Genomic DNA, 57,671 nt, shown 5'->3' on the forward strand with positions numbered 1-57,671 from the left:
AGAGTGTCACCTTTTACCACAATGTATGTAGACGAATTGACTGGGGTCTGTGTAACATTGGACGGTTTGGAGCTGCCGGGTAAATCAATGGTAGTGGTAGTGGTTGATTTAGATACGATAAGTTTGTTACCTGCATAAATTCTATCGGATTTTAAGTTATTCAGTTTCATCAATTCAGCAAGTGTAAGGTTATGCTTGTTTGCTATCCTGGTTAAGGTATCACCTGAAACAATGGTATATGTGGTTTTCTTTGTTTTTTTCACGGAAACTGAAGAAGCATTGGATGTTGTTTTGGAGTTGGGTGTAATTAATTTTTGATTGATTTTCAAAAAGTCTGATTTTAAGTTATTAAGCTGTTTTAAGTCTTTTACCGTCGTATGATGCTTCTGGGCGATTTTACTTAAGTTATCACCGCTTTTGACAGTATATGTACCGGCAAGGGCAGGAGAAACAAAAGTCGAAGATAAAATGGCTAATGTCGAAAATGCGACAACACTTTTTTTCACAATTTTCCACCTCTAATATGTCTTTTTCCCTATTCTAACAAAATAAACAGGTTTAAACATATTACATTTTTGTTACAAGGGGAAAATAGTAGTATTTTACTGGTTTATATTGGTGAACCTTGAGTAATGTAATCTACAATATTTTCTATATTGTGAGTCTTTTTTCACATTGAGGGGTTTTGCGTTTTTTTTGTAATTATATGTAAAAATAACCCTGTTTTTGGATGCGCATTTCCGTTTAAAAAATAAAAAACCCACTTCGTAAAACGAAGTGGGTTTTTTATTTAAAAAGGAAATCGACTAAATTCCTGCTTGAATTTCCTGTGGAGTATTCATTCCATTTTTGGTTAAAGGAAGCGATCTTCAGTAATGAATGATCAGCGGCACGGATTTTCTTTAAGAGCTCTACTGTGGTAGATACCACGGGTCCGGGCATGGAAGAGGAGTAATCCTCCCAGAATCCCCGTTCCTGCACATACTTTTCTAAGTCATATGCAAAGAATATCATGGGTCTTTCCAAGAAAGAGAATTCAAATGGTATCGATGAGTAATCGGTTATTAAAAGATCCGTACTGATAAGCAGTTGGTTAACATGAAATTCACTATCGACAGGATAAATGAATCCCGGGAATTTATCTTGTAAATCATGCTCTGCTTTAACTGCTGGATGCAGTTTTAGTAATAACGCATAATTTTCGCCCTGAAGTTCCTCGTAGAGCAATTCCAAATCAAGTGCAATCTCTCCGCTGTTCAAACCGTCATTACGGAATGTAGGGGCATACAGCATGATTTTCTTATGCTCAAGTTCTGGATACCTGTCCAGCAAAGCATTGCGGGCATTTCTTTTTGATTCATCATTGAAAAAGAAGTCGGTCCGAGGTATCCCGGTCCTTAGGATATGCGATGCCGGCAGTTGAAAACTTTCTTGAAAAATCTCGGCCATTCTCTCTGAACCTGCCGTAACATAATCAAATTTGTTATATACCTCAAAAAATCTTTTCCTTGCACCGGCTGAGCGGTTTTGAATGGAAGGGTCTTTTGCCCCGAATTGCTTAACGGCACCGGCTGCATGCCACACTTGGACACATGTCACTTGCTTTTTGAATGCAATGGCTGAAAGAAAGCCAAAATAATTATCGATGATGATCCATTTTGATGTAGCCAGATGATAAATCGATCGGATCATGGCCATGATATTTTTTGATTCAAACGGAAGGACGATGGTTTCCCCATCGTCCTTAACTTGCATGGAACTGCTCGATTTCATTAAAAATACTTTTTGAACGGAAATGTCCTGCTTGTCCATTTCATCTGCGATATATTGGCAATTGTCCCCGAATGATGTGACAAAGGTCGTTTTGTCATATAAAGGGAAAAGTTTAAAGATAGAGAATAAAACTTTGAAACAAAAAAGATAAATCCCTATCGCGAATTCTTTAGCCATTAGTAACTTGTAAAAGGTCATCTTTAATTTGGGAAGTCGAAATGCCGATAGTTCTTGGAAGGTAGACCACTTCACAAACTTCGGATAATTCATCGAATTGGCCTTTCCAGTCATCGCCCATTACAAAGATATCTACACCTTCACGAACGATGTCTTCCCTCTTTTGTTCCCAATTGTCTTCCGGTATGACTTCATCCACATAGCGGATTGATTCAAGGATCATTTTTCTGTTTTCAAAGCTATGATAAGCTTTTTTATCTTTTAAAGCATTGAATTCATCCGTGGAAATGGCAACGATCAGATAATCCCCTAAATCTTTAGCGCGTTTTAATAGATTGATATGACCCCAATGAAGCAAATCAAAGGTTCCGTAAGTGATTACTTTCTTCATCTTTATTCCTCCTTTAAGACTCTTAAACTGTTATTCAATCAAATTAATATATATTTGGTCTATTAGAATATGAAATGGAACAATAAAACAGGCAACTGGCATTTAAATTTCTGCTTGTTGTTTTCCTATATTTTTAGGCAATGACATTCTCTAACTAATTATAACTTAATAGCTTTACAAATAAACCACAATTTTTTTACAAATAAACCACAATTTTTACATTGATGATTATTGTAAATATTATTTTTTAAGCTAAAATTAAATGTTGACTATTTTGTAGGGCATAATAAGGTGTCTATATGAATGTATGGTTTATACTGAATGGTATTTAAAAATAATTTCTCTTCACTTTACTTAAAGTAAGCTGATGAACGATTGATAAGAAAAATTTCATATTCTTGCTGCAATCAGAATAAGCCATTCACAATTTTACCACGTTTAGGAGAGAACAACTAGAGGAGCTTCATTAATCCCTGTTTTCTAATAGTGAAGGTGAAGCGACAGAATTGTATGAAGGACAGATGATGGGCATGTATTGGCCATAAATCTATCGCCTAACATTTTTTAAGTATCCAATTAATGAAGTGCAAGTATTGATTTGAAAGCGTTAACTTTGATGTCATGAAGACTTCTTTGCAATAAAGAGAATTGTTTTTGCTATTCCCTTTCCATTCTGGCAACATGGAAGAACGGCAGTACCTCCTTGGAAGTCTTATATTTACGAATGTTTTTAAGTTTTAGTATGTTCGTTTTCGACTATGTACTAACCAATATTGTCTTTTTTGTTCATTAGAGGATTTATAGTAAATATATGGGCAGTTCGCCTGTCTGTTTAATGATATTGAGGAAAAACCCAAAAAAGTTTATGATTTTAATGTACATTGAATGATTCGTTTTTATTTAAATAAATTGTAATAGGTGGTCTAAAATGATTAAAAAGCTTCTTGGAAAAGGGAAAGCAAAAAAAACTCCTAAAATTAAGCTGAAACAAGTTCTGACCATTGCGCAAGAGAAAGATACACTGTTGATAAAAGGTGAATTTTCAATAGAACATTATTGCGCAAAAGAACTATGGTTATTTTCTAGGGATTACGAAGATCAAAAAATAAAAATAGCTGAGTCGGTGAGTTCATCTAAATTTGAGTTTAAAGTAGATTTGAAAGATTTAATGCGGAAATTAGACGGTGATGAACCGACTGTTTATGACTGTTATATAAAGGTTTCCGTTCCAGTTGAAAAGCTGAGCAAAAAAGCGATACTTAGTATCGAGCATAAAGCTGAATATGTAGAAGAGAACGAACAGGTTAATATCGAATATCCAATTCGTCTAGGGCGTTTCCAGGAAACGCACATGAACAATTTGAGTATTTATAACTATGAAGATAAACAAAGTATATTCACTATAACAAATAAAGGGAATTTATCTCTTTACTTCAATAAAACCCCTAAAATTTCGATTAAGTCTCAAATTGAAAAAATCAAAAGCAAATCGAAGGCCATGCAAATTAATGGTCAAATTTTCACCAAGCATTCAAGGATCATAAAAGGTGAGGGCCTTGTAAAAGGAAGACAAAGTGACAAAGAATATCAGGCAAATATCTCTTTTATTCATAATAAGGAAATGAATATTAAGAAATATGGACTGAATCGTTATATATATGATTTGAGAGTGGATTTAGAACAATTAGTCAGTGCGGATTTGGAAAATGATGTATATGACATTTACATGAAATTACATTTACATGATCAGGAAGAGCCGAAAATGGTACGCGTCGGAAGACCAACCACCAGAACTAAATTATTTACTAAAGAGACCGATGTCAGCTCGAATAATGGAGTTGCTATCGTCAATCCATACTATACCTTTAAAGCATCCAATTTATCATTGGAAGTGTTTAACTTCTCTACGGAAAGTTATCGATATTTAAAAAGGATGATGGGGTGGAGGCGGTTTTTGGCCTTATTTAAAAAGAAAAAGGATGTCTGGCTAATTGGAGAAAGAACGTATAAAGCCCAGGATACCGGATATCACTTTTTTAAATATATGAGGGAAAATCACCCAGAAAAAGAAGTGTATTATGTAATAGAAGAAAATTCAGTGGAAGCCAAGAACGTCGAGCCCTTTGGAAATATACTTTATTTCAAATCAAAGGATCATATTAAAAAGACTATGGAATCGACCCGTATCATTTCATCACATCATCCGGATTATTTATATCCTTTAAGAACTTCTGAATTTAAAAATCGTGTTAAGGGAGTTAAGGTATTTCTTCAACATGGTGTTATGGGCACGAAGAATATGGTGGCAAACTACGGGAAAAATGCAGTCTCAGGCTTTAGTACGGATGTTTTTCTGGTAAGTTCAGATTTCGAAAAGGATATGATTGTAACAGATTTTGGATACAACGAAAAAGAAGTATTCACGACGGGACTTTCGAGGTTCGACTCGCTGTTCAAGGATGATGTTTTAACTAAGCGGCAATTATTGATCATTCCAACATGGAGAGATTGGATTACATCCGATGAAATCTTTTTGGAAAGCGAGTATTTTGAAAGGTATCAGAAATTAGTGAATCACCCGGTTTTACATGAGTTATCTAAAAACAATGGATTCGAAATCATTTTTTGCCTTCACCCTAATATGCAGAAGTTCACGTCTTATTTCAAGGATGCCCCTGTCAGGGTGATCAGTCAGGGTGAAGTGGATGTCCAAAGATTAATTAAGGAAAGCGCGATTATGATCACGGACTATTCAAGTGTAGCGTTTGATTTTAGTTTCCTGCATAAACCGGTAATTTACTATCAATTTGATAGAGACCGTTTCATAGGGAAAAGACCGTCACATTTGGATTTGGATAACGATCTTCCGGGTGAAATCGTTGATGAATTGGATGAATTGTTAGGTGTATTAGCCGAATATGCCAACACTGATTTTGTCATGAAGAAAAAGTATATGGATAAGGCCAATCGTTTTATTAAATATCGCGATGTCCATTCTAATTCAAGGATATTCGAAGTGATTCAAAATGCAGAAAAAGATCAAAATTCAATAATTAAATTATATAACCATCCGATATCGAAACTCATTATGAATCGGTTCAGGAAAAGTGATAAGTATTTCCCTGTCATGAAAAAGGTTTATAAAATCATGTCCAAGGTTATCCCGGTTGACCGGAACCTTATTCTTTTTGAAAGTGGGATAGGGAAGCAATTCGCCGATAGCCCGAAGTATATTTATGAAGAACTGGTCAAAAGGGATAATAAATATAAAAAAGTTTGGGTGTATAATGGTAATTTACCAATAAAAGGTAAGAACACAAAGCTGATTAAACGCTTAAGTCCGGAATACTATTATTATTTAGCCAAAGCAGGTTATTGGATAAATAATCAAAACTTCCCTACCTATTTAAGCAAAAGGAAGGAAACGACATATATCCAGACTTGGCATGGTACCCCTTTGAAAAAAATGCTATTTGATATAGATAATATTCAGGGAAGAGACGATGGGTACTTAGATCGAGTGCATGGTGCAACGAGAACTTGGGATTATTTAATATCACCAAGTCCATACGCATCCAATGCATTCAGAAGCGCTTTCAAGTATGAAGGGGAAATTTTAGAAACGGGATATCCAAGAAATGATTTGTTTTACAGGGAAGATGCTTCAATGATTTCCAAGTCAGTGATGGAAAAACTGAAGATACCAAAAGGAAAAAAAGTCATCTTATATGCTCCTACATTCCGGGATAATCAAACTTCAAAAAACAATAAATTCATTTTCGAACTGAAATTTGATTTGGAAAGAATGAAGGAAGAATTAGGGGATGAATATATCCTGTTGTTAAGGATGCATGTTGTTATAAGTAATAATCTCAGCATCCCGAGTGAATTTGAGGATTTCGTGATAAATGTATCCAATTATTCAGATATTCAGGAACTTTACCTGATTTCTGATATATTGATCACGGATTATTCTTCAGTAATGTTCGATTTTGCTAATACTGCTCGGCCGATTTTGTACTACACTTATGATTTGGAAGATTACCGAGATAACATCCGTGGATTCTATATGGATTTTGAAAAGGAAGCACCAGGTCCATTTTTAAGTACAACTGAGGAGATTATCGAAACTATTACCAATATCGATGATATAAACATGCAATATAAAGAAAGATATGGTTTATTTAGAGAGAAGTATTGTGGAATAGAGGACGGTAAAGCTACCCGGAGAATCGTGGATAAATTTTTTAATGATTGATTCCTAAAATAAAGGGTATTGTTGCTTAAGTAACTGGTGAATTTGGCTGCCCAAGTCGAAACGTCTATGTTACCTCTAGACATAAAAGGAGAGAGGAATCGTATGAATTTCTTGGTACGTCAAAAAGCGAGAGAACTTTTAAAGAGCGGTAATATTCAATTGAAAAATAGTCCTGTAAGCTTAAGAAATAAATTTTTAGGAAAAGAAAAAAAAGTCACGGTAGTCACTGCTGCATATAATGCTGAAAAATTCATCAGAAAAACGATTGAATCAGTAATCAATCAAACCATCGGTATTGATCAGATTGAATACATCATTATTGATGATTGTTCGACAGATGGCACCAATAAAATCATTCAAGAGTATGCAGCCAAATATAAGAATATCTGTTCAGTTACCCTTCAAGAAAATAATGGGTCACCCGGAACTCCGAGAAACATTGGAATAGAATTGGGAACATCCAAATATATAACTTTTTTAGACGCGGATGACTGGCTTGCACATGATGGATTGGAAAGCCTCTATAACATCCTGGAGGAAACCGGTGATGATTATGTGGTGGGCAAAACGGTAAAAGTCGAATCCGGGTCAGAGAGCGTCATCGGTGAGTTTGCTTCCATTAAAGAAAGAAGAAGCATCACCCCTCTGGATGTTCCGCACTTTTTTTATCATATGGGTCCAACGGCAAGGATGATGAATCTGCCTATGGTTAAAGAAAATGAAATTGGTTTTCCGAATATGAAATTCGGTGAGGATAAATGGTTTTTTACTGATGTTTTCTTTAAAGTTAGAGCAGTATCAACTACTAAAAAACCTATTTATTATGTCAATAGAACGTCTGAAAACCCCTCTTCTTTAACACGTGTCACGAATGTGTTGGACAAAAGGAAAGCGGATATTGAAATAATAAAGTATATTCAATCCAAGGATATTGCCATTGAATTGAAAAAGGTGGCTCTTAACCGGATTTATGAGTACGATATTGTAAAAACGTTCGACAGTCAAACCTTTGTGAAAGCCAAGAATAAAGAAGATTTTATAGAAATATTAAAGGAAGCTGTCGAAACTGCGAAAAACTTGTCATATGACTTCAAGAATGAATTTAAAGTACCTATTTATAAATTGGCACTTGAATTATTCATGGAGGATCGTGTTGGTGATTTCATAAAGTTGTTTGAATGGTTGAAGCGAGAGTCCAATAAAAAATATCATATAAAAGATGGTTTACCTTATTACGAACTTCCATTTCTGGAAGGTGAATATCGCTTTGTCAGGATACCGATGCTTGCCCGTGCACTGGATTCTTATATTATGGATAATGTCTACCACCAAAGTTTTGAGATTTATGGTGATGATATAAACAACATAGATTCTGTATTGATACGTGATAGGACAAGAATCGACAATGAAATCAATTGCGGAGTTCAAATAGAAGGTAATAGAGGCCATTTCACTGTTTCATTGGATGAAATTGATAAAATGGAAAAGTCCTTATTTACGTTGTTCATTCGCTACAATGATTATCAATTGGTGAATATTAAAAGGATCCTGAAAAATAAGATGACTTATAATAAGAAAAATGTGGAGTTTTATACAACAGTGGCAAATAATTTGGGACTGGCAATAAAGTCTTTGGAGTAGCTGTTAGAAGCACACCAAAAATAAGCTCTCCCTTCTATTGGGCGAGCTTATTTTTAATTCGATTTATTAACATGGTTCACTTATCATTAATCAATAAAAAGGGAGATCGGATATGTCAAATGAAAAAATACAAACCTCAAAGAGACCTTCCTTTCTATCGCTAGTTAAAAATAAGGCTAAAGCAATTATTTTAAGAGGATATAAAATGGCCTTTGCATTGGTGGGGACAGTATTGCCAGTGGACCGGAAGCTGGTTATTTTTGAGAGCTTTTTGGGCAAGCAGTATAGCTGCAATCCCCGGGCGATTTATGAATACTTGCAGAGTAACCATCCTGAATATAAAATGTATTGGAGCGTAGATAAAAGATATACAGCTCATTTCGAAGAGGCAGGCATCCCATATCTCAATCGCTTTTCATTTAGTTGGTTGCTCAAAATGACAAGAGCCCAGTATTGGGTAACGAACAGCAGGCTCCCGCTTTGGATTCCGAAGCCGAAGCACACGATCTATCTGCAAACGTGGCATGGTACTCCATTAAAGAAACTTGCGGCGGATATGAATGAGGTTCATATGCCTGGAACAACGACGGATAAATATAAAGAAAATTTCCATGCCGAATCAAGTAAATGGGATTATTTAATTTCACCGAACGCTTATTCAAGTGAAATTTTTGCACGTGCCTTCAATGTCGATACTGCTAAAATTCTGGAAACCGGTTATCCTCGCAATGATATACTTTACAATGGGAATAATCGTGATACAATCGACTCATTGAAACAGAAGTTGGGTATACCAATAGAGAAAAGGATCGTTTTATATGCACCAACTTGGAGGGACGATGAGTTTTATAGCAAGGGAAAATATAAGTTTGAAATAAAACTCGATCTGAATCGAATGAAACAGGAATTGGGGGAGGAGTATGTCATTTTGCTCCGTCTTCATTACTTGGTTTCCGAGAACTTGGATTTATCGGCGTATCAAGGATTCGCTTATGATTTATCCAGTTACGAAGATATTAGTCATTTGTATCTTATTTCGGATTTATTAATAACTGATTATTCCTCCGTATTCTTTGATTACGCAAATTTACAGCGTCCGATGCTTTTCTATGTATATGATATTGAAAATTACAGGGACAAGCTTCGCGGTTTTTACTTTGATTTCGAAAAGAGTGCACCTGGTTTGTTAGTCAAAACATCTGATGCGGTCATTGATAGTATCAAGACGATGAAATATGAAAATACCAATGATATCAATCATTTTCACGAGCGGTTTTGTGCACTCGAGGATGGCCAGGCTTCACGCCGTGTCGTAGAAAAAGTGTTTTTAGGAAGGTCTGTGTAATTTATGAGTTCAGCTTTGACCGTTTTAAAAGAACAAATCAATAATTTTTATTTGGTAAGGCGTTTATCTGTTTATGAGATGAAAAGTGCCAACAGCAATAACTACCTGGGAGTCTTATGGGAAATCATCAATCCAATGATACAGATTGCGATTTATTGGTTTGTATTCGGATTTATAATCCTAAATCGCGGGGAAAATTTCCTTCCATGGCTGATGGCAGGGATCGTTGTCTGGTTCTTTGTGAATCCTTCGATAACCCAAACGTCCAAATCCGTCTATTCCCGACTGAATATGGTATCCAAGATGAGCTTTCCGATGAGTGTAATTCCATCGTACGTCATCTTTGCCAAGTTGTATCAGCATATCATGCTGCTGGGAGTCATCATCATCCTATTAGGTTTTACTGGATACCTTCCAACAGTTTATATCATACAACTGCCGTATTATGTTGCTGCGACGGTCTTGCTATTATTTTCAATTGGGTTAATCTCTTCAACATTATCAACCATTATTCGTGACGTTCATAATATAATCGTGTCCTTAATGAAAGTCTTGTTTTATTTAACACCAATCCTTTGGGTATTGGATGCTAAGGAGCACCCTATCATACTAAACATCATGAAGCTGAATCCGCTATATTATATTGTGGAAGGGTATCGGGCTTCATTGTTGGGGGAATCATGGTATCTAATAGCGCATTGGGAATATACCCTTTATTTCTGGGCAGTCGTTATCATCTTATTTTTGATAGGTTCCTCGCTGCATGTCAGGTTTAGAGATCGCTTTGTTGACTTTAAGTAAACTGGAAGTGAGAAAAATTGGAAAAATCGGTAATTGTCAAAGATATAACGAAAAAATATAAATTATATAATAAAAACTCGGAAAAATTATTGGATCTTCTTTTGCCCAAAAGCTATGGGGAAGAGTACTTTGCTCTGAGGAATGTAAGTTTTGAAGCGGAAAAGGGCGATGTAATAGGATTTGTCGGGGTCAACGGGTCAGGTAAGTCCACATTGTCCAATATTATTGCAGGCATCATCCCACCCACGGACGGAAATGTCCAAACTAACGGGAAAACGGCTTTGATTGCCGTTGCATCGGGCCTGAATAATCAGTTGACGGGCAGAGAAAACATCGAACTGAAAATGCTGATGCTCGGATTCGATAAAAATCGGATCAAAGAACTTGAGCCTGAGATCATTGAGTTTTCGGAACTTGGTAAGTTCATTGACCAACCGGTGAAATCCTACTCAAGCGGCATGAAGTCCAGGCTTGGTTTTTCCATTTCCGTGCATATTGATCCAGATATCCTGATTATTGATGAAGCCTTATCAGTCGGGGATAAAAACTTTGCTGAGAAGTGTTTAGAGAAAATGAACGAATTTAAGGCAAAAGGAAAAACGATGTTCTTTGTCAGCCATTCAATCGGTCAGATGAAGAAATTTTGCCAAAAGGCTTTATGGCTTGAATATGGAGAGTTAAAGGCATATGGTGCCATGAACGAAGTAATGCCGCAATATGAAGCATTCTTAAAAGAATATAACGCCATGTCTAAACAAGAACAGAAAAAATACCGTGAAGAACAAATGAAAAGGCGCAGTTCCGCACTGGTATGAAAGTGAAAAGCAGACCCGGGCTACGGGTCTGCTTTTTTTAGTTAAGCACTTTTTCATAAGCTTTCTCAAACCGCTCGGCAGCTGAAAGGTGGGAGTATTCGCTTTCCATTTTATATCTTGCTTTCGCAGCTAAATTTGCTGCATATTCAGGATCATTAAGCAGGTTGGAGATGGCTTGTGCAAGTGCGTCTTCATTTTTTTCCGCTACTAACAGACCATCTTCTCCATCAATTAGAATCTCCTTTAAACCTCCGATTGCACTTGCGATGACGGGTGAGCGGCAACTCATCGCTTCTAAGGCAGAAATGGAAGTCGCTTCTTCCACCCCGTGGGAATGAACGCTTGGGATGAGTACGATGTCCGATGCTTCATAGAGGTTATGCATTTTCTCGAACGGCACTGAACCGAGAAAAAGTACGGAATCTGATATTTTGAGCCTGGCTGCGGTTTCCTCGAGCCGGCTTCGCTGTTCACCCGTACCTGCATAGACCAATACTGTTTCAGGATGGTTTTCCAGCACCTCCGGCAGAGAAAGAAGCGGGTATATGACACCGTTCTTTTCAGTCATTCTTCTCGGAACGAAAAGCATCTTTTTATGTAGCGGTATTTGAAAGTCCCGGCGAGTTTGCTCCCGCTTTGCTCTTTCGGGTTTGAAAGCAGACACGTCAATGAAGTTCTTGATCGTATCCGCTTCTATATGTGCCAAATGATTGATATAGTCTTTGATCCTTTGATCGACCGTCACTACTTTTGCAGCGGACTGATAAGCTTTCCTTTCTAGTTCGCGAATGATCAAATCTTCTTCACTATCCGGAAGAAGGGCGCCCCTGCTGACTGCCTCGAATGAATAATACCCATGGACGGTTTGCACCGTCGGTATCCCGGATTCGATGGAGGCAAGCGTTGCGAAAATGTCTTGAGCATTAATGACATCATAGTTCTTTTTCAAGGCTTTAATAGATGAAGCCAACAATTTTTGGCGTTGCCGGTCATTGAAAAGCTGGCCGCTACCCTGTTTTACTTTATTTAATAAAAATCCTGGGGCCTGGGCGAGCATTTTCCTCTTGAAAGGGTGTAATTGAGAGAAAGATAAAATGTCCACATTATGGCCCCGTGAAATTAACCCCTTTTTTAACGTAGTGATATGACTCGATAGCCCTCCTTCATGAGGGTAGTTGAAAATCGTTGTGATTAAAATGTCCATAGTGGCACTCCTTCTTCTAATGCATTAATTTGATGATCTGATTCTTTTCAGAGCTTGCAGGCTGCTTACTTTAAAAAGAATGGATAATGCGAGATATAGTCCGAATACTAGCAGCGAGATGATCACTAATTCCATGATGATGGGCAACTTTAGGGTAAGAGGGTGGACCCAGAGAGCCATTCCGTAAATGACGGTTCCGATGATGGTAAGCTTGCTGCTTTCCTGAAAAACATCCCTGAAAGCGGCCTTGTCCGCTCTTGCTGTCTTCAGCCATAGGTAGACGAAAAGGTAGAGAGATTGCAGGAGCATGGAAATACCCGATGCTAAAGCGATTCCGCCGACGCCGAGATAACGTGATAGGACCCAGCTGAGCAGGACGTTAAGCAATACGGCAATCAGGCAGGAATACATCGCCACTTTCGTTTTCTTCAAGGCGTAGAAAGCGTTCATCAAATAATCCCTCAGTGCAAAGAATGGGAGGCAGGCAGAATAAAAGACGAATGCCCTATAAGTCATTTCGGTTGCTGAAGCATCGAAAGCCCCGCGTTGGAAAGCCAGAGTGATTAAGCTGTTTCCGCTGATTAACATGACGACCATGAACGGAATCGCTAAAAATAACAGCGATTTCAACCCCTTTAAGGTCAAATTAAGGAAAGATTGATAGCCTATAAGCGCACGCTCGACGATTGAAGGGTACAATACGGTAATCAGCGGCGTGAGGACAATGCTTAATGGCAGCCAAAGCAGGCGATTGGCATAGTTCAAGGCCGATACGCTTCCGGTTTCGAGCGAGGTCGCAATAATCCGATCGACGACACTATTCAACTGGATCGCCAAAGCGGCGATAATGATTGGATAAAAGGTGTACAGTGTTTGTGCGATCTGCCGTTTATGAGGCAGGAAAGAGACGATGGGCCGGATTCCGTACAGCTTCAATGAGGGGTATTGGATAAGGAACTGGCTTGCTGCACCGAGCACAAACCCCCAAGCCAACCCTTCAATCCCAAACGGAGCAGCCAACAATACGGTGGCTGCGATAATTACCGTGTTTTGTGCAGTTGAAGTGAGTGCTGGCAGAATAAAACGCTTATTCGCATTGAGGACCCCCGTCGCCATGTAGGATAGCGTGAAAAATAGTAAACTTGGCAGCATGATCCGGGTCAGTGACTCCGTCAGGACCAGTTCCGAATCAGAGAAACCCGGGGCCGTCAACATGACGAGCGGCTTTATGAAAATCATGCAGGCAATGGTCAGGATTCCGGCAACCAGCATAAAGAAAGAACCTAAAACACTGATGAATTCATCAGCTTTCAACGGGTTATCCGCCTTCTTTTCCAAGTAAATGGGGATAACGCCGGCCTGAAGACCGCTGCCGATAGCCGTAAAAAGAATGGTTGGTATAAGGCTTGCCACGAAAAAAACATCTGCCATCGATGATGCCCCGAAATAGGCGGCTATGATCGATTCCCGCCCGAATCCGAGGACTTTTCCAATGGCAGCAATAATAGTGACGAGCCCGACCGATTTAATGACATGTGAAAGAGTAGGCATATTTTCAATCCTTTAATATGATGTCCTTCTGTAAACAGAATCCTAAACAACTATAAAATATCAGCGTAAACGTTTTATCTTCGAGAATATTGTAGAAAAGTCCTGCTAATAATGCGGCCAACATCAGGCAGATGGTGAACGCTGCCAAAGTGCCATTTTCCGATTTCAGGATTGTACGGCAGGTGAAAAAGATGAATGCAAGAACCGCAAGAAAGCCCAGCACACCAGTTTGCACCAGAATCTGGATATATTGATTATCGGTATACATCCTTTCACCAATTTGATATTCCCGATAAATTGGTGAGGAAAAGGATAGTGTGGCAGAATCTCCGAAGGTTGCTAACCCTGTACCGATTATCGGGTGATCTTTGAAAATCTCAATTCCCTTGATCAGGACATATAACCGGCCCCACTCTGTACTCTGGTGCAGTGTCTTATCAGAGAACATGTCTGAAAAACGATTGGAAAGGGCATGTTCGTGTTCAGTAGAGGGGGTGCTGCCGATTATCACATTTTCCATGGGAATCGATGCGGATACCTCCACTTTACTTGATGCAAATAACGCTGGGTAATAAATAAGAAGCAGGCCGAGACAAAATGCTCCTACAGCATATTTGAAGAATGGTTTATTTCTGGTCCATATCATAAAGACAAGCGCCGCGAACCCGAATGCAATCATCGTGCCCCGTGAATAGGTAAGCAGTAACGTTCCGGAAAACAGGATGGCAGCAAGAAAGACGATCCATTTATATTTTTTCATCGACTGAAATAGAAAGAAACTAAGGAATAACTGAATGCTTAAGAATAAGGCGAATACATTGGGATTGGCAGGTGCTCCATAAATCCTCATCCGGTTTGTCGGCGAAAGATTCCACATTTCCCATGAGTGTGGAAGCAGGATCGTACGAGAAAAGATTTTCTCCACTATGCCATGCAGGCAAAGTAAGATTGTAAATATTAGCATTACCTTCAAAAAGCGAAAGATATCCTTTCTTTCTAGATTTAATTCACCGATAATGTAAAGAAGCAAGAATGTGATAAGCAATGCACGAAGTTCAAATATGATGGGGAGGATTCCCACTCCGTTCATGAGTGCAGCTGCGGCGCCAATTAAACAAAACAACCAAAATGGCGCAGTAAAATGATATTTCGAAAATTGCCATTCGTTCTTTTTGAATCTTTCAATAAGCAAAGAAATGAATAAGGTGAGGATGATCAGGTCACCTGTATAGGTTAAGCCGCTATTCAGTTCCATAAATAAGGGACGGGCAGGGAAATAAATGAATAGAATTAATAACAGGTTTTTTTTATTTATACCGATAAAAACGAGCATCAACGCCGTTGCCAAGTAACCGGCGATAGGGTGAGGCACTGCAGATGGGACGAGCAGGCACAGTAATAGAATGGGTAACGATTGTTTTTCTAGAAACTTCAATTGATTAACCACCTTTGAATCAAAAATCACGTTCTATGATGTGTATGAAAAAATTTCTTGAATAATACCCCACCCTTTAGATGTATAGTACATATGAAAGGCTGAAGTGAAATGACAGAAAAGTTTGTTGAGATACTATCCATACCATTCATTGATAGCAATATGGATGAATTCATGAATGGAATGATATATCCAAGATTGATGAATCAGGAAAAAACGTTTGTCGTTACGGCAAATCCGGAAATAGTTGAGTATGCAAATGAACATCAGGATTATAAAGACATAATTTTATCTGCTGATTACATCACTCCGGATGGCGTTGGTATTATTATGGCCTCTAAATGGCTAAATCAACCTTTACAAGAGCGGATTACAGGATTCGACTTGATGAATGAATTATTTCGGGTCGCTGATGAAAGAGCGCTGAAGGTATACATGCTTGGAGCGGAAGAAAACGTGATTGAAGCGGCGGCCCTGAAAGTAAAAGAACTATACCCGGGTCTCGAGTTGGTCGGATACAATCATGGTTACATTGATATCAAGGATGATACCCTGCCTAAGTCGATAGCGGAACTTGAACCTGACATCATTTTGACTGCATTGGGGTTCCCTAGGCAGGAAAAATGGGTTTCCAGGCACTATGCGTTATTCAATAAAGGGTTATTCATGGGAGTTGGGGGGAGCTTTGATGTACTTGCGGGTAAGGTGAACCGCGCCCCGGTTTTCTGGCAAAAGATGCGTCTTGAATGGTTGTACCGACTTATCCAGCAACCTTCACGGTGGAAACGGATGCTTGCACTGCCAAGATTCGTATTAAAGGTTAGGCGATTGAGGAAATCGGTGCAGCGTTCCTGAACATAAGGAGTGGACTGGATGAGGATCTTGCATTTAAACGCCGGTAATGAAACCGGCGGCGGTATGTTTCATATAATGTCCTTACTGAACCAATTGAATAAAGAGGAGTGTTTGCTTGGTTTATTTGAAGATGGTGAACTTTACCGGCGGGCCATGTCCTCTGGGATACAAACCGAACTTTTCAGGCAACATTCCAAATATGACCTTTCAATTTTGAAACCTTTAAGGGACTTTATCCGTCAAAATAATATAGACATCATCCATACACATGGTCCGCGGGCGAATATATATGGTGCCTTTATAAAGCGCCTCGTTAAATGCCCTTGGCTTCTTACTGTTCACAGTTCACCTCATCATGACTTTTTGGGGCAGGGTGTAAAAGGAAAATTGTTTACGGGCCTTCATGTAAGGTCATTTCAATATGCCGATCATATACTGGCAGTTTCCGACCGCTTTAAGCAGGACTTGATTGACCAAGGAATCCATTCGTCCAAAATAACAAAGATCCTAAACGGAATTGACTTTGAAAAGGAATTGCCTTTCCCATTTCAAAGAGAAGATTTTGGGTTTGGGAAAGACGATTTCATCGTAATCATGCCTGCAAGGCTTGAGCCGGTGAAAGGTCATGAATTTGCTTTAGAAGCATTAAGTGAAGTTGTATCAGAGTTCCCCCATGTAAAGCTGTTGCTTGCAGGGGACGGGAGCAGGAGATCCGCTTTGGAAGAGATGGTCTCGGAAAAGGGATTATCAGATCACGTGTACTTTTTAGGGTATCGTGAAGATTTAGATCGAATCTACCCGTTGGGGGATATCACATTATTGACTTCCTTAAGCGAAAGTTTTCCACTGGTTTTACTTGAAGGAGCAAGATCGGGTCTTCCGGTAATCACAAGTGATGTCGGCGGTGTAAAGGAATTGATTCCCGATCGGGGCAAGGGCTGGATTACGGATATCGGCAATGTCGAACAGCTGAAATTGGCCATCTGCAATGCTTTAGAATTAAAAAAATCCGGGAACCTGACAAAGATAGGGGCGGATTTACAAAAATTTGCAAAAAACAACTTTTCTATAGAGATTTTAGCCAATAACGTATATAATGTTTATTTGAGGATGAAAAATTAAAATAAGCATTTATATATAGGTTTTCTTATAGATCGTTACGGGTATTAGATTTTTAGTTGAATTGAGGTGGTTTTTGATGTCGTTCCTGATGTTAATAGGGGCCTTGTTGGTATCCTTTTTATTATCCATTTTTTTGACTCCTTTTGTCGGAAAGCTGGCCTTTAAATTAGGAGCTACCGATAAACCGAATGAGCGAAAAGTGCATAGTAAAGTTATGCCGCGCATGGGCGGTTTAGCTATATTTTTGAGTTTTTTCATTACTTTCTTGCTTTTCATGAATGATTTTTGGGAGCAGTTGCCCCTCATGAATGATTTTTGGGAGCAGTTGCCCCTCATGAATGATTTTTGGGAGCAGTTGCCCCTTCTGGTGGGAGCCCTTGTCATCATTTTGATTGGGATGGCAGATGATATTTTTGAATTAAGAGCTGCACCCAAATTCCTGGGCCAGGTTTTGGCTGCCCTCATCATCGTATTATGGGGCGGTCTTGAAGTGGAATTCATCAATTTGCCGTTCTTTATAGATACACTTGAATTTGGTGTTTTAAGTATACCGATAACCATTTTGTGGATTGTCAGCATCATTAATGCAATTAACCTAATAGATGGACTGGATGGTCTTGCAGGCGGTGTCTCAACGATCGCATTAGTGACAATTGCAACAATGGCCCTTATTAAAGGGGACCTATTTGTTGCTATGGTAGCATTGATCGTGATTGGAAGCACTCTTGGCTTTTTGAAATATAACTTTCATCCGGCAAAGATTTTCATGGGAGATACAGGCGCATTATTCTTAGGTTACATCATTGCCGTTCTGTCCCTGCAAGGGTTTAAAAACGTTACGATGATTTCATTGATCGTACCGATCATCATTTTGGGTGTGCCCATTTCGGATACATTTTTCGCGATTATCCGCAGGGTCGTCAATAAACAGCCAATCTCGGCTGCTGATAAATCCCATTTACATCACTGTCTGATAAACTTGGGATTCACTCATAAGCAGACTGTATTGCTCATTTACGCTTTAGCTGCTTGCTTTGGCTTAGCGGCAATAATCTTTCAATTTGCAACAGTGTGGGGAGCTTTGATACTTGTAACGGGACTCATGCTGATCATAGAAATTTTTGTGGAGAAAATTGGTTTGGTCAATTCAAACTATCAGCCGTTGCTCAAGATGCTCAACTTTAAAAACAAACCATGATCATTTTGGAAATAGATTACTAGATTAGCTAAATTCGCTAGTGTATATATGAAAAGCCACCAACCGTGATACGGCTGGTGGCTTTTTTGCTCCTAACTGGAGGGGGCGCAAAGATAGCAAAAAAGGAAACCCCCACTCATAAAGAGTGGGGGTTTCACTTTATTCTTGTATTTGTGATTGAACTGCTTCAGTTTGAGTGGCTTCAGCTGGTCCCAGGTTCAAGTGGGATTGAAGCAACAGCTTAGTGTTTGCTAATGATGTTTCGTTCAGCTGATAATAATAGGTTCCGCTAATGGTAGAATCCTGACCTTCAAGTTTGATGGTTTCAAGATTAAGGCCTTTATCGGTAGTTACATATTTTATGAAACCTCTCATTTGTGAGAATTGAAGGTTCGTTGTCATATTGTCACCGACAGCTTCCATTACGTCCGTATATTTCGTTAGTGATCCAGCCGAGGTTGCTTTGGCGATGATGGCTTTCAGGACTTCCTGCTGACGCTCACCACGTTGGATATCACTGTCCTTTTTACGTGTCCGTGCAAACGCTAATGCTTCTTCACCATTAACGGTCTGTATTCCTTCTTCAAGGTGGATGGCATTCTTCTTGTCATTTGAATCCATTTCATTCAATTCATAAGGTACGTCGACTTCGATACCGTCCAATGAATTCACGACATCGATGAAAGCATTAAAGTTCATGCGAACATAATAATCGACAGGGATATCGAGTAACTCCTCAACGGTGTCCATCGTCGCTTTCGGTCCGCCGGCAGCATGGGCAGCGTTGATTTTTGTGGTTACGCCTTTGGCTGGTACGTACACATAGGAATCACGGGGAATGCTTAGTAGTTTTATAGATTTCTGATCTTTATTGAAAGTGGCCAGAATTAAAGCATCCGAGCGTGAGTTGCCTTTAAAATCACGTTCCTTACTATCATCGATTCCGATGAAAAGAATGGAGAAATTATCTTCGAGCGGGTCGATTGCTGCACTTCGCTTTGCTGATGCTTCCACAGGGTCATAGGAATCATTGAATACATTCTGGGCTTTCATATACAGCGTTGCAGCATAAGTAGAAGCACCCAGACCAAGTACCAGCAGGGGAACAAGCAATAACCAAAGCCTCTTTCGCCTTTTTTTCTTTGTTTTTTTAATTTTATAAACACGCCTAGTAGTAGACATCTTTTTCTTCTCCTTTTAAATAACGAACATCAGACATATATCGCTATTTTTCGAATCCTGCAGTTTATATTTCGTCATTTATTACAACTAATTTTACAATGATTTAATAATTTCGTAAAATAAATATTTCTTTTCAATTATATTACAGCATAAAAAAGGAAAAATATGCAGGAGTATATCAGGAGAATTCCTCTTCCAAATAAAGCATTTCTTCCTCAGTGATGTGGCCTTGGCCATTTGTCAGCTCTGTAATCCAAGCGGTATATGTCTCTTTTTGTGTTTCCTCGACATATACAAGGATATTGACCTGATCAAGGTACTGAATTTCCTTTATTTGATAAATGGAAGATCGCAATTCGTTTTCCAATTTTCCAAGCCAGGTGTAGTCGACGGTTGTCGAAATGACACGCATTAGTTTTCTAATGACCACACCAGTGGAATTTATTCCTTCTGAAGTCGCTTTGCTGTAAGCGCGAATGAGACCGCCAGCACCAAGTTTGATGCCGCCAAAATACCGTGTGACCACAACTGCGGTGTCTTTCAGATCCTTTTTCTTAAGCACTTCTAGGATAGGGACGCCTGCCGTTCCGCTCGGTTCCCCATCGTCGAGGGCTTTTTGGATTTGATTTTGTTCCCCGATCATATAGGCTGAACAATTATGTGTAGCATCTTTGTGCTTTTTCTTGATTTCCTGGATAAAGGCCTGTGCGGCATCTTCGGTTTCAACCCGGGCGATGTGGGAAATAAAACGCGATTTTTCAATGACGATTTCATGTTCGCCGCGACCTGCCACCGTTAAATATTGAGTGAGCATTACTATTCCACCTTCGTACTTCCTATTAGTTGATTTATTATAAGGCTTTGCGGAAAAAGTGGCAATGACGATTCATTTACATGCCGCATGTGTAAAGAAACTTTAATATAAGATAAAGCTGTACGTGTTATAATTAATTTCATTGCCTGTTATTGTTATTAGCTGGTCATATATGCTTAAAAGAATAACATTGTAGGAAAAACATGGGTTCTGTGCCATTATCCTGGCTTTACCTTAACGTGTCCTCTCTTTTCAAGGATTTTGCCATTTAATAAATGCATCTGTTTCATATGATAATCAATGGAGCGGAATATCCCATTTGATTGAAAAGGATAATTTGTATTAGGATAATAGAAATGGCTTTCTGCCTTTAAAAGGCAGACTTAATGGCCGGGAATATGAGATGTATAGTAAATATGTACATTTTATGGAAATCATAAAAGGAAATTAACGTATTTTTAAACTTTTTTTGGTACAATATGTTCATGAAGGTTACTTCATACAAAAGTTTCCTGAAATTTAACCATTCATGAAAAAGGAAAAGAACTTTTTTCCATATACATAGTCTTTAAGACAATAAATTGTTTAAGTCTTTTGGTAAGTGGAGGGATCTTAATGTCCATAAAAAAGGTTGATGCTAAAGCATTGGACAAGATCTTAGAAACAATGGTGAGCACTGTTAGTGAAAGTAAGGACGAAGTCTTTGATATCGGCGAACAATGCCGAAAGGATTTCGAGTCATTATCAAAAGAGCTTGATGATGTGAAAATCAGGGTTGCCATTGTGATAACCGACAGCGATGCACTGGATTCAAAAGCCAGGTTTGCTCGAAAAAGGCTTTCAGAAGTCAGTATGCACTTCAACCATTTTTCTGAAGAACAGGTACGCGATGCTTATGAAAGGGCACATAAGCTGCAAGTCGATTTACAAATTAACCGGCAATTGGAGAAAGAGCTCCGTAATCGCCGGGATGAGCTTGAGTTAAGGTTAAGGGGTTTACAGCAGACAATCGATAAAGCGGTGCATCTCGTCTCGCAAATATCGGTAGTACAGAACTATTTGACACAGGATCTTAAATTTGTCGGGGAAGCACTTCAAGAAGCGAAACGCAAACAGGACTTCGGCCTGAAAATAATCGAAGCCCAGGAGCAGGAACGTAAAAAGCTCTCACGTGAAATTCATGATGGGCCGGCGCAAATGCTGGCAAACGTCATGATGCGCTCAGATCTGATAGAACGAGTGCAACGGGAGAGAGGCCCTGATGAAGCGTTAGTTGAAATCCGCAGTTTAAAGGTCATGGTAAGGAATGCTTTATATGAAGTGCGCAGAATCATCTATGACCTTCGTCCTATGGCGCTTGATGATTTAGGACTAGTTCCTACCCTCAGAAAGTACCTGCAAACGACCGAAGACTATAATAATGGCGTGAATCTTAATTTCGTCAATCTTGGGCAGGTCAAAAGGCTTCCTTCCGATATGGAGGTCGCTTTATTCAGGCTGGTTCAAGAGGCAGTACAAAATTCATTGAAGCATGCGGACCCAAAACAGATTCAAGTTAAACTGTCCATTTCCAAGGAGATGGTGACCGTTGTCGTCAAGGATGATGGAAAAGGGTTTGACTCTTCGATTCAAAAAGAAGGTTCATTTGGCTTGGTAGGAATGAGAGAAAGAGTCGAGCTGCTGGAAGGTGAAATGACGATAGATTCACAACCAGGGGCAGGCACTTTAGTATTTATACAAATTCCCTACCATATATAAACGATAGAGAATAGACTTTTTAAATAGAAACTAGGAGGAAGAAGCCGTTGAAGACTAGTATCATCATTATCGATGACCATCAGCTTTTCCGTGAAGGCGTAAAGCGCATATTAGATTTTGAATCATCCTTTGATGTTGTTGCCGAGGGTGATGACGGAAGCGAAGCTATGGATCTCGTTGAAACACATAAACCTGATGTTGTTATCATGGATATCAACATGCCGAACATGAATGGGGTCGAAGCGACAAAAATGCTCGTGAACCGTTACCCTGAAACAAAAGTCATCATCCTTTCCATTCATGATGATGAAAACTACGTACAGCACGCATTGAAAACAGGAGCACAAGGCTATCTGTTGAAAGAAATGGACGCGGATGCGTTGATTGATGCTGTGCGTGTAGTAGCTGAAGGCGGATCATACCTTCATCCGAAGGTGACCCATAACTTGGTTAAGGAATATCGCCGATTGGCAGCTGAAGAGGGTGCTGATCGTGATTCCGTACATACAATAGAAATCAGGAGGCCGCTTCACCTATTGACTCGACGCGAATGTGAAGTGCTCCAACTTTTAGCGGATGGTAAAAGCAACCGTGCCATCGGTGAAACTCTTTATATCAGTGAAAAAACAGTCAAGAACCATGTAAGTAACATTCTTCAGAAGATGAATGTGAATGACCGTACACAAGCGGTTGTCCTAGCTATCAAAAACGGCTGGGTAGAAGTGAAGTAATTAAAACGATCGATAAGTCCGGCTCTTCAGATTCCGCAATGCGTGCTGAAGGGCTGGATTTTTTTTGTAGGAAGGATGACTAACTGGATTCATATTTTTGGTAATGGAGAAAGCAATTTAATGCTAAAAAAGGCATTTTCAGATAGAATGGTGAGTATGATATGAAGTAAATTTTTATAAGGATGGTACTATTATGAAAACCGCAGTCGTAACAGATAGCACTGCATATATACCTGAGGAAATACGTGATCGTTTACATATACATATGATGCCGCTTAATGTCATTTTTTCCAATGAAGCTTACCGGGAGGAAGTTGATATCACTGCGGATGAGTTTTATGAGGAAGTAAAGAGGCAGGAGAAATTGCCAACCACTTCACAGCCTCCAATAGGGAAGTTTTTCGAGAAGTTCGAGGAGCTGCAAAAAGACTATGATGATGTTATTTCCATTCATTTATCGAGCGGCATCAGCGGAACGTTTCAAGGAGCGGTATCGGCGGGTGAAATGGTCGATGGAATTAAGGTTCATGCCTTTGATTCGGAGATCAGCTGCATGGTACAGGGGTTTTATGTGATCGAGGCGGCAAAGATGGCACTTGATGGTAAAAGTGCAGAAGAAATCATGGCCAGGCTTGAAGAGATGAAGCCATCGGTCAGGGCATACTTCATGGCAGATGACCTTTCCCATCTGCAGCGCGGGGGACGCTTAAGCAGTGCCCAAGCATTGATTGGCAGTTTGCTTCAAGTGAAGCCGGTTCTCCATTTTGTTGATAAGGTCATCGTCCCATACGAAAAAATCCGTACAAGAAAAAAAGCGATGAAACGGATTGCCGATTTGCTTGGAGAAGACGCGGCGAGCGGCGAGAAATATAAAGCTGTCATCATTCATGCAAAACGGGAAAGTGAAGCTAAAGACTGGAAAGAGGAACTTGAAGCCCGGTTCCCGAATGTCGAGTTCGACATCAGCTACTTCGGTCCAGTAATCGGAACGCATCTGGGCGAAGGCTCGATGGGGATGGGCTGGTATAAAATTTAAGCTATTTAACGCCTTTCCTAAGTGGAAGGTGTTTTTTTTATGAAGCAAAAGGGAATTCGGGAGTAAAAAGCGAATGATAAGGAGGAGCGTGATATATCAAGAAAAGGAGGTTGCAGTTTGGAAAAAATGAGCATTTCCCCGCCATATTCCCCGGAACTTCAGAACCATCTCACCGGAAAACATCTTTTGGCATTCGAAATCCCCTTCTCTCAAGAACTCCTCGCAGAGCACCTCAAGAATGGGTATGTCTCAGAAACTTGCGGCGTGCAATACGGGAACGGCAGTTATCACTGTGTACGCTGCGGTAACAAAGATCAAACTTTGTTTTATACATTCGCTTGCAAGATTTGCGATCAAGATTGCACTTACTGCCGCTCATGCATCATGATGGGACGGGTCAGTGAATGTGCAAAGCTATTTAGGTGGACCGGACCCGGCATTCAGTTTAAGATTCCTGACATAGTGATGAGGTGGGAAGGCACTTTATCGGAAGGTCAACAAACTGCCTCCGACCTTGTCGTTGAAGCTGTAAACGGAAAAGGTGAACTCCTGGTATGGGCTGTATGCGGGGCAGGAAAGACGGAGGTCCTATTCCCGGCGATTGAGGCAGCATTGCATGCCGGGAAACGGATTTGTTTGGCAACACCCCGAACCGATGTCGTTCTCGAACTATCCCCTAGGTTAAAAAAAGCCTTTCCTGCCATTGAGGTCGCGACCCTCTATGCCGGCAGTGGCGATCGACATGGATTTTCGCCACTAACCGTTTCCACGACACATCAGCTTTTCCGTTTTATTGAAGCTTTCGATGTCATCATCGTTGATGAAGTCGATGCGTTTCCCTACTCAATTGATGATTCGTTGCATAATGCGGTCAATAAATCAAAAAAGGTTTCTGCGGCAACCATCTACTTGACCGCCACACCTTCGAAACGGATGCAGCGGCTATACCGCAGCGGCAAATTGAAAGCCGTCATAATACCGGCCCGTTATCATCGTCAGCCAATCCCTGTCCCTGAAATGAAGTGGAGCGGCAATTGGCAAAAAATATTTCTTCAAAAAAAGATTCCCCCAGCAATCATCGGATGGGTAAGTGAACGCCTTGAGCAGAACATCCCCTTCCTCTTGTTTTTTCCAAGCATTGAAGTGATGGAGCAGGTCATTCCGCTGTTTCAAATGCTGTCCCCAAAATTATCGATTGTCCACTCCCAGCACCCTGATCGAAAGGAAATAGTAATGGCATTAAGGAATGGCTTGGTTCCAGGATTACTGACCACGACCATACTGGAACGCGGCGTGACTATTGAGCGGTTGGAGGTAGCCGTGATCGGTGCTGAACATGAAGTGTTTTCTGATAGTGCTCTCGTTCAGATTGCTGGAAGGGTAGGGAGAAGCTTTGCTAATCCTGCAGGGACGATCACCTTTTTTCATTACGGTAAAAGTAAAGCGATGGTCGAGGCGGTTCACCATATTCAAATGATGAATAAAGATGCCAAGATAAGAGGGCTGCTCTATGAATAGATGTCTTGTTTGTGATGAAGGAATGAAGCAGGCATTGACATGGAGGAGCTTGCTTAAGCAGACCGAGGCAAGAGCAATCTGCGCAAGATGTGAGGGGAAGCTTAATAGGATTACCGGAGAAACATGTACAATGTGTTCAAGGGAGCTTGGTGGGGTTCATATTACCGGTGACCTCTGTCTGGATTGTTCAAGATGGGAAAGGAATAAGGAATGGAGCGGCTATTTGTCGAAGAACATATCGCTATTTCATTATAATGAATACTTAAAAGATATTATTGCTAAATATAAGTACCGTGGGGATTATGCATTAGCTGAGGTTTTCGTCCCTTTTTTGAAAGAAAGGTTAAAGGATATGGAGTTTGACCTGGTAACGGTCATCCCGCTTAGTCATGAACGGCTTACGGAACGTGGATTCAACCAGGTACAGGCCTTGGCAGACCTTCTTGGAATTCATACGGTCGAGATCTTGACAAGAATCCATACGGAAAAACAATCGAAAAAATCACGTCAAGAGAGAATATCATTACCGCAGGTTTTTCAGGTCATGCAGTTAAATTTGCTGGAGCATAAATCAATTTTGATCATCGATGACATTTACACGACAGGCACAACTCTCAGGCATGCAGCAAAGGCATTGATAACGGCTGGGGCCAAAGAAGTATCATCCATCACCCTGGCTAGGTGAAAAAGCTTATTTTAATAAAACATCCTAAAGTATCGCAGGTATTATTCGATATATACAGTACTGAAGAATATCGCTGTGATGGTGAAGGAGGGTCCTCGATGGAAGTATTCAACTGTCCAAGCTGTAATTCGTTATTCGTCATGACTAAATTCCGTGATGTATGCGATGCCTGTTATAAAGAAGAAGAAGACCAATATGATAAAGTGTATTCATATATTCGCAAGAAAATAAATAGAACGGCGTCCATGATGCAGGTGGTTAAGGAAACCGGCGTTGAAGATACGTTAATTATTAAATTTGTGAGAACAGGAAAGCTGAGAATTTCGCAGTTTCCCAATCTAGGAATTCCATGTGAAAAGTGTGGCGCTAACATCAAGAGTGGAAGGCTATGCGGCAAATGCAGCGATTCATTGCGTACGGATTTGCAGGCATTTGAATATGAGGAAAAGCGCCTGACTGAAATTCAAGGAAATGATAAAAAAAATACGTACTACATGAAGGATGATCAAAAAGGATAAATCATGGAAACATGATGCAGTATTTGTTAAAATATTCGATATTGAGAACAAGATTCGACAATGGGTGTCGAAGGAAAGATTACAAGAAACAATTAAAGAAATCCATTCCTTGTCGATAATAACGATAGGGAGAATAACACAGTCCAGAGCCATTTCATGTGTTAAGGAATCGAAACATTATGGGATTTATAAAATCGACCGAAGGAGAGGATCTGGAATATGAAAATCAATAACGTCGGTATGACAGGTGTTAACCCTTATAATCTTCAAGCCAATAAAACGGGGAATATCAAAGAATCCAAGGTCAAATCCTCGGATAAAGTTGAAATTTCTTCAGCGGCAAAAGAAATGCAGCAATCATCACCAATTCTTGCTGCAAGACAAGCAAGAGTGGATGAACTGAAAATCCAAGTTGAAAAAGGAAATTATAAATTGAATGCACAAGCAACGGCTAAGGGTCTCATTGATTTTTACCGGAAATGAATTTTTAATGAAAAAGCTTGAATGAAGAGGACGGAGCCATTTTCCGTCCTTCATTTATGAGTGAGGAGGCAGCAAAATGTCTGCACGGAACATCATCGGATCGCTTGAAAAATTGATCAAGCTTCATAAAAGCTTCAATCAATTGGCGATAAGAAAAACGGCCATTTTGAAAGCAAATGATACCGAGGAGATCACTGCTCTGCTAATTTCAGAACAAAAACATATTAAAGCGATCAGTCAAACGGATAAGGAAAGAGAAATGGCAGTCGAGGAATTTCTTGCAGCCAATGGAACGGCGGGACAGCCTGTCTCCATCCATACCGTAACGGAATTGACAGGATCTAAAGAAAAGGAAATCCTTGAAAGGCTAAAAGCGGAATTGATTGATGAAGTGACAACGCTGAAGGAGCGAAACAGTTTAAATCAGCAATTGATCTATCAGTCCCTTCAATTCATCAATGTCTCATTGGATATGCTGAGGCCGCAGCACCAGAACCTGAATTACGGGGATTCGGTTAAGAAAACGGCCAAAATCGGCATGGGAATGTTTGATTCCAAAGCTTAATAAGCAGAAAAAAGATGGAGGTGCGAGCAAATGATTTCAACCTTTATGGGTCTTGAGACTGCCAAACGCGGATTATCCACCTCTCAAGGGGCCTTGTATACAACAGGAAATAACGTGGCCAATGCCAATACATTAGGATATTCAAGACAGCGGGTCAACCTGGTCCAGACGTCGGGCTTTCCTACTGTCGGTTTGAACAGCCCGCGCGTTGCCGGCCAAATCGGGACAGGGGTGGCAGCTGAAACGGTTCAGCGGATCCGGGACAGTTTCCTGGACGCACAATACAGGACACAAAGTAATAAAATCGGTTATTACGGGGCCATGAGCGAATCCTTGACGAAAATGGAAGGCGTCATGAACGAGCCGACCGACAGCGGATTAGCCGCCACGATGGAGAAGTTCTGGAACTCGCTGCAGGGGCTGACGGCGAATACGGAAAACTCCGGGGCGCGTGAGGTCGTTGCCTCGACGGGCGTCATGGTCGCGGATACCCTAAATTACTATTACAACTCGCTTACGAACGTTCAAACGGATATCGGCAATCAGATAAACGTCAAAGCGAACGAAATCAATACGCTCATCAGCAGTATTGACCAGCTAAACCAACAGATCAGCAAAGTGGAGCCTCATGGTTATATTCCCAATGACCTTTACGATAAACGTGATGTACTCGTAGACAATCTCTCACAGCTTGTCAGCATTAAAGTGAATAACGTCATTCCGACGGATTACGGCAGAGCAAGCGATGTGGCCACAGGGCTATACAATATCGAATTGATGCAAGATGACGGTTCGTCTTTTGTGCCGCCCATCAATCTAGTCAGTGTTAACCAAACCGGGATGGTGGGAACTTCGAAAGTTGAAGTTAGCCATGATAAAACGACAGGTATGGTGGATGGATTGAAGTTTGGTTCGAAAACATTGACGGATTACAATTTCTCCGGGGAACTAACCGGTCTGATCAAAAGCTTTGGATATAAGAAGGCTGATGGCACGATCGCCGGCGCTTATCCTGATATGCTGAAAAAGCTCGATAATATGACGGCTGCTTTCGTGAATGAATTCAATGCCATCCATAAACAAGGCTATGCCCTGGGTGATGACAGCACTTCCACATTGAACTTCTTTGAACTCGAACCGGGTAAGAGTGCCGCCCAAAGCATCAAGGTGAATGGTGAAATCGTTAAGGATCCCACAAAAATTGCCGCAGGCGGTAAAAGTGGAGGGGCATCCGGTGATAATGAAAACGCCAAACTCCTGGCTGACCTTAAAAAGAAGGCGTTCAGTGAGTACTCGACTAAAGATCAAAACTCCGACGAATTGACGGGTAGCTTCGACACCTATTATTCCGGTATCATCGGAAAGCTTGGTGTGGATTCCCAAAGCGCCCAAAAGAACCTTTCCAACTCTGTCGTGCTTGCTGCCTCAGTCAATCAAAATAGGGAGTCTGTCAGTTCCGTATCCCTTGATGAAGAAATGACTGACATGATCAAATTCCAGCAGGCATACAACGCATCCGCAAGAATGATGACGATGATGGATGAAATGCTCGATAAAATCATAAACGGAATGGGTACAGTTGGCCGATGATAGGAGGAGACGAATATGCGGGTAACGCAATCGATGCTAACCAATAATATGCTGAGCAATTTAAGCAGCAGTTACGAAAAGATGTCCAGGCTGCAAGAGCAGGTTTCCTCTCAAAAGAAGTTCTCCAAGCCCTCCGATAACCCTGTTGCGGCCATGATGGGAATGGGGTACAGGACAAACCTCAATCAAATAGGGCAGTATCAAAGTAACATTGCCGAGGCGACCAATTGGATCGACAGCACGGATGATGCCATTACTGAAAGTGTTTCCGCCCTGCAGAGGATTCGTGAATTAACCGTTCAAGGCAGCAATGGCACGTATGAAGGGGAGCAACTTAAAACAATTACTGAAGAAATTAAACAATTAAAAGAACATCTCATAACTCTAGGCGACACACAGATTGGCGGGAAGTATATCTTTAACGGCCAGGATACGAATGTGAGACCGTCGTCCGTTAAAGATGGGAATGGAAATACCGTGTATGGAACAGGGGACATAAACCTTGAAGTTTTTTCGGGGATTTCCCTTAAAATCAATACGGACAGTTCCAAGATTTTTGGTGATGCACTAGCTGCCGGCGGAAGCATCGACCAGACAATCGAGGCACTCGAAAACGGCGGCGACGTGAGCGGCACACTGGAAGGACTTGACGCAACGATAAATACCTTCTTAGGCATGCAGGCACAGGTTGGCGCAAGGCAGAATCGGATTGAGCTGATGACGGACCGTCTCAAGCAGCAGGAGGTTTTTGCCACTGAAATCCTTTCGAAAAATGAGGATGTCGATATCGAAAAGGCGATCATGGATTTGACGACCCAGGAAAGTGTCCATAGTGCTGCTTTAAGCATCGGAGCAAAGATCATGCAGCCGAGTTTATTGGATTTTCTTCGCTAAGCTATTCTTAAATGGATAGCTTTTTTCTATAAGGAGTGTTGATGATGCAGATTCCGCAAATTAGATTGCAAACCACCCCAATGAAGATTGGAGTGAATATAGAACAGCCTGTACAGCAAATCGAACAGAAGGCTGCGGTCCAATCAATCAAACAGCCGCAAGCGATCCTCGAGATTCAAATGACCCCAGGCAAGCTGACGATCGATCAGTCACAAGCAAGGGAAGACATGGATTTGAAAAGCCTTTCAGTAAGAGTCGATGAATTTGCGGAGCAGGGATACCAGGATTGGCTGGCGGGTATGGCAAGACGTGCCCAGCAGGGAACTGAGCTGAGGCATATTGAAAAAGGGGGTAATCCACTCGCTGAACAGGCTAGGCAAAACAGCAAAGGCCCTGAGAAGCAGTTCAATCTCGGCTGGATTCCCTCTCCATTCAGCGTAAAGCTTGACTACCAGCCAGCGGAAGTGAAGGTTGAAGCAACTGCTCAAAAACCGATCATTGATGCTCAAATCAATAGCGTTAACCATAGATACACACCAGGTAGTGTGAATGTCGAAATTATACAAAAAAATGCGCTGGATATAGATTTCATCAATTTAAATCCGGATGAGATAAGGTAGTGAAAACATAGATGATTCTACAAACAAAATTTCATGGCGAACTCGAATTGGCTGAGAAAGAGATTTATGTATTTGAAAGCGGGATACCAGGATTTTTAGAAGAAAAACAGTTTTGCTTGCTAGCTTTGGATGACACGCCATTTTTCGTCCTGCAATCGACAGAAACAAAAGAGCTTGCTTTCATTGTGACGAATCCATTTGAGGTGTTTCCTGATTACGAAGTGAAGCTTACGGATGAGGTGTTATCTTCTTTACAAATAGAAACGGAACGGGAAGTCATTACTTTCGTCATCTTGACGATTCAGGACCCCTTCAATGAAACGACGGCGAATCTCCAGGCACCCATCATCATAAACGGCCCTAAAAAAGTCGGAAAGCAATTCATCATGAACGCTAGTGAATACCGTACAAAGCACAAACTGTTTGAACCTCCAGCGGAACAGGGGGGGGAATGATGCTCGTTTTGACCAGAAAACCAAATGAAGCGATCATGATTGGCGATGATATCGAAATTACGATCCTGTCCGTCGAGGGGGAACAGATCAAACTGGGGATCAATGCCCCTAAAAACGTCGATATCCATAGGAAGGAAATCTACCTGTCCATTCAGCAGGAAAATAGAAAAGCCTCTAAAACAGAAACTATTTTTCTGGAAGGTATAAATGAGTATTTCAAGAAAAAATCGTAAAATCCGCTAAATATGTTTCCATGCAGGTCGATATTAAGTATACAACGATGGGCAGTGAAATAGGCGGCCGACTTAGTCACTGCCCATCGTAAACAACCACATGGATGTGGGGACTTAAGACTCAAGGAGGAAACAAAAATGATTATCAATCACAATATCTCAGCTCTAAACACGCACCGTCAATTATCAAGTGCAACGAATGCACAATCAAAATCAATGGAGAAACTAGCATCGGGCATGCGCATCAACCGTGCAGGCGATGACGCAGCCGGTCTAGCAATCTCTGAAAAAATGCGTGGACAAATCCGCGGATTGGACCAAGCTTCCCGTAACTCACAGGATGCCATCTCATTGATCCAAACTGCTGAAGGTGCATTAAACGAAACGACTGACATTCTTCAACGTATGCGTGAACTTGCTACACAAGCATCAACGGATACTAATACAACTAGTGACCGTGGAGAAATACAAAAGGAAATGGATTCATTAACATCTGAAATCAACCGTATCGGTAATACTACTGAATTCAATACTCAGAAACTATTGAATGGTTCTAAGGATTCTGATACAAAACTTTCTACTGCTAGCTTGACTGGTTCAGGGGCGGCAGGTGCTGTTACAACTGGCGGTACATTAAGTCTTAAAATCGATGGGAAAGATGTCGATGTTACAATCGGAGATGGTGATGCAGCTGCTGATATAGTGACTGCTATTAATACTGCAGCAAATACTGCACTTGGAACAACTGGTGAAGAGTATGCGTCCCTTGATGGTGATGGTGCTTTAAAGCTTGATACCTTAACTGCTGGCGCTAAAGGTTCCGTTGAAATAGTTGGTGCATCTGCTGGTACTGCTTTAGCTGATTTAAAAATAAGTAGTTCTTCTTCTACGGGTACTGATGCTGGCGCAGGTCTTCAATTCCAAATCGGTGCAAATGAAAACCAAAGTCTGACACTTGAAATCGGTGACATGCGTGCTAGTAATCTAGGATTAACTGGTATTGGTGATGGATTCACTGCAACTACAAATGTAAGCAATGGTACAGATTCTAAAGGCGTTGAATCCGGTCTGGATGTTTCTAATGCTAAAAATGCATCTGCAGCAATCACAGTTATTCAATCTGCAATTGACACTGTATCAGCTGAACGTTCTAAACTAGGTGCTAACCAAAACCGATTAGAGCATACGATCAACAACTTAGGAACTTCTTCTGAAAACCTGACTGCTGCTGAATCACGTGTTCGTGATACAGATATGGCTAAGACTATGATGGAGCAAACTAAAAACTCTATCTTGGCGCAAGCATCTCAAGCAATGCTAGCTCAAGCAAATTCCGCACCTCAAGGAGTTTTACAACTTCTGAGGTAAATTTGAAGGGCGTTTTATCCAGTAATGGATAAAATTATGACTGGGTGAATTGCTGGAACTTCCTAAAGCTGCATCAACCACAACGTAACTGGAAACGGTAAGCGTGATGGTCTGAAAATGATGGAGATGACATAATGGATAATCAGCAGCCAAGCTCCTTTGAGGAAACTCTGGAGAAGGTTCAACGACTAGGATATACAGTCTAAGGTGAAAGCTATGGCAATGAAATCCGTAGGGTGGCAAAAGCCATTCGAAGTGCCCAGCCCCTTATAAGATAAGGGTGAAGATATAGTCTGTTCTATGATCGAAAGACATAGTCGCAAAGCAAGCGAACCAACAACCACAAGGAGTTTTACAACTTCTTCGTTAATTTTAGATTACCTGAAAGAGACTCTAGTTTTACTAGAGTCTCTTTTTTTATCGAAAAATATAAAGGATCGGTTAGATTAACATTATTTAGCTCCAAAATACTATCACGTTTTGGCGTTAGTTTAGTTTTTTTATTTCTTGCCATTTATAAGTAACGGACCAATAACTTCTTTTTAGCATCTTTGCAATTTCATTTGTTGTATAACCATTTTCTTTAAGTTGTCTTAGTAATTTAATTTCATCTGGAGAATAGGGTTTAGAGCGATCTGAACTGCTGGTAAGAATCGTGTAATCAGGATACTTAGATTTCCACCTGAGTATTTCTTTTTGATTTCGGAATTCCCAAGAGGTTTTATATAACATGGAAGAACAAGTTTTTGCAACAGGTTCGATTAGTTCGAGGAAACGAAAAGTTTCTTTAACAGAAGTAGTTTTTAGAATATATCCATATCCATCTTTACGAGAGCTCAGCTTTAAGGATAAATGATATGTGGTAAATATATGTTCCTTTAGTTTCTCTAATTCGTCTTTAGGATAACATTGAAGGTAAAGGTAAATATGCGGTGTGAGGTAAATAATTTTTTTATTATGATTTACCCTGTATGAGATGCTTAAAGAGCCATCATACATGTATAGAATAGTTAGGAAATGTGGTAAAATGCAATGTTTCAATAATGTGAAGGGGAGATGTTTAGTTCCATCATCACTGTAAAAGTGTGGGAATAAATTGGTGAATAATTCTAAAGAAGCGGAACGGACACATTGGCTTGCCGGAGTGATATATAATAATCCATCAAAAAAGGAAATTTTCCATTTTCGATAATCTCCCTGAGATGTGCCGTAGTGCTCCCGGTAGCTGTTGTTCTTTCTCCTGCTATTTTTATAAATTTTCGTGATTTCACCGTCACTTATAATGCTGGCATATAATATATTTTTCTGGATTTCAGTAAGATTAATTATGAAAACCTCCTTATATAAGAGTGTAAGCTCATCTTCTTAATCCCATTTTATAATGTTATCCCCTCCGATAGCGAATGTTTGTTCTCTATTTAATAATAAATCCTTTGTATGTACTGTAAAGTTCCATTTCGGAACCGATATAAAAAGTAAAGATATCATATTGGGGGCTATTTAGATGCTGGAGAGTTTGTCCACAAATATCCTTTCCTCACAACTTTGAACAGCAATCTCGGAAGGAATCAGTTCATTTTATCAGCGGGAAATGAATACGCTAGCCTATTCGGAGCAAAGTGTGGAATCTACTGATATGCCATCAAAAGAAAAGGTGCAGGAAATGGTGGATAGTTTGAACACCTTCCTGAATCCGACACATACGGCGGTTCGTTTTGAATATCATGAGAAGCTGAATGAGTACTATGTCAAGGTAGTGGATGATGTAACGGATGAGACGATCAGGGAAATTCCCCCGAAGAAGTTATTGGACTTCTATGCGGCAATGACGGAGTTTGTCGGCATAATGGTGGATGAAAAAATATAAGCGGGTGATCAATTTTGGTACGAATCAGTGGTTTAGCAAGCGGGATGGACATTGATGAATTAGTTAAGAGCATGATGCAGGCAGAACGGGTGCCATTGGATAAACTGACACAGAAAAAGCAGTATTCCGAGTGGCAGCGGGATGATTACCGTTCGATAAATACAGCTTTATCAGAATTGGATACGCTCATTCGTGATGGAATTGGGAAGCAGTCTTCCTTTATTAAAAAGAAGGTGACGGTATCGAATCCCGATGCTGTATCAGTGAGAAATGTGAATTCGACCAGTGATTTTTCCGGGAATATAAAAGTGAATGGGCTTGCCAAGGCAGCAACCATGACAAGTACAGAAAAATCAGCTGTTACCGACCCGAAAAAGAAACTATCGGAATTGGGAATCACGACTCCTCAAGATATTACGATACTGTCCATCAATAAGGATGGCGGTTTTGATACGGAAGTAAAAGATGGCGCAACAGTGGAAAAACCGTATACTCTTACCCTTAATGCGGACGATACGTTAGAAAGTGTAATAAATAAAATTAATGCAAACTCGGGAGTGACTCTATTTTTCGATGAAACGTCCCAGAAGTTTTCCATCACTGCTAAAAATACAGGTGATATAAAAGATCGGCCTGAAATTGAGTTAGGGAGTACCGGAGATTTCTTCAATGTGCTAAAAATGAGCAGTAACAATGAAGGAACTGGCGGCACAATAGGGGAAAATGCATCGATTACTTATAATGGCCTGGACATTTCCCGTCCTTCGAATACGTTTCAGATTAATGGAGCGGAAATAACGGTAAAGCAAAAAACGACGGATACAGTCACATTCTCATCAACAGCTGATGTGGATGCCATCCTGGACACGATCACTCAGTTTGTGAATAAATACAATGATGTCATTAAAAAGGTTCAAGATAAAACGGGTGAAGCTAAATATCGCTCCTTTACCCCGCTTACCTCTGAGCAAAAAAAGGCAATGACAGAGGATGAAGTGAAGCTGTGGGAAGAAAAAGCGAAGAGCGGAACATTAAAAGGGGATTCGACGTTAAAAAGCCTCTTGACCACAATGAGGTCATCCCTATACACCTCGGTGGATGGGATCACAGGAAAAAACAATCTCAGCAGTTTGGGGATCACCACCACCAAAAATTATTTGGAGGGCGGTAAATTAACGATTGATGAGGACAAGCTCCGGGCAGCCATTAGTGAGGATCCCAATGCGATTTATGATATGTTCATGGCCAATGGGCCAGAAAAGAGCGACAAAGGCCTCGCGCGCCGGTTAAGGGATGATATAGAATCATCAATGAAGGCGATTACTGAAAAGGCCGGGAAGGCCGGATTTGTTAATAACAATTTTACAATCGGAAAATTGGTCGATGGGCTGGATAAGAAGATTTCAACATTTGAGGCAAAGCTAACGAAATTGGAATCCCGCTATTACAACCAGTTCACGGCGATGGAAAAAGCGATTCAAAAGGCAAACAGCCAAAGTGCATCGTTAGCTTCTTATTTTAGTTAAGGTAAGTCGGAAAGGAAGTTAAATATGGCAATAAATAATCCTTATCAATCGTATCAGCAAAATTCAGTCAACACAGCATCCCCGGGAGAGCTTACATTACTGCTTTATAATGGCTGTTTGAAGTTCATCATGCTTGGGAAGAAGGCCATTGAAGCAGGAAATATCGAAGCGAAGAATACGAACATCATCAAGGCGCAAAATATCATCCGCGAATTGATGGTGACACTGAATATGGATGCGGATGTATCCAAAGATATGATGAGTCTATATGATTTCATAAACCGGCGTCTGATAGAAGCGAATATGAAAAATGATGTTTCTGCCTTGGAAGAAGCGGAGGGCCTTGTTACTGAGTTCCGGAATACTTGGAAGGAAGTAATTCAAATCAATCGGAAAAAACAATTTACCCAAAGCGGTCAAGTGTAATGGTGATTAGGACCTTTCATGATTTGACTGTTGAATTACTTGCCGTTCTGGAAAATCACACGATTACAGAGCGTGATGATAAAATAGAAAGGATCACAAAGCTGATCGATCAGCGAGATGGACTTCTTTCTCGAATCAAACCGCCTTTTACTGCAGAAGAGCAGCAGTTGGGACGTGCAGCACTGTTGCTCAACCAAAAGGTCGATCACTTGCTGAAGCTCCAAAAGCAGGAGATAAAGCGGGATATCCAGGAAATAAACAAGAAGAAACGATCATCCAATAAATACACGAACCCGTATGAAAGTCTATCAGTGGATGGTGTGTTCTATGATAAAAGAAATTGATTACACGACCGTTTGGATTCCAAAAGGTTTTCATGTTAATTATTTTTAAATTTTCTGTAAATAAAATAGGCTTAATTTTTTCTTTATAGCATAGCATTTGATATAATGAAGCTAGGGCAGACATCAACCCCTTTCCAAACCTTCCGACAATTGTTTCATTATTTCGACATATTTCATGATGTGTTTCTAAAAGGAACCGGAGGGGTATTGTAGAATCTAACTGTATAGTCTTAATTTAAGGAGGACTCACTTTATGAATTACAACGTACGCGGTGAAAACATTGAGGTAACTCCAGCAATTCGAGAATACGTCGAAAAGAAAATTGGCAAGTTAGAACGATATTTTAACAATACACCAGATGCAAATGTGTTAGTGAATTTAAAGGTGAACAATAATACATCAAAGGTCGAAGTGACGATTCCCATGCAGAATTTGGTTCTTCGTGCTGAAGAGGAAAATGCGGATATGTATGCTGCCATTGACTTGATCAATGATAAGCTTGAACGCCAAATTCGTAAACATAAAACGAAGGTCAATCGTAAGTTCCGGAACAATCTATCAGCTGCACCAGATGCATTCGCCTTCAATATGGAAGTTGACGAAGTGGTGGATGAATTCGAAGACGATAATGATATTGAAGTGGTCCGCAATAAGCGCTTTGATTTAAAGCCGATGGACAGTGAAGAAGCGATTTTACAAATGAATATGCTTGGTCACAGTTTCTTCGTTTACACGAATGCGGATACTAATACAACGAACGTAGTGTACCGCCGAAAAGATGGACGCTATGGATTGATTGAACCTAGTTAATTATTATTCTAAGATCAAAAGCACAGCCCAGCCTTTGGGTTGTGCTTTTTTAATGCCTGTTGATAGAATTCGTTTGAAAAGGAAAAAATGATTGCTTCTTTTGTTCTCTATAGAATACAAATCATTGGAAAATCCTTTTAAAGAACAATTCTTGTTCTTTATTAAGATAAATAGTCAGTTTTACCTATTTAATAACCCCCTTCTTTTGTACTATACTCAAATTGTAAGTTCTTTAAAAAGAACGGCTGATTTTTTATATAAAACAATTTGATCAAGGTGCAGAGGGGTTGGATTACTTGTATCGAAAGAATTGCCATACTTGCCATAGGGCTTCTTTTAGCAGTGCGGAATATGGAAAGTGGCTTTGCCCGACCTGCGGTGAGGATTTAACTGCGCAAAAAGCCTTGGATGCACTTACAATGGAGAGAATCAATACGAAGCAACGAAATATTAAGAAGAGCAATATTCACTATTATACAAAAAAACGAAAATCAATTAGTCTATGATAAATTACCTGCACTATGAATTTTCTTAATTTTGTAATAATTTGTCGGATAAAAGTTTTTGCATTTAGGTAGATTACCGACATAAAATAGCAATATATGGAGTGGGTATCCGTTATAATATGATTATATGTAATGTATTTGGTAATAAATACCACGACAAAGGCAAACTTATTGAAAGATGAGGGCGCAAAGGCACAGGTCTAAGGTCCTTGAGACTATGATGGCTGGTCTGCCTGAAATACAAGGAGTATTTTAGGAGGTAGAAGAGGTGGCTAATGTGGAAATGGATCAAGAATGGGTGAAATTGATTTCAGAAGCAAGGAGCTTGGGTTTCAAAAAGGAGGAAATCAGTGCTTTTTTGAAACGGGAAAGCCTTGAGGTAACATTAGAGGAGAACAATGGAAAATAGCTTACGAAAAAGTTCGAGAACATCCCTATAAACAGTAATTCGATTCATTAGCTGTTTATAGGGTTTATTCTTCCTTGAGATTCTACAAGTCTAGCTTATTCAAACTGTATTCTTCAGGATTATGTAGGTAAACTAGTGTACTACCACTCTACTCTTCTTTATCTTTTCTCCATTTATTAAACTCGATGAATTCCCTGAATTGTTGTTTTGAGACACCCGAATTCATGGCTTCCTCAACGATTTTCATCCAGTCAGTGTCCAAGGTTTCCTTATTTGGTGCATCATAAAGCAGGGCATCAACAGGAATGTTTAGTACGGCGGAGATTTTTTCAAGAAATTGAATAGAAGGATTTGTTTGTAAGTTCCGCTCGAGCGAACTTAAATAAGACTTTGCCACACCCGCTTTATCGGCAAGTTCAGTCATCGACATTTTCTTTTCTTCTCGCAGTTTTTTTACACGTTCACCAATCATCAATACCACCTCGAAACATGTTCTATTTATCTTCCGCTAATAAGTGTCAGTAGCCAATCTTATCATTCAAAACAAGACGACTGTAAGGTTGGATTACCTTGACATGCTATCGCTAGAGAGGACACACAGCATCTAGTGATGGAAGGTTATGGATAATTCTCATTTACATATGGAATAGTGGGGAGTTAGCAACATATTTTTTATACTTCCTTCTATTTTAACAGTTTTACTCCTCATTTATCCATTGTTTTTCGCAAGAATTGAATTCAGGTCTATACCAGGGAAGTGACATGAAGTTGTACCTCTATGATAGAAGTGGTAAAATTAAGCGTGCATTAGTAATAATAGAAGTGTGTTTCTTCTTACTTATATGAATTTTGTCATTGAACGATCATTACCATAATAGAGGAGCGTTATTGAATGCTTAATATATTAAATAAAGTTTTTGATCCGAATAAGCGAGAAATCAAACGTTTAGAAAAAATCGCCGATCAGGTCGAAGCGCTGGCTGATGAGACGGCGGGGTTATCGGATGAACAGTTGCGTGCCAAAACGGGTGAGTTTAAAGAGCGTTATCAAAATGGGGAAACCGTTGATGATTTGCTTGTTGAGGCTTTTGCGGTTGCACGTGAAGGGGCAAAGCGTGCTCTGGGCTTATATCCTTACCGTGTTCAAATCATGGGTGGGGCATCACTTCATGATGGAAATATCTCCGAGATGAAAACAGGGGAAGGTAAAACCTTAACATCCACCATGCCGGTTTATTTAAACGCGCTTACCGGTAAAGGTGTACATGTCGTTACTGTCAATGAATACTTGGCACACCGTGATGCCACCGAGATGGGTGTATTGTATGATTTCCTTGGTTTGACCGTCGGGTTGAATTTGAACAGTCATTCTAAAGAAGAAAAACAGGCGGCGTACAATGCTGACATTACGTACAGTACGAATAATGAGTTAGGTTTTGATTATCTTCGTGACAATATGGTGTTATATAAAGAACAAATGGTACAGCGCCCGCTGCACTTCGCTGTCATTGATGAGGTCGATTCGATTTTGATCGATGAGGCAAGAACGCCGTTGATCATTTCCGGCTCCGCACAAAAATCGGCTCAGCTGTATATCCAGGCCAATGCGTTTGTAAAAACCTTGAAAAAAGAAACCGACTACACATATGATGAAAAGACAAAAGGTGTTCAGCTGACGGAAGATGGGATGAATCGAGCTGAAAAAGCGTTTAATATCGATAATTTATTCGATATTAATCACGTTACTTTGAATCATCATATCAATCAGGCGTTAAAGGCACATGTTTCCATGCATTTGGATGTGGATTATGTTGTCCAGGAAGGCGAGATAGTCATCGTTGACCAATTCACTGGCCGTTTGATGAAAGGCCGCCGTTACAGTGAAGGTCTCCACCAGGCGATCGAAGCGAAAGAAGGACTTGAAATTCAAAATGAAAGCATGACTCTTGCGACGATTACATTCCAGAACTATTTCAGGATGTATGAAAAGCTTTCAGGTATGACCGGAACAGCCAAAACGGAAGAAGAAGAATTCCGCAATATTTATAATATGAATGTAATTGCGATCCCGACAAACAGGAATATCATCAGGGACGACAGGGCAGATCTTATATACGCGACAACTGATGGCAAATTCAAGGCTGTTGTGGAAGACATCGCCGAACGCTATACAAAGGGTCAGCCTGTGCTTGTCGGTACGGTTGCCATCGAAACATCTGAAGTCATATCTGCCTATTTATCCAAAAAAGGAATCCCTCACGATGTTTTGAATGCCAAGAACCATGAGCGTGAAGCGGAAATCATTGCGAATGCAGGTAATCAAGGCTCAGTTACGATCGCTACGAACATGGCAGGGCGCGGTACGGATATCAAGCTTGGTGAAGGTGTCAAGGAGCTTGGGGGCCTTGCTGTAATCGGTACGGAACGTCATGAAAGCAGGCGTATAGATAACCAGCTGCGTGGTCGGTCCGGCCGTCAGGGAGATCCAGGGGTCACTCAATTCTATTTATCAATGGAAGATGAATTGATGCGCCGCTTCGGTTCGGATAACATGAAAAACATGATGGCGCGCCTTGGTATGGATGATTCCCAGCCAATTCAAAGCAAAATGGTGACAAGGGCCGTTGAATCCGCACAGAAACGGGTCGAAGGCAATAACTTCGATTCACGTAAGCAATTACTGCAGTATGATGATGTTCTCCGTCAACAACGGGAAATTATCTATAAACAGCGTTTCGATGTCATGGAAAGTGACAACTTACGTGAAATCGTCGAAACGATGATCACGGCATCCATCCAGCGAAATGTTGTCGCGTTTGCACCAATGGGTGATGAGGAAGGCTGGAATTTACAAGGCCTTGTCGATTACCTGAATGGTAACCTATTCAATGAAGGTTCAATCACTGTAGCTGATTTGGAAGGGAAAAATGAAACGGAATTGGTTGAGTTCATTTTAGCAAAAGTGAAAGAAAGCTATGACCAAAAAGAAGAAGAGCTATCTGAAGAACAAATGCGTGAATTCGAAAAAGTAATCGTTCTTCGTGCCGTCGATAGCAAGTGGATGGACCATATTGATGCGATGGAGCAATTGCGCCAAGGGATCCACCTTCGTGCTTATGGCCAGATTGATCCGCTTCGTGAATATCAATCAGAAGGTTTCGCAATGTTTGAAGCGATGATTGCTTCAATGGAAGATGAAGTCGCAAAATACATCATGAAGGCCGAAATCCGAAACAATTTGGAACGTAAGGAAGTCATAAAAGGACAAGCGGTCAATCCGAAGGAAGAAGACGGGGGAAAAGTGAAAAAAGCCCCTGCCCGTAAAAAGGAAGACGTTGGCCGAAATGCGTTATGCCCATGCGGCAGCGGTAAAAAATATAAGAATTGCCATGGCAATTTAGGTTAAAGTTAGGTGTATAATGATTATGGGACGGTTAAGTGTAAGGCTTGCCGCCTCTTTTCATGTTTTGTTTGCATAAAGGTATACATTTGCATATAGTTTGGAGAGGTTTTATTTGTAATGAAGGGAATCCCTCTTCAGGGATTTTTTTTAACATACTTAATGAGGTGAAGAGAAATGGAATTAGCAGAAATTAGAAATGAACTTGAACGGACAGCGCAACGATTAACGGACTTTAGGGGGTCTCTTTGACTTAGATGAAAAAGAGGCACGAATCGCACAGCTAGAAAATGAGATGACACATCCCGATTTTTGGAATGATCAGCAAAAGGCACAAACTGTCATCAATGAAACGAATGGTTTAAAAGAACAAGTCAATCAATTATCCGACCTGAATGAATCATATGAAAATCTGGATTTGACATATGAATTAGTGAAAGAGGAGAACGATCAAGAACTTTTAGCGGAGCTGGAAGAAGAGATTACGGTTCTTGCACAAAAGATGAACGACTTTGAACTTCAACTTTTACTAAGTGAAGAATATGACTCGAAAAATGCCATTCTTGAACTGCATCCTGGTGCAGGCGGAACGGAGTCCCAGGATTGGGGTTCCATGCTGCTGCGCATGTATACAAGATGGGGTGAAAAAAGAGGCTTTAAAGTGGAAACCCTTGATTACCTTCCAGGTGATGAAGCTGGGATCAAGAGTGTCACTTTAATTTTCAAAGGCCATAACGCCTATGGTTATTTGAAAGCGGAAAAAGGGGTACACCGTCTTGTCCGTATTTCTCCTTTCGATTCCTCAGGACGACGCCATACTTCATTCGTTTCATGTGAAGTCATGCCGGAATTCGATGAGACGATCAATATAGAAGTACGCACGGAAGATTTGAAAATAGATACGTACCGGGCAAGTGGTGCAGGTGGTCAGCATATCAATACAACTGACTCGGCAGTCCGGATCACCCATATACCTACGAACACCGTGGTAACGTGCCAAAACGAGAGATCTCAAATCAAAAACAAGGCCCAGGCCATGAATATGCTGAAAGCCAAATTGTATCAACGTGAAATTGAGCAGCAACAAGCGGAATTGGATGAAATCCGTGGTGAGCAAAAGGAAATTGGCTGGGGAAGCCAAATTCGTTCTTATGTTTTCCACCCGTATTCCATGGTTAAAGATCATCGTACCAGTGCGGAGACCGGAAACTTGGGGGCTGTCATGGATGGCGATATCGATATGTTCATTGATGCGTACTTGCGTTCAAAATTATAAGATCAGCCAGTCGGACCGGTTTCCACGGTCCGACTTTTTTTGTTTTTTCCTTTTTAACGAATCTTCTGGCTGACATTTACAGGATTGAAAAGGGATGCTCTACCTCGTTCGGCCAATACTAGATAATAATGATGGTTCGAGGAGACTTATGCAAAATGAAGAAAAGATACCGGGAGCAGAAGCACCCTTTAATTCAAAAGTTAACGGAGTATGGATTGGTGATTGTCGGTTCATCCATAATTGCCATTGGTTTTAATGTATTCTTACTGCCTAACCAGGTCGCATCTGGCGGGGTCAGTGGAATTAGCACGATTCTCGATTCAACTCTCGGTTGGGAGCCAGCCTACGTTCTTTGGGGTTTTAATATCCCTTTGTTCATTGCGGGGCTTATTATCCTTGGAAGACATTTCGGAGCCAAAAGCTTGATTGGAACCTTGTTTCTGCCTTTAGTGGTATTTCTGACAAAGGATTGGGATGCATGGACGAATGATGCATTGCTTGGTTCGATTTGCGGAGGGATGATGGTCGGACTTGGGCTGGGGATCGTCTTTCGAGGGAAGGGTTCCACAGGCGGGACCGATTTGGCGGCACAGATTTTCCATAAGTATACCCATCTGTCATTAGGAACCTGTGTGGCAGTCATTGATGGAATCATCGTTTTAAGTGCTGCCATCGTTTTTGATATTGAAAAAGGGCTTTATGCATTGATTGGATTGTATGTGACAAGCAAGACGATAGACCTCGTCCAGGTTGGATTGAACCGTTCGAAGATGTCATTAATCATCACGAATAAAGAAATGGAAGTAAGGGATGCTATCATACATGAGCTGGACCGGGGTGTAACAGGCATATCCGGGTATGGCGGCTATACAGATGTTACTCGTCCAATTTTGATGTGCGTAATAGACCAGTCTGAATTCACCAAATTGAAACAATTGGTGAAACTCGTTGACCCTAAAGCGTTTGTAATTGTAATGGACGCATCGGAGGTACTTGGGGAGGGTTTTAAACTGGATTGAAATTGGTATAATGTTCTTGTGCTGGTATAAATCAGAGGGGGTAAATTCGATGAAAATGAAGTGGTTAGCCTTAATTTTGGGTACTTCTTTGGCCTTGGCTGCATGCGGTGGGAACGATGATGCTGCAGATAAAGAGCCTGCAAGTGAAAATAATGAAACGACTACGGCAGATGCCGGTGATGCCGCAAAAATTTATGAAAACAAATGTTCAAGTTGCCATGCAGTGAATCTTGAAGGCGGCGTGGGACCGAATTTAACGAAGGTCGGTTCCAAGCTATCAAAAGCAGACATCGAAAAAGTCATTGCGAATGGTCAAGGCGGAATGCCAAAAGGTATAATCCAGGGCAAGGAAGCGAGCATGGTCGCTGAATGGCTTGCTGAACATAAATAATGATTAATGAAACGTCCTGCTTAGCAGGACGTTTCATTTAGCCTCCTTTAAACCTCGTGACAACTCACATTTAACCCCCTTTTCAAGCAATCAAATCCTGGAATTATTACATAGATGTTGATATATGTCTAACTGAAATGAAACTGTAATATTTTTTATGCTTAATTTGACAAAATATGATGTTATAATGTTTCTGTGCTCAAGTAAGAGAGATTCCTGTCAGATTTCAGTGAAAATTGTCGAAAAAGCTGTAGGTACATAGTGATAATCCAAGCAAATTAGGTGGTTTTAGAATGATAGAAATGATAGATGTGAAAAAGACATATCCAAATGGCGTAATTGCCATTAATGGAATCAATGTGAAAATAAAGCCAGGCGAGTTCGTTTATGTAGTGGGTCCGAGCGGTGCCGGAAAATCGACCTTCATCAAAATGATGTATAGGGAAGAAAAGCCTACAAGCGGTAATATCTTGGTCAATGGCATAAGCCTGCCAAGTATCCGCAATTCGAAAGTTCCTCTATTTCGCCGTAATATCGGTATGGTATTCCAAGATTTTAAACTCCTTCAAACATTCACTGCATATGAAAATGTTGCTTTTGCCATGGAAGTTATTGAAAAGGAACCGGAAGAAATCAAAAAGAGAGTCATGGAAGTCCTTGATCTGGTTGGCATTAAACATAAAGCGAGAATGCTTCCTTCCGAGTTATCTGGTGGGGAACAGCAAAGGGTTGCAATAGCCCGTTCGATCGTCAATGATCCCAAGGTAGTCATAGCAGACGAGCCTACAGGTAATCTTGATCCCGAAACATCATGGGAAATCATGAACATATTCGAAGAAATTAATAAACGCGGAACTACACTTGTCATGGCCACCCATAATAGGGACATCGTCAACAATATTAAACGACGTGTCATTGCCATTGAAAGTGGAAAAATAGTTCGCGATGAACATCGAGGTGATTACGGATATGAAATTTAGAACATTGCTCCGTCACTTCCGTGAAAGTTTTAAAAATATTGGCCGTAATGGATGGATGACGTTTGCTTCAGTCAGTGCAGTAACGGTCACTCTAACTTTGGTTGGCGTCTTTTTAGTGCTCATGATGAATTTAAATCATATCGCGGGAAATGTGGAGAAAGATGTCGAAGTTCGTGCACATATTGATAATGCGGCGAATGATGACGATATAAAAGCTATAGGTAAGCAAATTACGGAGATAAACGGCATCGAATCAGTGATTTTCTCTCCAAAGGATGAAGAGCTTACTAATTTAATAGATGATTTAGGAGATAATGGTGAGGCTTTTAAACCATTTGAACAGGATAACCCATTAAGGGACGTTTATGTTATCAAAACGAAATCTCCGCAAGATGTCATCAAGGTGGCAAAAAAAATCGAAGGTATGGAATATATCCAAAGTGTTAAATATGGACAAGGCTACGTCGAGAAACTATTCAGCTTTGTTAATATTGCTAGAAACATAGGGATCGTTCTTATTGTAGGATTATTATTTACTGCAATGTTCCTGATTTCGAATACGATTAAAATTACCATTGTAGCCAGAAGAAAAGAAATTGAGATCATGAGATTGGTAGGAGCGACAAATACATTCATCCGTTGGCCATTCTTCTTGGAAGGGCTTTGGTTGGGAGTCCTCGGTTCCATCATTCCGATAGGTCTGATTGCAGTACTCTACTATAATCTTTATAAATACGCAGCACCGCAGATTACGTTCAAATTCATCGATTTCTTGCCTGCAAATCCGTTTATTTATCAAGTTTCGGCCATCCTCATCGTAATTGGTGCGGTTATCGGAATATGGGGCAGCTTGATGTCCGTCAGGAAGTTCTTGAAAGTATAAAAGTGTATCTTTACTCGAAAGCCAAAAGTAGCCAGACATAAATAGAGAGACGTTACAAGGCAAGGATGTAACGGGTTGAAAGGGGAAATGAAACGTGAAAAAAAATATCATTGCCATGAATGCCTCCATCATGATCGGGTTGGGAAGCATTCTAGCGGCACCTTCGGTTTATGCTGAGTCTATTTCGGATTTAGAAAAACAGAAAGAATCCATACAGGAAAAACGTTCAGGTGTTGAATCGAATATTTCCGAAACTGAAAAGAAAATCGATAGCCTGCAGGATAAGCAAATGACAGCAGAAGACCAAATCGCTGCCATTGAAGCGAAAATCGCAGAGTCCGCAAAAAAAATCGATGCTAAAAATGCTGAAATTACACAAACGAAAAAAGAAATCGAAGCATTGAAAGAAGAGATTAAAGTATTAAAAGAGCGGATCGCCAAACGTAATGAAGTATTGAAGGAAAGGGCACTTTCTTTCCAGGAGACTGGCGGGGACGTGAACTACCTGGAAGTATTATTCGGATCATCCAGTTTTGGGGATTTAGTTGACCGTGTCGGAGCTGTAGCGACAATCGCTGAAGCTGACCGCGATATTTTAAAGGAGCATGAGCTGGATAAAAAGGATCTGGAAGAAAAGCAAAAAGCTGTTGAAACGAAGCTTGCCAGTTTAGAAGTGGCAAAAGCTGAACTATTGGAAATTCAAAAGCAACAAAAACAGCAGAAGCAAGAAAAGGATGCTTTAGTTAAGAAATTAAAGCAACAAACTGAAAAGCATGAACATGAGAAGATGGGTCTAGAGGAAGAAAAAGCGAATCTTGCTGCTCAAGAAAAAGCCATCAAATCTGCCATCAGCTTAGAGCATCAACGTCTTGCCGAATTGGAAGCAGCTCGTAAAAAAGCGGCAGCTGAAGCGAAAAAACGTGCAGAGCAAGAAGCGGCACAAGCGGCTGCACAAGCAGCATCACAAGCATCGGAATCAAAAAAACAATCCACTTCTTCAGGATATAGTGCAAAAAGCAACAGTTCATCAGCGCCATCAACTTCACAACCTTCGTCTAATGTAAGTTCAGCGCCAGCTGTATCATCTGGTACTTTCACTAGACCAAGTGCAGGATATGTATCTTCAACAATGGGTGAACGTTGGAATAAACAGCATGCCGGCATCGATATCGCTGCTAGCGGAACGGTTCCAGTTGTAGCTGCAGCCGACGGAGTCGTAAGCCGTTCTTACTTCTCAAGTACATACGGTAACGTCGTCTTCGTTACCCATTCAATCGGCGGTCAGCAATGGACTACTGTTTATGCACACTTAAGTTCTAGACAAGTAGGCGAAGGTGCTGTAGTTGCCAAAGGTCAACAGGTTGGAATCATGGGTAACACAGGACATTCCTTCGGTCAGCATTTACACTTTGAGCTACATAAAGGCGCATGGAATTATAGCAAGTCAAATGCTGTTAATCCATTAAACTATATACCTAATTAATACCCAATATATGAACGGAAAAACAGATCAGGATCAATTCCTGGTCTGTTTTTTTGTGTAGTGTCACCATATTCTATAAGCATATTTCTTTCAATCGCCTCATATAGTGAAATACATATCAGGTCAGAAATGGGGATAAATATGGTCAAAAAATGGGTACTTCCTCTAGTAATTATCATGTCACTAGCCATTGGAGCAATGGGGGGCATATATTGGACAAGCCTTCCGGCCAAGAATGAAGCAAAAGATGAAAGCCAAGCAATACCGAAGGATAAGGAATGGGCAAAAGTGGAACAAGCTTATGGTTTGATCGTAAGTCAGTATGTAGAACAGGTGGACGGTTCCAACTTGGTGGAGGGCGCCATCCAAGGCATGCTGTCAGCGCTGAAAGATCCTTATTCCGTATATATGGACAAGGAGACCGCCAAGCAATTCAATGAAACACTGGACTCCTCTTTTGAAGGGATCGGGACTGAAATCGGAATGGAAGATGGTAAGGTCATCATTGTTTCTCCTTACAAAGACTCGCCTGCAGAAAAAGCTGGATTAAAGCCGAAAGATCAAATTCTTAAGGTGAATGGCGAAAGTGTAGAAGGTTTGGATCTGTATGAAACGCGCCTGAAAATCCGCGGCAAAAAAGGATCTCCCGTCAAAATGGAAATAAAGCGGGCAGGGGTGGACAATCCACTTGAATTCAAAATGGTGCGTGCCGAAATTCCATTGGATACCGTATTTTCATCAATTAAGGAAGTTGCCGGAGAACAAATCGGTTATATCGAGTTGACCACTTTCTCGGAAAATACTGCATCTGATTTCAAAAAGCAGATGAAAGAGCTCGAAAAGAAGGGAATCAAGGGCTTGGTCATAGATGTACGCGGTAACCCAGGTGGCCTTCTTTCTAGTGTGGAAACGATTCTTGGCGAGTTTATCACAAAAGACAAGCCTTATTTGCAAATTGCAGAAAGAACGGGCGAAACGCAATCGTTTTTTACAAGCCTTAAGAAAGCGAAAAGTTATCCCATTGCCGTCTTGACGGATAAAGGGAGCGCCTCAGCCTCGGAAATCCTGGCAGGCGCGATGCAAGAGGCGGGAGGCTATCCATTGGTTGGCGAGAAGACCTTCGGGAAAGGCACAGTACAGCAGGCTGTACCAATGGGTGATGGCAGTAAGATTAAACTTACATTATATAAGTGGCTGACGCCTTCAGGAAACTGGATCCATAAAAAAGGGATCGAGCCGACAATCAAAGTGAAACAACCGGAGTATTTTGATGCACATCAGCTGGCCATTGAGAAGGTGTTGCAGCGGGATATGAATGATGAACAAATCCAGTATGCCCAAAGCATTCTGAAAGGACTTGGATTTGAACCGGGCCGTGAGGATGGATATTATGATTGGAGTACAGAAATCGCAGTAAAAGCATTCCAAAAACAATTTGGCCTGGAAGTGACTGGTAAGCTGGACGCTAAAACCGCAGCACATTTGGAATCCGCCATTCTGGATAAGATCCAGGATGAAGATAATGATATTCAGTTACGCACGGCTTTGAATTATTTAGTGAAGTAACTTGATGGCACCGTTCCCCTTGGAGCGGTGCCTCTTTTGCATTTGTTTGAGTTCGCCTGCGAACATGGAGGCAGATTAGGGGAAACTTTAGATAAAGCTACTTTTTCTGCATCTTAATAGGCATGGAGGCTACATTTTTGATAGAATAGGAGGTAACTGACCAGAACGAAATTGACAAAATTTTGATTACATTTGAGGATGGTGGAAAGAAATTGACAACGGATTGGCTGATAGCATGCTTAATGGGATTAGGAAAAATCTTCCTTCATCCTTTGCTTTATGTTTCGATTGCCTATTGTTTATTCATCGGCTATCTTCGCGTTAAACGGGAACGCCATGATTTTAATACCAAGATTTACAGTTTTTCCATGGAGCTGCGTTCCATGTTACCTCAAGGATTGATATGGGGATTGATCCTTTCCTTCCTTACGCTGGCTACTGGACTCGCCATTCCTATGGCGGCGCTGCTCATCATGGCAGTGGTAACGATTTTGTCCATGCTATCCATGAAAAGGAGGTTTGTTTCCCCCGTTTATACAGTGGGACTCACCTTCTTTATCCTTTTCTTTTTATATGATAGAGATATCAAGCTTACGTTCTTTCAGGATGCCTTTAATCAGCTGGATCGGTCCGTATATCCGACACTTGTCATTTTAATAGGGTTATTATTGATTGCTGAAGGGTTCTTGATTGTTGGCAACGGAAGTAAAAAGGTCTCTCCCCAGTTGGAGGTATCCAAGAGGGGGCAGCCGATAGGTGTGTATGTATCACAGCGAATCTGGCTAATTCCCATGTTCGTCATGGTTCCTGGAGGACAACTTCCAATTCCTTTCGAATGGTATCCAGTTTTTTCAATCGGGGATGTATCCCTGTCGCCGATCGTACTGCCCATATTAATCGGCTTTAGGCAAAAAGTGCATGGGACGCTCCCTGAACTGGCCATTAGGGCGCAAGGCAAAAAGGTTGGGGCATTGGGAATTATGATTACGCTTTTGGCGGCAGTTGGTTACTGGTATCCCCCATTGGCAATCATGACGGCTGTTTTAGCAATCCTCGGTCGTGAATTTCTGCATTATTCCCAAAAGGCAATGGATCGAAAGCTTCCTTTTTATTTTTCGAAAAGTAAGCTGGGTGTCCAGATCTTAGGCGTTATCCCTCAATCTCCGGCAGATAAAATGGGGTTGCTAAAAGGCGAGGTCATTTCGAAAATAAATGGTGTCGTCGTCAGGGAAGAAGAAGAGTTATATAGGGCGCTCCAAATAAACCGGGCACATTGCAAGCTTGAGGTCATCGATAATAATGAACAGATTCGTTTTGTGCAAAGAGCTCTATTTGACGGGGAGCATTACGAATTGGGCCTCTTATTCGTTGACGATCAATTGAAGGAAAGCGGACAAGTGGGATAATGACACATTAATATAAAATAAAAGGCCTTTCTCGAATTATATCGAGAAAGGCCTTTTTCAATGGAAACGTGTTATTACTTTTTAAGCATGATCTTTTCTATATCTTCAAGCATTTTATTAGCTGCAATTACTCCGCCAGCTGTATTCCATGTTGCGTCGCTAACCTCATGGGCATTTCCGTTTTTGACTGCATCAAGGTTTTTCCAAAGTGGATCATTCGTCCATTCTTTTGCTGTGCTTAGGGCTTGTTTGTCGCCTTCAGGAGCGTAAGTAAAGTAGAAGAGAATATCTCCATCCATTTTAGGGATGACTTCTTTTCCAACCTCAATGGCAAGGTTGCCTAATTTATTATCTGCAGTGAAGAGTTCCTTCTGTTGTTCTGCACGTTTAAATCCTAATTGATCGAAAATCACTCCAGAGAATGAATCTGTGTAATAAATACGAGTAGTTCCAGCCATGAAACGAACAATGGAAACTTCTTGATTTACTTTATCACCCAATTTAGCTTTAAGATCTTCAGTGTTTTTATCGAATTCTGCAATTACATCGTTCCCTTTTTCTTCAAGGTTCAAGGCTTTTGCATATAGTTTAAAGTTTTCTTTCCAATCTCCTCTTAACGTTTCCGAGAAAACGGTAGGGGCGATTGCATTTAATTTATCATAAACAGCTTCTTGGCGTATCTTGCTTCCGATAATCAAGTCAGGCTTCAGTGATGCGATTTTCTCTAAGTTAACTTCATGTTCAACACCAACAACTTCGACCCCATCCATATCATCTTTAATATGGTCGTACCAAGGGTCACCAAGCCATGATTGAACGGCACCAACAGGTTTAATCCCTAAAGCAATCAATGCTTCAGTGCCTTCATTTGTTAAAACGACCACTCTTTTAGGCGTTTCTTTCAACTCGGCAGTGCCCATGGCATGCTCAATTGTGTAGCTTTTCTCCTCTTTCTTGTCTTCAGCTTTATTTCCATCGGCCTTTTCATCCGAATTCCCGCAAGCTGCTAGAAGGAAGACTGCAAATATTGTAAAAATCGTTAATAAAGACTTAAATCTAAACATCTATGTATCCCTCCCAATTTGTCAGCAAATGATAATCATTCGCACTTAACAGCACCATCATAAAATGAATATACTTTTCTGTCAATATATAATTGAAAATGATTCTCAAATTCGTTGACATAATCCTGTTTAGACCAGTAAAATATTACTATACAAACGTGATTGGAAAGGTAACTGGATATGTTATTAAAAAATTCATGGCAGAAATGGATGGGGCTGTTCATTACCATTCTTTTGCTGCTATTTTTACTGTGCTCAAGCATTGTATACGGTTATACAGATACAACGTGGAAAATGGCCATCGATGCTTTTACCGATTTCAATGGGACGAACGAACACATTGTCATTCAATCAGTCAGACTTCCGCGGGCCCTGATAGCTTCGGCAATCGGTGCAAGTTTGGCCATTTCCGGGGTGTTAATGCAAACGCTAACTAAAAACCCCCTCGCGTCTCCAGATATATTCGGGGTCAACGCCGGGGCGGGATTGGCGGTTGTAACCGGTGTCACCGTTTTTGGAATAAGTAATCTTCAAGTATTCACATGGCTGTCATTCATAGGGGCGGCCATAGCCGCGATAAGCATATATATGATTGGAAGCATGGGACGAGGCGGCTTGACACCTATGAAGCTGACATTGGCTGGTGCAGCCATGACGGCCATGGTAGCTTCACTTACACAAGGTCTTCTTGTTTCTAATGAGGCTCTTTTAGAGCAAGTCCTATTCTGGCTTGCCGGATCCGTCTCCGGTAGAAGTCTGGACAATTTAGTTGCTGTCCTGCCTTATCTTGTCGTAGGCTGGGGCCTTGCCTTGATCATGTCCGGTAAAATGAATGTGTTGTCCATGGGTGAGGATGTTGCAAAAGGTCTTGGATTGAATATAGTTTTCCTTAAGCTGGTTCTGGGGCTGGCAATCATCCTTCTCGCTGGCGGATCAGTGGCGGTTGCGGGTCCGATTGGCTTTATAGGAATCGTCGTTCCACATCTTACCCGTTTTATAGTAGGCATCGATCATCGCTGGCTGATTCCCTTCTCTGGACTTTTCGGGGCGGTGCTTTTGATTGCGGCCGATGTCATATCCAGGTATATCCTGATGCCTCGAGAAGTTCCGGTCGGAGTCATGACAGCCATAATAGGGACCCCATTCTTTATTTATATAGCTAGAAAGGGGTTCAGCGGTCGATGAAGTCATATAAGAGCTTTCGTTTGTTTAATGAAAAAATATCATTCTTGATGGATAAAAAAGCTATGATCGTGATTTTCATATTATTTGTAGTCACTTCACTAGTGTTTGTGATCAGTACTGGCGTGGGTGAAATGAATATAAATCCGCTAAGTGTCCTCCAGGTCCTTTTCGGAGGGGGAACGGAGAGCGATCGGCTTATCATCCAATCTTTCCGCCTGCCTAGAATAATTGTTGCCCTGTTGGTGGGGATGGGCCTTGCTGTTGCTGGCGGAATCCTTCAAGGGATGATTCGGAATCCACTTGCTTCGCCTGATATCTTGGGGATAACGGGAGGAGCGACAGTGGCGGTCGTTGGATTCTTGGCCATTTTTAGTGATAAGAATCATTCATTAACGGTGAGCATCAATTGGCTGCCGTTAGCTGCGTTCATTGGGGCGACAGTCGTGGCCTTACTTGTTTATTCATTAGCCTGGAAAAATGGAGTTCCCCCGATCAGGCTTGTGTTGATCGGAATTGGGGTGATGGCCTTAATGAAGGCACTCACAACGATGATGATGATTCTTGGTCCAGTCTATCAAGCGAGCCAGGCCAACCTTTGGATCACGGGGTCAGTGTCTAACTCCACCTGGAATAATATCGCTGTTCTGGCACCATGGACGATTCTATTCCTATTAATCGCCTTCCTGTATGCCAGAAATATTAATTTACAGGAGCTTGGCGATGACCTTGCAACGGGTCTTGGGGGACATGTCCAAAAACAACGGTTTACATTATTGATGATCAGTACCGCCTTGATTGGCGGTTCCACAGCTTTTGCTGGAGGAATAGGCTTTGTTGGATTAATGGCCCCACACATGGCCAGAAGGCTTGTTGGTTCTAGTTTTGGAGTGTTACTGCCCACTTCAGCTTTGCTTGGCGGCATCCTGGTTATGGTGGCGGATTTGATTGGACGGACCCTATTCTCACCTTTGGAAATACCGGCTGGTGTCTTCACAGCGAGCATCGGGGCACCATACTTCATTTATTTACTTTATAAAACGAGGAATTCGTAACACCGGTAAATTAATAAAGAAGCAGCCATCCCTAGGATGGCTGCTTCTTTATTAATTAAGCTTCTTTTGCAACTTCGATTTCGATGGTAAGCGTGATTTGATCGCCGATCAGTACGCCGCCTGTTTCTAAAGCTGCGTTATAGGTTAAACCATAATCACTGCGTTTGACTTTACCTTTTCCGCTAAAGCCTGCTTTTTCATTTCCCCATGGATCTTTTCCTTGGCCTTCGAAGGTGATGCTGAAAGTTTCTTCTTGTGTGATTCCATTAAGAGTCACATTTCCAGTTACATCGTATTCATCTTCATCCGTTTTCACAATTTTTGTTGATTTGAATGTTAATGTAGGGTTTTTTTCTACATCAAAGAAGTCAGCGGAACGCAAGTGATTATCCCGGTCTGCATTGCGTGTGTCAATACTGGCCACATCAACGGTAAAATCGATCTCTGCAGTTGTTAGATCCAATGGGTTTGCAAGAATGTTTGCTTCGAACTTATTAAAACTTCCTTTTACTTTAGCGATCATCATATGTTTTACGGAAAATTCAATAGCACTGTGAGTCGGGTCGACTGTCCATTTTGTATTGGTCATGATAATTCCTCCTAATTATTAATCTTGAATTTATATATCTTTAATTTGAGATATCTTAACTTAATGTAATTATAAGAGGTGGAAGCAATAGTGTCAACTGAAAGTTTTCCTTTATTTTGAAAACATGAAAAACCCTGTGCATTTATGAGGCACAGGGTCTTCAGACTGTAGACAAACTCAATGAAAATCAAGTTTGTCTCAGTTAAGGTTTATAAAACTCGAATGATGATTTCAACTCCAGGCACTCGCTTTCCGCGGGCGGTCCGGAAGCCTCCTCGGCGCCTTGCGCCTGCGGGGTCTCCCCTCGACGCGCTTTTCCCGCAGGAGTCTCGCACCTTCCGTTCCAATCGACTTTGTTTTGAAATTTTAGGTAAAAACCCTTTTGTCTACAAACTCAAAACCTGTGTATTTATGAGGCACAGGGTTTTTCATTATGAAGAAAAGTAAAGCTGACTACCTTAATTAATTGGCATGATCTTTCTCTTCTTGATCGGTCACTTTACTTGGCCAAAAGGCATGGCGGCCAAGCAGGGCGGTAATCGCAGGAACAAGGAACGGGCGCACAATGAATGTGTCCATTAACACACCAAGAGCAGTAATGAGCCCGAATTGAACCAATACTTGAATCGGAAGTGTGGCTAGAACGGAAAAAGTGGCTGCCAAGATTATTCCGGCGGAAGTGATGACACCGCTAGTTTCGGCAACGCCTTTTCTGATGGCCTGCTTGATTGGCATCGTTTCTTTCTTACGCCAAATGCTTGAAACCATGAAAATGTTATAGTCTTCTCCAAGTGCAACAAGGAATACGAAAGAATAAAGTGGAATCGTCCCCTCTATGGCATCGACACCCATGAAATAGTGCAGGATTATCCAACCTAAGCCCATAGCAGCAAAGAATGAGAGAATCACTGTCCCCATTAAATACACCATGGCTGTCACAGATCGCAAGTAGGCTAAAAGGAGTAAGGAAATCAGGACGATGATGATCGGGATGATCATGAATTCATCTGCCTTTACGGTATCCCTTTTATCGAATTGCGTCGCAGTTTGCCCGCCAATCCAAACCTTATCTTCGACGGAAGATATATTGGCGGCCTTCAATTCTTTCTCCGCAATTGTGCGGATTTCCGGAATGGAATCAATTGCCTCGATATCATATGGGTTGGTGTTGAATTTGACCTCATAGGATTGCAGATCTTCATTGGATTTACTTGTGACTGGATCAGCCACACTTTCAACAATATTCATCCCTTCTAATGTCGGCGCTAAATCAATATCTTCACCATTCGTTTCGACAACCACTGTGGCTGGTGCCAGTTCGCCCGGTGAGTACGAGTCGGAAATGACAGAATAGCCTTCGCGGGAGTTCATATCTTCAGGGAAGGAAGAGAGAATATCATATGAATATTTTATTTGTGAAGAATATCCTGCTAAAACACTGAAGATGATCAGGCATGTAAGAATGACGGTCCATGGCTTGGTTGTGACGATATGTCCAATCCAGTTTCCGATGCGGCCTTCTTTATGCTTTTTGACGGCTTTTCCCTTTTTCTTGGCCCGTGCTTCTTCCATTTCTGGGGTACGAGGAACGATTGGGAAGAAGGAAGCCCTTCCGAATACAGAAAGCAATGCCGGTACAAGTGTTAAAGCTGCCAGCATCATGATTAAAATCGACAAGCTGAATGGTACAGCGAAACGGTGGTAGGCTCCGTATTTCGCTACAAGCAATGTTAGCAGCGAGATGACGATCGTAAGGCCGCTCATCGCAATGGCGCCTGATGAATCTTTAAATGCGGAGATCATGGCTTTCCGTTTGCTTTCATGATTTCTTAATTCACTTCTGTAGTGAGAAATTAAAAATAGACAATAATCCGTTCCGGCACCGAATAATAATACGGTCATGATCGAAATGGCCTGTGAATCGACTGTAATCCAACCATGATCTGCCATGAATCCAAGGATCGGGCTTGTGACAATATAGGCGAATCCTACTCCGATTAAAGGGATGATGGCTAAAAGCGGGGAACGGTAAATGAGTAATAATACGACAAGTACAAGTATTACGGTCGCTAATAGCAATTTGAAATCAGCACCTGAAAATAATCCTGTTGCATCGACGGATATCCCTACAGGGCCTGTCACTCGAAGTGATAATTCATCTGAATCTGTAGGGACCTTGAATGGGTCAGATCCAATGCGTTCCGAAACTATTTCATTAATGCTCTCAAGATTTTTTTCAAGAATTTCAGTCTCGGTCTTTTCTTTAAAGAAAAGCGGCTGTACGAAAGTCGTTCCATCTTCTGAAACCGAGCCTTGAAGAGCAGGCAACGGAATTTCATGAAGCGGCGGTAAAAAAGATTGCTGTATCAAAGGGTTACCTGTCAATTCCTTGGAAAGGTACTGGATTTCGGCCAAGTCGGCCTCTGTCAGTCCACCTTCCCGATGCCATGTAAGCAGGGCAGGTATTCCAGA

The 57,671-nt window shown here is 41.0% G+C and carries 52 protein-coding genes, 1 pseudogene and 1 riboswitch (2 of these 54 only partly in view); of the genes and pseudogenes, 40 read left to right on the forward strand and 13 right to left on the reverse strand.

Annotated elements, in window-relative coordinates:
* The 3 genes from ACIROD_RS20055 to tagD all read right to left on the reverse strand — a co-directional run.
* On the reverse strand, window positions 1-506 hold the beginning of the coding sequence (locus ACIROD_RS20055; protein WP_101223785.1) for a C40 family peptidase. It extends 535 nt beyond the left edge of the window; only the first 506 of its 1,041 coding nucleotides appear in the window; the start codon lies at window positions 504-506; its stop codon lies off the left edge, out of view.
* Window positions 507-786: 280 nt separating this feature from the next.
* Complete coding sequence (locus tag ACIROD_RS20060) at window positions 787-1,950, reverse strand: CDP-glycerol glycerophosphotransferase family protein (RefSeq protein ID WP_157831065.1); 1,164 nt, start codon at window positions 1,948-1,950, stop codon at window positions 787-789.
* A complete protein-coding gene (tagD, locus tag ACIROD_RS20065) occupies window positions 1,943-2,341 on the reverse strand; it encodes a glycerol-3-phosphate cytidylyltransferase (protein ID WP_057278149.1) in 399 nt (132 codons plus the stop codon). Before tagD ends, ACIROD_RS20060 begins: the two co-directional genes overlap by 8 nt.
* 928 nt (window positions 2,342-3,269) lie before the next feature.
* Between tagD and ACIROD_RS20070 the strand changes: the two genes are divergently transcribed.
* The 5 genes and pseudogenes from ACIROD_RS20070 to tagH all read left to right on the forward strand — a co-directional run bounded on the left by ACIROD_RS20070 (window position 3,270) and on the right by tagH (window position 11,201).
* The gene (locus ACIROD_RS20070; RefSeq protein ID WP_402943424.1) at window positions 3,270-6,599 is read left to right on the forward strand and encodes a CDP-glycerol glycerophosphotransferase family protein; all 3,330 of its coding nucleotides are present in this window, start codon (window positions 3,270-3,272) and stop codon (window positions 6,597-6,599) included.
* 102 nt (window positions 6,600-6,701) lie between these two features.
* A complete protein-coding gene (locus ACIROD_RS20075; protein ID WP_402943427.1) occupies window positions 6,702-8,240 on the forward strand; it encodes a glycosyltransferase family 2 protein in 1,539 nt (512 codons plus the stop codon).
* A 139-nt stretch (window positions 8,241-8,379) separates the two neighbouring features.
* A pseudogene (locus ACIROD_RS20080) lies at window positions 8,380-9,585 on the forward strand (CDP-glycerol glycerophosphotransferase family protein); the annotation flags it as partial.
* A 3-nt stretch (window positions 9,586-9,588) separates the two neighbouring features.
* The gene (locus ACIROD_RS20085; RefSeq protein ID WP_402943430.1) at window positions 9,589-10,386 is read left to right on the forward strand and encodes an ABC transporter permease; all 798 of its coding nucleotides are present in this window, start codon (window positions 9,589-9,591) and stop codon (window positions 10,384-10,386) included.
* Window positions 10,387-10,403: 17 nt separating this feature from the next.
* Window positions 10,404-11,201, forward strand: a complete 798-nt coding sequence (tagH, locus tag ACIROD_RS20090) for a teichoic acids export ABC transporter ATP-binding subunit TagH (RefSeq protein ID WP_101223779.1) — start codon at window positions 10,404-10,406, stop codon at window positions 11,199-11,201.
* 37 nt (window positions 11,202-11,238) lie between these two features.
* Here tagH and ACIROD_RS20095 read toward each other — a convergent pair whose 3' ends face one another.
* The 3 genes from ACIROD_RS20095 to ACIROD_RS20105 are packed head-to-tail and all read right to left on the reverse strand — an operon-like array spanning window position 11,239 to window position 15,391.
* Window positions 11,239-12,405, reverse strand: a complete 1,167-nt coding sequence (locus ACIROD_RS20095) for a glycosyltransferase family 4 protein (protein WP_402943433.1) — start codon at window positions 12,403-12,405, stop codon at window positions 11,239-11,241.
* Window positions 12,406-12,429: 24 nt separating this feature from the next.
* On the reverse strand, window positions 12,430-13,956 hold the full coding sequence (gene murJ / locus ACIROD_RS20100; RefSeq protein WP_402943436.1) for a murein biosynthesis integral membrane protein MurJ: 1,527 nt from the start codon (window positions 13,954-13,956) through the stop codon (window positions 12,430-12,432).
* A gap of 4 nt (window positions 13,957-13,960) precedes the next feature.
* A complete protein-coding gene (locus ACIROD_RS20105) occupies window positions 13,961-15,391 on the reverse strand; it encodes an O-antigen ligase family protein (protein WP_402943439.1) in 1,431 nt (476 codons plus the stop codon).
* Between the two features lie 111 nt (window positions 15,392-15,502).
* Between ACIROD_RS20105 and ACIROD_RS20110 the strand changes: the two genes are divergently transcribed.
* From ACIROD_RS20110 to ACIROD_RS20120, 3 genes are all read left to right on the forward strand, one after another.
* Window positions 15,503-16,246, forward strand: a complete 744-nt coding sequence (locus ACIROD_RS20110) for a WecB/TagA/CpsF family glycosyltransferase (RefSeq protein WP_101223775.1) — start codon at window positions 15,503-15,505, stop codon at window positions 16,244-16,246.
* A gap of 18 nt (window positions 16,247-16,264) precedes the next feature.
* Window positions 16,265-17,368, forward strand: a complete 1,104-nt coding sequence (locus tag ACIROD_RS20115; protein WP_402943442.1) for a glycosyltransferase family 4 protein — start codon at window positions 16,265-16,267, stop codon at window positions 17,366-17,368.
* An 88-nt stretch (window positions 17,369-17,456) separates the two neighbouring features.
* Window positions 17,457-18,566 carry a glycosyltransferase family 4 protein gene (locus ACIROD_RS20120; protein ID WP_402944039.1) on the forward strand — a complete coding sequence of 370 codons (1,110 nt, stop codon included), beginning with the start codon at window positions 17,457-17,459 and terminating at the stop codon, window positions 18,564-18,566.
* A gap of 159 nt (window positions 18,567-18,725) precedes the next feature.
* Here ACIROD_RS20120 and ACIROD_RS20125 read toward each other — a convergent pair whose 3' ends face one another.
* Together ACIROD_RS20125 and ACIROD_RS20130 are read right to left on the reverse strand one after the other, a co-directional pair.
* A complete protein-coding gene (locus tag ACIROD_RS20125; RefSeq protein WP_101223773.1) occupies window positions 18,726-19,748 on the reverse strand; it encodes an LCP family protein in 1,023 nt (340 codons plus the stop codon).
* 178 nt (window positions 19,749-19,926) lie between these two features.
* Window positions 19,927-20,562 carry a YigZ family protein gene (locus tag ACIROD_RS20130; protein WP_402943445.1) on the reverse strand — a complete coding sequence of 212 codons (636 nt, stop codon included), beginning with the start codon at window positions 20,560-20,562 and terminating at the stop codon, window positions 19,927-19,929.
* Window positions 20,563-21,177: 615 nt separating this feature from the next.
* On the opposite strand from ACIROD_RS20130, the gene ACIROD_RS20135 reads away from it, so the two are divergent.
* The 14 genes from ACIROD_RS20135 (at window position 21,178) to ACIROD_RS20200 (ending at window position 33,016) form a co-directional block, all read left to right on the forward strand.
* Entirely contained in the window at window positions 21,178-22,320 is a 1,143-nt protein-coding gene (locus ACIROD_RS20135; RefSeq protein WP_101223771.1) for a sensor histidine kinase, read from the forward strand.
* Window positions 22,321-22,367: 47 nt separating this feature from the next.
* On the forward strand, window positions 22,368-23,051 hold the full coding sequence (locus tag ACIROD_RS20140) for a response regulator (RefSeq protein WP_101223770.1): 684 nt from the start codon (window positions 22,368-22,370) through the stop codon (window positions 23,049-23,051).
* A 193-nt stretch (window positions 23,052-23,244) separates the two neighbouring features.
* Window positions 23,245-24,087 (forward strand): DegV family protein, encoded by an 843-nt coding sequence (locus ACIROD_RS20145; RefSeq protein WP_402943449.1) that lies wholly within the window; start codon window positions 23,245-23,247, stop codon window positions 24,085-24,087.
* 126 nt (window positions 24,088-24,213) lie between these two features.
* Window positions 24,214-25,605, forward strand: a complete 1,392-nt coding sequence (locus ACIROD_RS20150) for an ATP-dependent helicase ComFA (RefSeq protein ID WP_402944042.1) — start codon at window positions 24,214-24,216, stop codon at window positions 25,603-25,605.
* On the forward strand, window positions 25,598-26,290 hold the full coding sequence (locus ACIROD_RS20155) for a ComFC family protein (protein WP_402943451.1): 693 nt from the start codon (window positions 25,598-25,600) through the stop codon (window positions 26,288-26,290). Before ACIROD_RS20150 ends, ACIROD_RS20155 begins: the two co-directional genes overlap by 8 nt.
* Window positions 26,291-26,388: 98 nt before the next feature.
* Window positions 26,389-26,808 (forward strand): TIGR03826 family flagellar region protein, encoded by a 420-nt coding sequence (locus ACIROD_RS20160; protein ID WP_402943454.1) that lies wholly within the window; start codon window positions 26,389-26,391, stop codon window positions 26,806-26,808.
* Between the two features lie 219 nt (window positions 26,809-27,027).
* Window positions 27,028-27,291 carry a flagellar biosynthesis anti-sigma factor FlgM gene (gene flgM, locus ACIROD_RS20165; RefSeq protein WP_230176146.1) on the forward strand — a complete coding sequence of 88 codons (264 nt, stop codon included), beginning with the start codon at window positions 27,028-27,030 and terminating at the stop codon, window positions 27,289-27,291.
* Window positions 27,292-27,367: 76 nt separating this feature from the next.
* Window positions 27,368-27,856, forward strand: coding sequence for a flagellar protein FlgN (locus tag ACIROD_RS20170; RefSeq protein WP_402943457.1), 489 nt, complete (start codon window positions 27,368-27,370; stop codon window positions 27,854-27,856).
* Window positions 27,857-27,886: 30 nt separating this feature from the next.
* Window positions 27,887-29,446, forward strand: a complete 1,560-nt coding sequence (gene flgK, locus ACIROD_RS20175) for a flagellar hook-associated protein FlgK (RefSeq protein WP_402943460.1) — start codon at window positions 27,887-27,889, stop codon at window positions 29,444-29,446.
* Window positions 29,447-29,461: 15 nt separating this feature from the next.
* Window positions 29,462-30,340 (forward strand): flagellar hook-associated protein FlgL, encoded by an 879-nt coding sequence (gene flgL / locus ACIROD_RS20180; RefSeq protein WP_402943463.1) that lies wholly within the window; start codon window positions 29,462-29,464, stop codon window positions 30,338-30,340.
* Between the two features lie 44 nt (window positions 30,341-30,384).
* Window positions 30,385-30,960 (forward strand): DUF6470 family protein, encoded by a 576-nt coding sequence (locus ACIROD_RS20185; RefSeq protein WP_402943466.1) that lies wholly within the window; start codon window positions 30,385-30,387, stop codon window positions 30,958-30,960.
* Between the two features lie 11 nt (window positions 30,961-30,971).
* Window positions 30,972-31,415, forward strand: coding sequence for a flagellar assembly protein FliW (fliW, locus tag ACIROD_RS20190; RefSeq protein ID WP_402943468.1), 444 nt, complete (start codon window positions 30,972-30,974; stop codon window positions 31,413-31,415).
* Window positions 31,415-31,648 (forward strand): carbon storage regulator CsrA, encoded by a 234-nt coding sequence (gene csrA / locus ACIROD_RS20195; protein WP_260358761.1) that lies wholly within the window; start codon window positions 31,415-31,417, stop codon window positions 31,646-31,648. The genes fliW and csrA overlap by 1 nt, the downstream gene beginning before the upstream one ends.
* Window positions 31,649-31,786: 138 nt before the next feature.
* A complete protein-coding gene (locus ACIROD_RS20200; protein WP_101223758.1) occupies window positions 31,787-33,016 on the forward strand; it encodes a flagellin N-terminal helical domain-containing protein in 1,230 nt (409 codons plus the stop codon).
* 486 nt (window positions 33,017-33,502) lie between these two features.
* Here the strand turns inward: ACIROD_RS20200 and ACIROD_RS20205 are convergent, their stop codons facing one another.
* Window positions 33,503-34,345, reverse strand: coding sequence for a DNA endonuclease (locus ACIROD_RS20205; protein WP_402944045.1), 843 nt, complete (start codon window positions 34,343-34,345; stop codon window positions 33,503-33,505).
* Between the two features lie 292 nt (window positions 34,346-34,637).
* Here ACIROD_RS20205 and flaG point away from each other — a divergent pair, with 292 nt between their 5' ends.
* From flaG to ACIROD_RS20240, 7 genes are all read left to right on the forward strand, one after another.
* Window positions 34,638-34,883: a flagellar protein FlaG gene (flaG, locus tag ACIROD_RS20210; RefSeq protein WP_402943473.1), complete on the forward strand. Its 246-nt coding sequence runs from the start codon at window positions 34,638-34,640 to the stop codon at window positions 34,881-34,883.
* Between the two features lie 14 nt (window positions 34,884-34,897).
* Window positions 34,898-36,409: a flagellar hook-associated protein 2 gene (locus tag ACIROD_RS20215; protein WP_402943476.1), complete on the forward strand. Its 1,512-nt coding sequence runs from the start codon at window positions 34,898-34,900 to the stop codon at window positions 36,407-36,409.
* A gap of 24 nt (window positions 36,410-36,433) precedes the next feature.
* The gene (gene fliS / locus ACIROD_RS20220; protein WP_402943479.1) at window positions 36,434-36,835 is read left to right on the forward strand and encodes a flagellar export chaperone FliS; all 402 of its coding nucleotides are present in this window, start codon (window positions 36,434-36,436) and stop codon (window positions 36,833-36,835) included.
* Window positions 36,835-37,179, forward strand: a complete 345-nt coding sequence (fliT, locus tag ACIROD_RS20225) for a flagellar protein FliT (RefSeq protein ID WP_230176151.1) — start codon at window positions 36,835-36,837, stop codon at window positions 37,177-37,179. The genes fliS and fliT overlap by 1 nt, the downstream gene beginning before the upstream one ends.
* Before the next feature lie 253 nt (window positions 37,180-37,432).
* The gene (gene hpf / locus ACIROD_RS20230) at window positions 37,433-37,990 is read left to right on the forward strand and encodes a ribosome hibernation-promoting factor, HPF/YfiA family (RefSeq protein ID WP_137016562.1); all 558 of its coding nucleotides are present in this window, start codon (window positions 37,433-37,435) and stop codon (window positions 37,988-37,990) included.
* A 296-nt stretch (window positions 37,991-38,286) separates the two neighbouring features.
* Window positions 38,287-38,496, forward strand: coding sequence for a hypothetical protein (locus ACIROD_RS20235; RefSeq protein ID WP_402943484.1), 210 nt, complete (start codon window positions 38,287-38,289; stop codon window positions 38,494-38,496).
* Between the two features lie 151 nt (window positions 38,497-38,647).
* A riboswitch (cyclic di-GMP riboswitch) is annotated at window positions 38,648-38,733 on the forward strand.
* 31 nt (window positions 38,734-38,764) lie between these two features.
* Window positions 38,765-38,905 (forward strand): anti-repressor SinI family protein, encoded by a 141-nt coding sequence (locus ACIROD_RS20240; RefSeq protein WP_230176152.1) that lies wholly within the window; start codon window positions 38,765-38,767, stop codon window positions 38,903-38,905.
* A gap of 148 nt (window positions 38,906-39,053) precedes the next feature.
* Here ACIROD_RS20240 and ACIROD_RS20245 read toward each other — a convergent pair whose 3' ends face one another.
* Complete coding sequence (locus tag ACIROD_RS20245) at window positions 39,054-39,377, reverse strand: helix-turn-helix domain-containing protein (RefSeq protein ID WP_063233922.1); 324 nt, start codon at window positions 39,375-39,377, stop codon at window positions 39,054-39,056.
* 420 nt (window positions 39,378-39,797) lie between these two features.
* Between ACIROD_RS20245 and secA the strand changes: the two genes are divergently transcribed.
* The 9 genes from secA (at window position 39,798) to ACIROD_RS20290 (ending at window position 51,309) form a co-directional block, all read left to right on the forward strand.
* Complete coding sequence (gene secA / locus ACIROD_RS20250) at window positions 39,798-42,311, forward strand: preprotein translocase subunit SecA (protein WP_402943487.1); 2,514 nt, start codon at window positions 39,798-39,800, stop codon at window positions 42,309-42,311.
* Between the two features lie 171 nt (window positions 42,312-42,482).
* Window positions 42,483-43,581, forward strand: a protein-coding gene (prfB, locus tag ACIROD_RS20255; protein ID WP_402943489.1) for a peptide chain release factor 2 whose coding sequence is annotated in 2 segments (ribosomal slippage) — window positions 42,483-42,545 and window positions 42,547-43,581 — 1,098 coding nt in all. Because the reading frame shifts where the segments join, the coding sequence is not laid out codon by codon here.
* A gap of 155 nt (window positions 43,582-43,736) precedes the next feature.
* A complete protein-coding gene (locus ACIROD_RS20260) occupies window positions 43,737-44,600 on the forward strand; it encodes a YitT family protein (RefSeq protein ID WP_402943491.1) in 864 nt (287 codons plus the stop codon).
* Between the two features lie 49 nt (window positions 44,601-44,649).
* Entirely contained in the window at window positions 44,650-44,991 is a 342-nt protein-coding gene (cccB, locus tag ACIROD_RS20265) for a cytochrome c551 (RefSeq protein WP_230176155.1), read from the forward strand.
* Between the two features lie 293 nt (window positions 44,992-45,284).
* Entirely contained in the window at window positions 45,285-45,971 is a 687-nt protein-coding gene (gene ftsE, locus ACIROD_RS20270) for a cell division ATP-binding protein FtsE (RefSeq protein WP_089361962.1), read from the forward strand.
* Window positions 45,961-46,854 (forward strand): permease-like cell division protein FtsX, encoded by an 894-nt coding sequence (ftsX, locus tag ACIROD_RS20275; RefSeq protein ID WP_034309901.1) that lies wholly within the window; start codon window positions 45,961-45,963, stop codon window positions 46,852-46,854. The genes ftsE and ftsX overlap by 11 nt, the downstream gene beginning before the upstream one ends.
* 94 nt (window positions 46,855-46,948) lie before the next feature.
* A complete protein-coding gene (locus ACIROD_RS20280) occupies window positions 46,949-48,337 on the forward strand; it encodes a murein hydrolase activator EnvC family protein (protein WP_402943496.1) in 1,389 nt (462 codons plus the stop codon).
* Between the two features lie 141 nt (window positions 48,338-48,478).
* Window positions 48,479-49,903, forward strand: coding sequence for a S41 family peptidase (locus ACIROD_RS20285; protein WP_402943499.1), 1,425 nt, complete (start codon window positions 48,479-48,481; stop codon window positions 49,901-49,903).
* Between the two features lie 212 nt (window positions 49,904-50,115).
* Window positions 50,116-51,309 carry a PDZ domain-containing protein gene (locus tag ACIROD_RS20290; RefSeq protein ID WP_402943501.1) on the forward strand — a complete coding sequence of 398 codons (1,194 nt, stop codon included), beginning with the start codon at window positions 50,116-50,118 and terminating at the stop codon, window positions 51,307-51,309.
* Between the two features lie 74 nt (window positions 51,310-51,383).
* On the opposite strand, the gene ACIROD_RS20295 is transcribed toward ACIROD_RS20290, so the two are convergent.
* On the reverse strand, window positions 51,384-52,373 hold the full coding sequence (locus tag ACIROD_RS20295) for an ABC transporter substrate-binding protein (RefSeq protein WP_402943504.1): 990 nt from the start codon (window positions 52,371-52,373) through the stop codon (window positions 51,384-51,386).
* Between the two features lie 180 nt (window positions 52,374-52,553).
* Between ACIROD_RS20295 and ACIROD_RS20300 the strand changes: the two genes are divergently transcribed.
* A complete protein-coding gene (locus tag ACIROD_RS20300; RefSeq protein ID WP_402943507.1) occupies window positions 52,554-53,558 on the forward strand; it encodes a FecCD family ABC transporter permease in 1,005 nt (334 codons plus the stop codon).
* On the forward strand, window positions 53,555-54,610 hold the full coding sequence (locus ACIROD_RS20305; RefSeq protein WP_101223743.1) for a FecCD family ABC transporter permease: 1,056 nt from the start codon (window positions 53,555-53,557) through the stop codon (window positions 54,608-54,610). Before ACIROD_RS20300 ends, ACIROD_RS20305 begins: the two co-directional genes overlap by 4 nt.
* A 55-nt stretch (window positions 54,611-54,665) precedes the next feature.
* Here ACIROD_RS20305 and ACIROD_RS20310 read toward each other — a convergent pair whose 3' ends face one another.
* Together ACIROD_RS20310 and ACIROD_RS20315 are read right to left on the reverse strand one after the other, a co-directional pair.
* Window positions 54,666-55,199 carry a YceI family protein gene (locus ACIROD_RS20310; protein ID WP_101223742.1) on the reverse strand — a complete coding sequence of 178 codons (534 nt, stop codon included), beginning with the start codon at window positions 55,197-55,199 and terminating at the stop codon, window positions 54,666-54,668.
* Between the two features lie 462 nt (window positions 55,200-55,661).
* On the reverse strand, window positions 55,662-57,671 hold the 3' portion of the coding sequence (locus ACIROD_RS20315; RefSeq protein WP_402943511.1) for an MMPL family transporter. The gene runs 213 nt beyond the window's last position; only the last 2,010 of its 2,223 coding nucleotides appear in the window; its start codon lies beyond the right edge, outside the window; its stop codon occupies window positions 55,662-55,664.

The sequence above is a fragment of the Peribacillus sp. NPDC101481 genome, assembly GCF_044767165.1.
In the GTDB taxonomy this organism is placed as follows: Bacteria; Bacillota; Bacilli; order Bacillales; family DSM-1321; genus Peribacillus.

Coding starts and splice junctions, on each gene's coding strand:
- fliT (WP_230176151.1), top strand. CDS start 36,835: ATGGTGATTAGGACCTTTCATGATTTGACTGTTGAATTACTTGCCGTT.
- ACIROD_RS20300 (WP_402943507.1), top strand. CDS start 52,554: ATGTTATTAAAAAATTCATGGCAGAAATGGATGGGGCTGTTCATTACC.
- ACIROD_RS20295 (WP_402943504.1), bottom strand. CDS start 52,373: ATGTTTAGATTTAAGTCTTTATTAACGATTTTTACAATATTTGCAGTC.
- ftsE (WP_089361962.1), top strand. CDS start 45,285: ATGATAGAAATGATAGATGTGAAAAAGACATATCCAAATGGCGTAATT.
- ACIROD_RS20130 (WP_402943445.1), bottom strand. CDS start 20,562: ATGCTCACTCAATATTTAACGGTGGCAGGTCGCGGCGAACATGAAATC.
- ACIROD_RS20115 (WP_402943442.1), top strand. CDS start 16,265: ATGAGGATCTTGCATTTAAACGCCGGTAATGAAACCGGCGGCGGTATG.
- flgK (WP_402943460.1), top strand. CDS start 27,887: ATGATTTCAACCTTTATGGGTCTTGAGACTGCCAAACGCGGATTATCC.
- fliS (WP_402943479.1), top strand. CDS start 36,434: ATGGCAATAAATAATCCTTATCAATCGTATCAGCAAAATTCAGTCAAC.
- ACIROD_RS20095 (WP_402943433.1), bottom strand. CDS start 12,405: ATGGACATTTTAATCACAACGATTTTCAACTACCCTCATGAAGGAGGG.
- ftsX (WP_034309901.1), top strand. CDS start 45,961: ATGAAATTTAGAACATTGCTCCGTCACTTCCGTGAAAGTTTTAAAAAT.
- ACIROD_RS20245 (WP_063233922.1), bottom strand. CDS start 39,377: ATGATTGGTGAACGTGTAAAAAAACTGCGAGAAGAAAAGAAAATGTCG.
- ACIROD_RS20085 (WP_402943430.1), top strand. CDS start 9,589: ATGAGTTCAGCTTTGACCGTTTTAAAAGAACAAATCAATAATTTTTAT.
- ACIROD_RS20060 (WP_157831065.1), bottom strand. CDS start 1,950: ATGGCTAAAGAATTCGCGATAGGGATTTATCTTTTTTGTTTCAAAGTT.
- fliW (WP_402943468.1), top strand. CDS start 30,972: ATGATTCTACAAACAAAATTTCATGGCGAACTCGAATTGGCTGAGAAA.
- ACIROD_RS20075 (WP_402943427.1), top strand. CDS start 6,702: ATGAATTTCTTGGTACGTCAAAAAGCGAGAGAACTTTTAAAGAGCGGT.
- ACIROD_RS20155 (WP_402943451.1), top strand. CDS start 25,598: ATGAATAGATGTCTTGTTTGTGATGAAGGAATGAAGCAGGCATTGACA.
- ACIROD_RS20110 (WP_101223775.1), top strand. CDS start 15,503: ATGACAGAAAAGTTTGTTGAGATACTATCCATACCATTCATTGATAGC.
- ACIROD_RS20145 (WP_402943449.1), top strand. CDS start 23,245: ATGAAAACCGCAGTCGTAACAGATAGCACTGCATATATACCTGAGGAA.
- ACIROD_RS20125 (WP_101223773.1), bottom strand. CDS start 19,748: ATGTCTACTACTAGGCGTGTTTATAAAATTAAAAAAACAAAGAAAAAA.
- ACIROD_RS20150 (WP_402944042.1), top strand. CDS start 24,214: ATGAGCATTTCCCCGCCATATTCCCCGGAACTTCAGAACCATCTCACC.
- ACIROD_RS20285 (WP_402943499.1), top strand. CDS start 48,479: ATGGTCAAAAAATGGGTACTTCCTCTAGTAATTATCATGTCACTAGCC.
- tagD (WP_057278149.1), bottom strand. CDS start 2,341: ATGAAGAAAGTAATCACTTACGGAACCTTTGATTTGCTTCATTGGGGT.
- ACIROD_RS20070 (WP_402943424.1), top strand. CDS start 3,270: ATGATTAAAAAGCTTCTTGGAAAAGGGAAAGCAAAAAAAACTCCTAAA.
- hpf (WP_137016562.1), top strand. CDS start 37,433: ATGAATTACAACGTACGCGGTGAAAACATTGAGGTAACTCCAGCAATT.
- ACIROD_RS20200 (WP_101223758.1), top strand. CDS start 31,787: ATGATTATCAATCACAATATCTCAGCTCTAAACACGCACCGTCAATTA.
- ACIROD_RS20185 (WP_402943466.1), top strand. CDS start 30,385: ATGCAGATTCCGCAAATTAGATTGCAAACCACCCCAATGAAGATTGGA.
- murJ (WP_402943436.1), bottom strand. CDS start 13,956: ATGCCTACTCTTTCACATGTCATTAAATCGGTCGGGCTCGTCACTATT.
- ACIROD_RS20135 (WP_101223771.1), top strand. CDS start 21,178: ATGTCCATAAAAAAGGTTGATGCTAAAGCATTGGACAAGATCTTAGAA.
- ACIROD_RS20170 (WP_402943457.1), top strand. CDS start 27,368: ATGTCTGCACGGAACATCATCGGATCGCTTGAAAAATTGATCAAGCTT.
- ACIROD_RS20120 (WP_402944039.1), top strand. CDS start 17,457: ATGTTAATAGGGGCCTTGTTGGTATCCTTTTTATTATCCATTTTTTTG.
- cccB (WP_230176155.1), top strand. CDS start 44,650: ATGAAAATGAAGTGGTTAGCCTTAATTTTGGGTACTTCTTTGGCCTTG.
- flgL (WP_402943463.1), top strand. CDS start 29,462: ATGCGGGTAACGCAATCGATGCTAACCAATAATATGCTGAGCAATTTA.
- ACIROD_RS20310 (WP_101223742.1), bottom strand. CDS start 55,199: ATGACCAATACAAAATGGACAGTCGACCCGACTCACAGTGCTATTGAA.
- secA (WP_402943487.1), top strand. CDS start 39,798: ATGCTTAATATATTAAATAAAGTTTTTGATCCGAATAAGCGAGAAATC.
- csrA (WP_260358761.1), top strand. CDS start 31,415: ATGCTCGTTTTGACCAGAAAACCAAATGAAGCGATCATGATTGGCGAT.
- flgM (WP_230176146.1), top strand. CDS start 27,028: ATGAAAATCAATAACGTCGGTATGACAGGTGTTAACCCTTATAATCTT.
- ACIROD_RS20160 (WP_402943454.1), top strand. CDS start 26,389: ATGGAAGTATTCAACTGTCCAAGCTGTAATTCGTTATTCGTCATGACT.
- ACIROD_RS20260 (WP_402943491.1), top strand. CDS start 43,737: ATGAAGAAAAGATACCGGGAGCAGAAGCACCCTTTAATTCAAAAGTTA.
- ACIROD_RS20305 (WP_101223743.1), top strand. CDS start 53,555: ATGAAGTCATATAAGAGCTTTCGTTTGTTTAATGAAAAAATATCATTC.